Source organism: Saccharopolyspora sp. NPDC000359, from assembly GCF_040300525.1.
GTDB lineage: Bacteria > Actinomycetota > Actinomycetes > Mycobacteriales > Pseudonocardiaceae > Saccharopolyspora.
Genome location: NZ_JBEPDU010000002.1, coordinates 111551 through 169221 on the forward strand (window position 1 = coordinate 111551; position 57671 = coordinate 169221).

The following is a 57671-nucleotide window of genomic DNA, read 5'->3' on the forward strand; positions in this document are numbered from 1 at the left end:
GCCGGGCGCACCGGCGAAGACGAGGTGGCGGCTCATCGGGGGTGCGGAGAGCCCCGCCTGCTCGCGGAGCTTGGCCATCCGGTTGAGGTTGACCAGCGTGGTCACCTCGCGTTTGACGTCCTCCAGCCCGACCAGCGCCTCCAGTTCCTCCGCCGGGGTCCGGCCGCTGAGCGGCTCCCCGGAGGGCGTCGACGGCGCGGCCTGCTCGGCAGCGACCTGCGCCGCGCCGTAGGCGTCGGCGAAGGCGTTACCGCCGCTGGTGGTGTTCTCGACGGTCACGGCGTCCGAGGCGACCTGCTGCCGCAGTCCCGCCCCGCCGTTGTCGCGCAGCACGCAGTCGCGAACGACGACCTCGCGGTCGGTGTCGATGCGGACGCCGTCGCCGTCGTTGCCCAGGAACTCGCAGTCGGAGATCCGCGCCTGCGATGCGGGACCGACGTGGCAGCCGTGGCCGGAGGCGGCGCGGACCCGGCATCGCGCCAGCTCGCCGCTGGCTCCGTCCACCAGTCGGACACCGTCGCCGCCGCAGCGATCGAGGTCCCCGTCGACGGCGGTGATCTTGCCGTCCTCGACGAGGATCCCCGGTCCCCCGGCCCGAGCGCTGAAGCCGCGCAGCAGCGCGTGCGCACCGGATACCACCGACACCGCGGCCCGCCCGACCTCTTCCACCTCGACACCGTCCAGACGCGCTCCGCCCGAGCCCCGCACGACGACACCGCTACCACCGCAGTCCTGCACGGACGTCCTGCGCAACGCCGGCTCCTGGTGCGCGGCGAGCACCACACCATCCTCCCGGCACGTGCGAACCCGCAGGTTCTCGCAGTCGAGCCTGGAGCCGTTCTCCACCACCACCCCGCATGAGCCCGCATCGGACACGGCGCAGTCTTCGAGGACCGCGGTGCCCGCCCCGGCGAAGCGCATACCGGTCCGCGCGCCGCGCACCTCGCAGTCGCGCAGCGTCGCATTCGTCGCACCGCTGACGAGGATTCCCTCCTCAGCAGCTCGTTCCACCGCGCAGCCGGTGAGCGCCACCGACGAAGTCGTGTTCAGGAACAGCCCGAGGCCGCCGGTGCCGCGCACCGAGACCCGGTGCAGCTCGGCCGTAGCGGACTCCTCGACGGCGACCGCCGGTTTCTCCGCGCAGTCGGCGATCGTGGTCCCGGTCGCGGCGAAACGCGCGGTGCCGCTGAGGAAGAAGCCGTTGCCGCTGCTGCCGCGGACCTCGCCGCCCGACACGTCGAGGCGGCCCTGCCCCGTGACCACCACCGCGGATGTGCCGAGCCCGTCGAACACCGAGTCGTGCACCGCACCGCCCGTCGAGGAGGTGACCACGACGCCCGCGCCAGCCGGGTTGTGCACCGTCGAGTCGCGCATCACCAGGCTGCCGGTTCCCTCGGCGTACACCGCCGCCCACGAGTCGGCCCGGACCGCGCACTCGACCAGCGACAGGCGCCCCGAGGACACCAGCGCGCAGACGTCCTCGAGCCCTCCTGTGTTCAGGTCGACGCCAGTGAGCGACACCGACGCCGCTTCGACCCGCACCGCGGGGCCGGCGGCGGGGCTGATCCGGACGGTGCCTGGGCCGTCCTCCGCGGCGATGGTGACCGGCCTGGTCAGCACCAGGTTCTCGCGGTAGTGCCCTGGTCCGACGCTGATCACAGCGCCGTCCGGGGCGACGCTGACCGCCTGCGAAACAGTGCGGTACCCGCCGGGCACCGCTTGGGAAACCGTGATCATGTCCTCGTCTCCTGCCGCGGCGCGGCCGTCCGGGACGCCCTCACGCCGTCACCTCCCCGATCCGCCCGTCGAGCCGTGTGGCCACGGCACCAGCTCGGCGCGTTCCCGCCGAACGCACGACCAACGTCGTCCAGTCCGCACAACGCCTCCAGCCTTGATACCCCGCGTGCAGGTGTTGACCGCGTGCCAGGGCGCCCGATCCGCAAAATGCAGGGAGATTCCTCGCTTGCCCGCCAGCACCGCTCCGCGCGGCGCGAGCTGAGTCCGCAGAGGACGGAATTCGGGCCGCGCGACCGCGTCGTGTCGGCTGTTCCGGCACATCCGGCGGGATTCGGTGCCCGTTGAAGAAGGGGCGACCAGACGTGCCCCGAATGCGGAACGGCGCACGTCTGGTCGCGGAACTCCCCGCACTCTCGGATGTGGAAGACCGTTCGCGGCGGCGATCCTCCCGTCGGAGCGCGGGAAGGACGACGCCGGTCAGGAGTCGAAGGTGAGGACCGCCTTGGCGACCTCGCCGTGGTGGGCGGCGTCGATCGCCTCGTTGATCTGCTCGAAGCTGAAGGTGCTGATGAGCTTGTCGAACGGGAAGCGGCCCTGCAGGTACAGCTCGATCATGTGCGGGATGAATTCGCCGGGCACCGCGTCACCCTCGATGACACCGACCAGCGACCGGCCGAACAGCAGGTGCCCTTGGTCGATCGTCACCTCGTTGTTCATGCCCTGGAAACCGACCGTGGCGCACACGCCGTACGACTGGAGGCACTCCAGCGCCTGCCGCACCACCTGCGGCAGGCCGATGCAGTCGACGGAGTAGCGGGCGCCGGTGCCGCCGGTGATCTCGCGGATCGCCTCGACCGGGTCCACGGCTTGCGGGTCGACGGTGTGGGTGGCCCCGAACTGGGTCGCCAGCTCCCGCCGGCTCTCCTTCGGGTCCACCGCGATGATGGTGGAGCAGCCCGCGACCACAGCCGCCATGATCGCGCTGAGCCCGACCGACCCGGCGGCGAACACCACGATGCTCGACCCCTCCTCGGGGGCCAGCGAGTTCAGCACCGCGCCGGCGCCGGTCTGCACCCCGCAGCCGAGCGGCCCGAGCAGCTCCAGCGGCAGGTTCCGGCCGACCTTGACGGTGTTGTTCTCGCTGGCGATGGCGTGCCGCGCGAAGGACGACTGGCCGAAGAAGTGCCCGAAGACCTTCTCGTCGCCGCAGCTCAGCGGCGATGACCCGTCCAGGCGGGCGCCGACGAGGTTCAGCGGGACGAAGTTGCGGCAGTGCACGTTGATCCCGCGGGCGCAGTGGTCGCAGTCGTGGCAGGAGTTGTAGCTCAGCACCACGTGGTCACCGGGGGTTACCGAGGTGACTCCCTCGCCCACGGCTTCCACGACACCGGAGCCCTCGTGCCCGAGCACGACGGGCAGCTGCTCCGGGGCCGCGGTCGCGATCACGCCGAGGTCGGTGTGGCAGACCCCGACTCCGACCATGCGGACCAGGACCTCCCCGGCTCGGGGCTGCTCGATCTCCACGTCCTCCAGGACCAACGGGTTGCCGGTTTCGCGAAGCACTGCTGCGGTGGTCTGCATTGAACAGTCCTTTCCGTGATGTTCCTGCACGAGCCATGTGTGGCGACTGGTCGCAGCATGATCCACTGAGCAGCTCAACGAGCACCTCCAGCTGGGGGGTTTCGCAGGCGTCACACGGGCAACCGCGCCCGCCAGACCGTTCCGCCGTCGGCGTTGGTCCGGATCTGGAGCGTTCCGCCGAGGCGCGCGAGGGACTCGGCGACGCCGCGCAGCCCCATCCCGTCCGACTCCGACGTCGCCGCCTCGGTCAGCGGGTCGAAGGACCGCGGTACGCCCACGCCGTCGTCGGTCACGGCGACGCTGAGCAGTCCGTCGTTGACGGACACGCTGACCGCCACCGACGTCGCGTGCGCGTGCTTCTCCACGTTCAGCAGCGCCTCGCGGACCGCGGCGAGCAGGACGTTGATGCGGTGCTGCGGGAGCACCGGCAGGTCACCGAGGCTGATCAGGTGCGCGTGGACCCCGGAGCGTTCCTCGAAGGCGTGGCAGTCGGCTTGCAGGGCCACCGACAGCGCCAGTTCGGTGGGCGAGGCGCGCAAAGCGCGCAGCGACTCGCGCAGGAGCCGGCTGGCCTCCGCGGCTTGCTCCTCGATCCGGTTCAGCCGCTGCACCATCAGCCGGTCGTCACCGAGGTGCTCGTGCATGTTCCGGGCACTGGCGCCGATCGCGAACAGCATCGCCCCCACGGTGTCGTGCAGGTCCACCGCCATGCGCCGCCGCTCCTCGTGGGCGGCGATCTCGGCGGCCCGCCGCTCGCGCTCGGCGACCGACGCGGCCAACCCGGCGCTGTTGGCCACGGCCGCGATCCGCTCCACGGCCCGGCTGCCGAACGCGCCCGGTACCCTCACCCCGGCCGACAGGACACCGATCGTCCGGCTGTCGCGGACTACGGGGACCGCGATGAGCCTGGCGACACCTTCCGAATCAATCTCGTGGTCGAATTCGTGGGTGATCAGTTGCGAACCAAAGTACTCGTCGACCCATTCCACCGAGCCGCGGGCGAAGACCTTCCCGGTCAGACCCGCGCCGCAGGACACCACGAGGTCGCCCAGCAGTCCGGTGCGCGTGCCGCCGGTCGTCCTGATCCGCAGCCGGCCGTCCTCGTCGGGCACGGCGAACCAGGCGATGGTGAACTCCGCTTCTTCGGACAGCAGCCGGTCCACCGACTGCCGCATCGCCAGCGCGCGACCACCTGCGGTCGCCGCCTCCGAGTACAAGCGGTCCAGTTCGGCCAGCCGCGCCAGGCTCTCGCGCACCTGGTCCTGGTGCCGCTCGTCCCCCCGCATGTCGACTTCTCCCCTCGCCGATGTCCTTGCCTAACGGTGTACGTCGGCGGGGCGGGCGGAAACCACCCCCGAATGGGGGGTTGCTCCGGCGGCCACCCTTTGCCTCTATGAACACGATCGACCCGCCCACCCGCGGAGGAGGAGCCTTGTCGCCCGAATCCGGTGAGACCGCGCTGCGTCCCGAGATCCGCCTCGCCTGGCACCGGGCCCGGATCAGCGGGCTGGACCCAGGCACCCCGCTGCACCGGGTGCGGCAGGCAGAGGTCGACCGGCAGAGCCGACTCGTCGCCGCTGCGGCTCCAGTGCTCGACACCGTAGCCGCGCAGCTGGCAGACACCGGGTTCAGCGTGCTGCTCGCCGACAGCCAGTCCCGCATCGTCGAGCGGCGGTTCGAGCAGACGCGGCTCGGGGACGCACTCGACGAGGTGCGCGCGGTGCCCGGTAGCCAGTACTCGGAGGACAGCACCGGCACGAACTCGCTGGCCACCACCTACGAGACCCGCCGCGGCGTCTTCGTGACCGGGGAGGAGCACTACCTGGAGCCGCTCAAGCAGTTCTGCTGCTACGGGCACCCCATCTGGCACCCGACCACCGGCAGGCTCGAAGGCGTGCTCGACGTCACCGGCCACGTCCGCGACGCCACGCCACTGCTCGGGCCGTTCCTGCAGCGCGCCGCCCAGGACATCGAACAGCGCCTGCTGGAGGGGAGCCGCCACAGCGAGAAGAGCATGCTCGCGGCCTACCAGTCCAGGACGGCCCGCACCGAGGCACCGGTGGTCGTGCTCGGCGACGGGTTGACGCTGGCGAACCCAGCCGCGACCGACCTGCTCGACCCCGCCGACTACGTCGCGCTGCGCTCGGCCGCGCGCACCGGGGCCGGGCGGCTCGTCCTCGCGTCGGGAACCGAGGTTCTGGTCACCGGGACCGCCATCGACGGCGCGCGCGGAGCGGCGCTCTACGAATTCTCCACCGTGGATGGTCAACGAGCCCCGCGACGACGACGGCTGTCGGCGGGCCGGGTCCAGGACCAGCTCGACGACTTCCGGACGGTGCGCGGGCCGCTGCTGGTCTGCGGCGAAGTCGGCAGCGGACGCACCACGGCGGCACGCGAGTTCGCGGCCGGCAAGCCGGTGCGCGTGCACGACACTCTGTACCTCGGGGAGACCGGGGTGCACGCGTGGTTGACGCGGGCCGCCGCGTCAATGAGGGTCGCCGACCAGCTCACGGTGGTCGAGAACGTGCACCTGCTTCCGGAGAGCGCGGTGTTCGGTCTGCTCTCCGCACTCGACCACGCGACCGGTCAGGTCGTGCTGACCGGTCCGCCGGTGGCAGAACTGGACCGGGAGCACGCCCGCCTGTTGTCCCGCTGCCCGCACCGCGTCGACCTGCCGCCGCTGCGGCTGCGCCGCCAGGAGATCCCGGCGATGGTGTCGCGGTTGCTCGCCGAGCACCATCCCGGCACGCCGCTGCGCTTCACACCGGACGCGTTGCGCTGCCTGACCCGGCACACCTGGCCCGGCAACCTGCACGAACTGGCGAGCGTGGTGCGCATGGCCGCCGAACGGCGTGGCGCCGGCGACCTCACCCCGGCCGACCTTCCCGCCGCCTACCGCTCGCCGGGCCCGGACCGGCGGCTGTCGCCCCTGGAGGAAACCGAGCGCGACATCATCCGCTCCGCCCTCCAGCGCAACGGCGGGAACAAGGTGCGCGCCGCGACCGAACTGGGAATCGGGCGCACCACCCTTTACCGGCGCATCCGGGCTCTGTCGATCGAGTGACAGGTGTTCCAGATCGGAACATCGGCGACCTCGTATTCACCCGACGATGTTCACCAACCGTGAGCGATCGAACTAGAAGGGTGACGTGATGACGTCGCAGATCGACTTCACCACCGACTACGTGTTGACCATCAACGGCACGTCAGCCGACGCCGCGGCGCGGGTGGACGTCTTCAACCCGGCCACCAGAAAGGTCGTCGCCCAGGTCCCGGCGGCCAGTCGCGAGCAGCTGGACCACGCCGTGGCGACGGCGCGCGAGGCGTTCCCCGGCTGGGCCGCGACCCCGCTGGACAAGCGACAGGCCGTCGTCCGTGCCATCGGCGAGCGGCTGGAAGCCCACGCCGAGGAGTTCATGTCGCTGCTGATCACCGAGCAGGGCAAACCGCGCGCCGGAGCCGAGTGGGAGATCGGCGGGTCGGTGGCCTGGTTGAAGGCGATGGCCGAACAATCCCTGCCGGAGGAGGTCATCGAGGACGGCCCGCAGCGCCGGGTGGTGACCCGGTACACGCCGCTGGGTGTGGTGGGCGCGATCACGCCGTGGAACTTCCCGGTGCTGCTCGCGATCTGGAAGATCGCGCCCGCGCTGTTGAGCGGCAACTGCATCATCGTCAAGCCGTCGCCGTTCACCCCGCTGTGCACGCTCAAGCTCGGCGAACTGGTGCAGGATCTGCTGCCGCCCGGGGTGTTCAGCGTGGTCAGCGGGGACGACGACCTCGGCCGGTCGATGACCGCGCACGAGGGCATCGACAAGATCGCCTTCACCGGCAACACCGAAACCGGCAAGCACGTGATGCGCTCGGCGGCCGGAACCCTCAAGCGCGTCACGCTGGAGCTGGGCGGCAACGACCCGGCGATCGTGCTGCCGGACGTGGACCCGGAGAAGGTGGCTCCGCAGCTGTTCTGGGCGGCCTTCCAGAACAACGCGCAGTTCTGCAACGCCGCGAAGCGCCTCTACGTCCACGAGGACGTCTACGACGAGGTGCTGGCCGCGCTCGTCGCCTACGCCCGGACCATCAAGGTCGGCGACGGGGCCGAACCGGACACCGGGCTCGGACCCATCCAGAACGAGCCGCAGTACCAGAAGGTCCGCGAGTACTTCGAGGACTGCCGCGACAACGGCCACCGGTTCGCGCTGGGCGGCGAGCTCGACGAGGACGCGCCCGGCTGGTTCGTGCCGGTGACCATCGTGGACAACCCGCCGGAGGACTCCCGTCTGGTGCGCGAGGAACCGTTCGGCCCGATCCTACCGGTGGTCAAGTGGCGCGACGAGGACGACGTCGTGGCCCGCGCCAACGACACCATCTGGGGTCTCGGCGCCACGGTGTGGGGCAAGGACCTGGAGGCGGTGGAGCGCATCGGACGCCAGATCGACGCCGGGACGGTGTGGCTCAACGAGGTGCACCAGTACTCGCCGTTCCAGGCGTTCGGCGGGCACAAGCAGTCCGGCATCGGCTGCGAGAACTCAGTGCACGGCCTCATCGAGTACACCAACTGGCAGACCATCACGCTGAACAAGGTCGCGGACGCGGTGTGACCATGACGACGAGCATCGAACGCTCAACGAAGCGGGACGCACTCCTGCCGGAACAGAGTCCGGACCGGCTCGCCCCAGGGCGAGCGAGCAGGAATCTGCGCCCCGGGGATCCGGTCCGGCTGCTCGTCGTCGACGACCACCCGGTGGTGCGCGAGGGAGCGGGCATGCTCCTGGCGGCCAGCCGGGCGGTGAAGGTGGTGGGGGCTGCCGGTTCGGGCGCGGAGGCGATCGAACTCGCCGCCACCACGCGGCCGGACGTGGTGCTGCTCGACCTCCGGTTGCGGGATCTGCTCGGCCCGGAGGTCGTCGCCGAACTCCGCCGCGTCGTTCCGGGAGTGCGAGTGGTCATCTTCACCGCCTACCCCGAGCACGCGGCGGTGCAGTCGGCCATCGACGCGGGAGCGCAGGGCGTGCTGGTCAAGGACTCCGCCCGAAGCGACATCGTGGGCACCGTGCTCGCGGCGGCCCGGGGCGACGCACCGCGCCCGCCCGCCCGCGGCAACCCCGTCGGCGACGACCGCGGGGGCTCGCTGATCACCGCCCGCGAGTACGACGTGCTGCGCCGGGTGGCGGTGGGCGAGAGCAACCCGGAGATAGCCGAAGCCATGTACCTGTCCCGCAACACCGTCAAGAGCTACCTGCAGAACGCCTGCCGAAAACTGGGAGCGCGCAACCGGGTCGAGGCCATCGCCAAGGCCCGCGACCTCGGCCTGCTGTGAGACGCGGCTGACCCGATCCCGGCCCGAGTTCTCCCTGCGGAGAGCTCGGGCCGGAACGCGTTCGCGCCGACGTCGTGCACAGTGGGCCTCGCACAGTGGACTTTCGGACTCGTGACGGCCGAGCCGAGCCGGTCGCAGCCCGGCCGTCCGGCGGTTCACAGCGCGGGCCTGCCGCGAGGTGCACCTGATCACACCGCATCCCGCTGCGCCGACCAGGTCCGCGACGTCGACGGAGTGCGCTGCCCGTCTATGTGCCGGCCGCTGCCGCCGGGTCACCGGACGTGACCCGGCGGCAGCGGCAGCGGCAGCGGCAGCGGCAGCGGATTAGGCTGTCACGACCACTCGACGTCGTAGTCGGATTGCTCCGGCGACGTGTCCGCATCCCCGTGCCCGGGGTGTTCCTCCCAGATGATGCGTGCGGGCCGCCTGCCGCCGCGGGGATCCGCGACGTAGTCCACCGACACCAGGCGGAAACGGGTCCCCAGGGGGAACCCGACGGTCGGCTGCGGCTGGCCGGGAATCTCCCGCGCGGACACCCATTCACTGTCGGGTGCCGGGCGGTAGACCACCTGCACCGGTCCGGGGGCGGTGCCGTGCTCGGTACCGAAGACGAACCGCTGTTGCTCTACCACCATGCCCAGCCGGAGGTCGCCGTGCGCCTCCTGGACGGCCTGGTGGACCTCCGCCCCGGTGTACGGCGGGAGCCGCCGCAGCCCGGCATTGATCACCGACGCGACCGCTGCCGCGTTGGGGATCCCGGCGGCCAGGTGCTCGTCGAAACCCGGCCACACCGCAGCGATCCGACCGTTGACAGCGTCGTCGACGGCCGCCAGCAGTGGGGCGACCTGGTCGCCGTCGGCCTGGTCTTCCCCGCCCGCCACGTGCTCGTGGAGGGCTCGACCGCGTTCGAGGCGACTCTGCCACTCCGCCGCCGACCAGCGGCTGCTGTACGTCCAGATGTCGAACGGAGTGGGTTGGTACCCGTCCGAAACGAGGCGAAGCGGATCATCCTGGCGCTCCCAGCCGTCGAGCCATCGCCTGATCCGGTCGAGCAGGTCCGCGCGGGCCTCGCCCGGCGACATCGCTGCCAGATCGTCCGGGACCCGTCTCAGGAAGACGCTCAACTGCGTCAGGCCGTGGGTGGTGAACAGCGGCGCCTCTGCACCCGCGGCCAGGTCGAGCCGGTTGGCCAACGCGAGCACGCCGACCGGGTCGAAGCCGGGAAGCCCCCGCAACTCGTCGAACATTTCCGGGGTGAGTCCGAGTTCGGCCACGACGCACTCGTGCAACTCCGCGTGCGGGTCCGTCTCCGCCCACTTCGCGAAAACCTCCGGGGGCTCGCCGTCCGCCAGGCAGTACTCCAGCAGCAATCCCCGGTCAGCCCCGTCCAGGCCGAGCCAGTCCGCGAGCTCCCACAACGCGCGGTGGTCGAATCCCGCAGTGCCCAACAGCTCGATGAACCGGTCTGCACCGACCCCCAAGCGGTCCGCCCACCACGACCACACCTGATGCGCCGCTTCCACAGGCGGCAGTCCGGCCCAGTGCGCCAAGGACGAACCGCGCTCCCGCAAGAACTGGTGGAAATCGGCGAACTCCTCGACCCGCACATCAGTCGCACGCGCCAGCCCGTGGACGTCCCGCAACTCGTCGAACAGCTCCGGGGCGAGTTCCAGCTCATCGGTGATCCAGTCGCGCAACGCCGTGCGCGGGTCCGTCCTCGCCTGCCGCACGACGCGCACGAACCCTTCCGGGGACACACCGGTTTCCGCGCAGTACTCGACGAGCAACCCCCGGTCGTCACCGAGTCCGAGCCGGTCGGCGGTCTCCAACAGCGCGCGGTGGTCGAATCCCGCAGTGCCCACCAGTTCGAGGAACCGCGCCGGACTGGTCCCCAGTCGATCCGCCCGCCACGACGACACCCGGTACGCCTGCTCCCCCGGCGTCAGCCCGGCGCACTGCGCCAAGGACGAACCACGCCCCCTCAGGAACCGGTCGAAATCGGCGAACTCGACCGCCCGCACATCCGACACGTGGGCCAACTCCGCAAGGCCCGCGGCACCACCGTCCTGGGCGGGCACCCCGAAACGAGCCAGCTCCTCCAGCGCACCCCGAGCCCATCCCTCGACGTCCAGCTCGCGCCCGGCCCGCAGGTCGGCCAGGTGCCCGTCGAACACCAACAGGTGCTGCGGATCGCGGAGCCCGAGAGTACCCGCCGCCCGCAGGACGACCGCCCCGTCCGTCTCCGGCAACCCGATCCGCCCTGCCAGCTCCGGGATCTCCTGCGGAACGCGACCGGTGTACCTCGCGTAGGCGAGCAGCTCGTGCGGCTGCGGTCCCAAACCGATCCGGGTCCCCAGCCTCGCCAACGCCTCGACGGCATCGTCGCCGAGCACGCTCAAGGACTCCCGGCTGTTCCCCGAGAGGGCGAGCCGGTCGTTCAGCCACCGGTCGAGGTGGTCGCGCCACACCGTGCCGCCTTCCGCTGGTGCGACGTGGTTCTCCCGGATGTCGGTCCCCAGCATTTCGACCACGCCGTACCACCTGGCGAGTTGGTCGGCCTCGTCCATCTCCCGGAACTCGCGCAGGAGCGGGACGCGGGGCCGGTGATCCCGATCAGCGAAGACGTGGGAGCGCTCCTCCGCCTGCGCCCATGCGTCGAACACCTGCAGCGGTCCCAACCGCTGCGGGCCGGTCCCGGTCACCGCGGGGTTGTCGACGAACTGGAACAGCCACGCCCGGTCAGCGTCGGACTCCGCACCCAGCAGTGCGGCGGCGTCCCGCAGGCCGCGCACGAACCCGTCGAACTGCCCACCCAACCCGAGGTCGATGAAGCCGCGCAGGAACGGGCGCAGGTGCAGGGGGTTCGTTCCCAGCGCCTCGGCCGCGTCGAGCACGACGGCGTGGACGTCATCGAGCCTGCGTTCTGACGCGCTGAGACCGCGCAGCTCCTCGCGGATCATCTCGTCGAGCGACGGACCCACCACATCGAGCTCGAAGTTCGGCGGACGGCCGGGTAGTCCGCCGTACCGCGGCAGCTGCGGGTCGTGGTCGACGTAGTCGGGCGGTCGCTCTTCCACGCCGGGTTCCGGCGGAACAGCCAGCGGGCCGTAGCCGGACGGGACCTCGTCGCGGATTTCCGCGCCCGCGACGTGCGGCACCGTGGCATCATCACCGCCTGTTCCCCCCGGTGCCCCTGCGCCGCCGTGCCGGGCTCGGTACTGCGCCAGCACGCTCGCACGTTCGTCCTCGCCCGCCGCGACCAGCTGCCGCACGGACGTGCCGCGCTCTTGAAGGAAACGCTGCAACCTGACGTGGTCGTGCCAACCGGTGTGGCCCAGACCCTCGACGACGCACGCGAAATCGGCCCACGCCGCCGGAGAGGTCAACCCGAGGCGCCCCACCCGGTCCGTCATCGCCTCGACCCAGGCCCGCTGCCCGCCCCGAGGATTCGCGAAAGCGATCAGGTCCCGCGGGAACAACGTGGTCAGGTGCACCGGCTCCGCACCCAGCGCCGCCGCCGCGCGCAACAACGTCGCCGCCGGCACGCCGGCGCCGCGGCCCGGGTAGATCTGGGTGTCCTCACCGGTCCTGCGCGCCAGCCACGGGATCTCGTCGGGCACCCGCCCCAGGTTCCGGGTCAGCGACACCAGATCCGGCCTGGCGTCGTAGGGCCGATCGTGGAGCGTTCTCAGCTCCGGCAACGCCGCCAGCGATTCCAGCCGACCGGCGTCGGTCGGGCGGAACCCGTGCAGAGCCACGAGTTCGCCCCACCACGGTCGCTGCTCGGGGGCGTGGGCGGCCTCCCACGCCTCGTCCGCCACCTCACGCAACGACGTCCGCCACTCACCGGCGACCAGCTGGTGGGCCCGGCCGTGGTCGGTGCGCAGTTCGGCCGGCGAAACCCCTCGCTGGTCCAGGAACTCCCGCAAGCTCGCCAGTTCTCCCGGCCCGACCCGGGTCAGCGCCCCGAACAGCGCCAGGTCCCCGGGCTCGAACCCGAACCGCCTCATCCACGCTCCGACCGCGTGCGCGGCGACCCGTTCCGGATGCGGCGATGCCGACTCCAGCAGCCACGGCAGGTGCACCTGCAGGTGCTCCGGGGAGACCCCCAGCTCTCGCGCGACCCGGTACACCGGTCCCGGTCCGACCCGCCACGCCTGCGCAACGCCGAACACGGCCAGGTTGAAGCCGCCGAAGGCCCGAGCCTCGTGGACGAAGTCCCGGGTCTGCTCGTCGTCCAGCTCCATGCGCTGGGCGAACTGCGCCAGGACGATCGGGTCGAGGCGCTCCGGCAACTGCTCGTCCAGGTCCAGGCCGAGACGCCACCGGGCGACCGCCGCACGCCCGGAGACGCCGAGCCGACGCAGCAGCCCCACCGCGTCCCCGTCCTCGGGGTGGTCGCCGGCAGCGGCGGAGTACCACAGGTATTCCTGGAAACTCTCCGCGTCGTGGGGTTCCAGGCGAGTCAGGACGCCCTGGAACCAGGTCAGGCTCTCCGGCCGCAGGCCGTGATCAGAGAGGCTGTGGCGGACGGTGTCGGCCATCGCACCGGCCTCCACGAAGGCCCCCGCCCACGGCCCGCCGTGCTCGGACCACGCGTCCGGGTCCAACAGCCGCAGCGCACCGGGCTCGACGTCCAACAGGCGGGCCACCTCGGTGCGGAAACCCGGATCGGACCAGGATTCCCGGAGCGCCGCAGTGGCGGACCGCCACTCCCGCACCAGCGCCGCCGTCCTCTCCTCGGAGAAGTCGACGATCTCGTGCAACGCGGGAAAACCCGGCCCCAGCGCGAAGAATCCGTCGACCTCGACGAGACCGATGTGGCCACGGCGCTGCAGGAACCAGCCGAGGTCCTCCCACTCCCCGACACCGACCGAAAACCGGTGGGTCCGGTTGAAGAACGCGGCCAGGTCCTCGCCGATCTGCGGCTCGAAGAGCCTGAGCTCCGCGTTCAGCTGATCGACGAAGTCGTCCGTCGTGGCGTACCTGCGGAGTTCACCGGGCTCCAGCCGCACGTCCCGCGCGAGCGCGTAGACGTCCCCGGCCGCAACCCCCCATTCCTCGGCCAGCTCCGGTAGCTCGGACGGGACGCGGTCGAGGTGTTCGCAGTAGTCGAGCAGGGCCGTCATGTCCTCGGAGGCGAACCGCACCCCGACCTGGCGGGCCAGGTCCACCAACGCATCCGCGTCGAACCACGGCCGTTCGAGCAGGAACAGGCGGTCCGGGCCGATGCCCAGCATGGCACTGCGGGTGTCCGGCGATCCCGCTTCCAGCCCGTCGTTGATCCGACGGACCACGTCCTCGTCCCCGAGCAGGTCGGCCGACCGCAGTCCGGCTTCCCGCAGCCAGGACACGTCCTCGATGCGGGCTCCGGCGGAGGCGAGCAGCTGGGGCAGGTGCATCACCTCGGCGTCGAACCAGTGCTCGTCCAACAACCCGAGATCGCCCGGCTCCAGACCGAGGCGGTCGAGCCGGCTCCGGACCAGCCCGGCGACGGCACCGGGCGACCGGCCCTGGCCGAGCTGTCCGACCGCGCTGCGCGCCGGTTCCAGGTGCAGCGGGTCCACGCGCAGCCGCAACGCGACCGGGAACAGCTGCTCGGCCGGCACACCCAGACGTTCCGCGACCGACCGCAGGTTCTCGGCCACCACGTCAACCGGGCCCGACGATGCGAAGTACTCGATCGCCAACGCCTTGTCCGTCGCACCCAGTCCGAGGCGCTCCACCAACCCCAACACGGGCTCGACCGACTCGACACTGCCCTGCCGGTCCACCAACCGCTGGAAATCATCGGCACTGGCGCCCAGCCGCCACCGCAACACGGCCTCGCGCCCGTCCCGGTCGTCGTGCAGCTGCCGGGGCTCGATCCTCTCGTCCCGCGACCACCGCGAGAATTCCGACAGCTCCGGCGCACCCAGCCGGTCGATCAGACCGGTGAACCACGGCAACGCCTCGGGCCGCAAGCCGAACGGCGCCAACCGGTCGCGCACCGCTCGCGCCCACGCGTCCGCCTCCGACGCGGACGAATCCCGCAGCGCGGCCTCCGCCGCCCGCGCCAACTCCACGTCCCCGGTGAACACCGCAAGATGCCGGGGGTCAACGCCCAGCTCCCAGGCGACCTCCTCGCCCGGGTCGGGCTCCTCGACGTCGGGCTCCGGCCGAGTGCCCGCACCACCGCGCGAACCCGACGGCCCGGAGTCACCGGATTCCGAGTCGGCGATCGTGACGGGGCGCCCGGAGCGCTCGGCCTGCGGTACGAGGTCGACCAGCCTGCGGCGGTCCCACGGATGGACCTCGGCATCCGGGGCCAAGCCGAACATCTGCCGCACGAGCGGGTCGAGGTGTTCGGATTCAATGCCGTCCTCTGCACCGCCTTCCCGGCGCAGCGCGGTCAGCCACTCCTCGGTGCGCGGCCCTGAACGGGACCGCAGCACCTCCGGGTCGGCCGGGAGGTGCGGTGCGGCGACGTCCATGATCTGCCGCAAATGCCGGTCCAACACGCGGTATCCGGCTTCGCCTTCGCCGTGCCTGCCCATGATGTCGCCGTCGACCGTCCGGTCGCCGGTCTCGCGGAGCACGTCACGAGCGGTCTCGTAGGCGTCCCGCACGCCGAGGAAGTGCAGTCCCTCGTGCACGAATTCCTCCCGTGATGCCCCTGCCGGCCAGCGGAACTGGTTCATCGGGTTGTCCTCACCGGGCGTTCCCGGAGGCACCTCGATCACCCCGTGCGCGTTGTCTGGGCTGTCCACGAAGGACACCCGGACCGACATCCGCGCCTCGGTCCCCGGAAGCGTGCTTTCGACCCGGCCGAGCTGCTCGGTGAAGCCGGACGACACCGCCTCCCGCACCCGGGCGAGGTCGTCCGGCGTGGTCCCGTCCACTTCGACGAGGTGCAGCCGCAACCGGAACTCCCACTCGCGCGGACCCGGCGTGACGTCGTAGCGCACCAGCTGCCGGATGCCGCTCGCAGCTCCGCGCCGCGGCACCGGCCGACCACTGCCCTCGCCCGGGGTGAACACGAAGGCGTCCTGCCCCGACCTGTCCTGGCGCAACGGTCGCCACCGCTCGGTGTCGACGGTGAAGGTCCGCTTCAGCAGAGCCCCCAGCTCGCTGCCGAGGGGTGCGCTGCCGTGCTCCCGCAGCAGCACCGGGAAGTCGTAGCCGCGGTCTCGGGCGTGCTGCCGCAACTGCTCCGCGAGCTGCTCGGCATCACCGCGGGTCGGCAGGTTCGGGGAGTCCTCGTCCCGGGTCTCGCCGACGTGCGTGATGACCACCGCACCGAGGTCGTCCCAGTGCAGTGGGCCGTGGATTTGCCCTTCGACGTAGCCCCACTTGTCGATCGGGGAGATCCCGTGCTCCCGGGCCCGCCGGCCGAAGTCGGGGTCGTGGCGGAAACCGGTTGCCTCGCCGAAGGCGAGCCGGAGCACGTTCTCGTCGGCATGGGCCAGCGTCCCGAGGAGGTTCGCACCGCTGGCGTAACGCCGTTCCGCCTTGTTCTCCAACGTGTCCGAGGGGGTGTACGTGGTTCGGTCACGAACTCCTGGCTTCCAGTACAGCGCGCAGGCCCCCCACGCCTGCGCGGAGCTTCCCCCCGCCTGGTAGGTCGAGACCAACGCGGCGTATTTGGGCAGGTCCGCGACGCTGCTGCGCTCCCCGGTCGGCCGGTCATGCGCCTGCTGCCGCGCCTGGTCCTCGGTGAGCGGGCGGAACACGCTGTCGCTGCTGGGGTTCAGGAAGTCTCCCTCGGCGCGGCGGAGCGTCGCCGCATAGCCCATGTGCTCCTCGACCGCGCCGCGCTTCGATGCTTTCTGGTCCCCGGACCAGGTGTTGGCCTCCCAGCGGTTCCGGAACAGCTGGCCGGGGTCGGATGCCATGAGGTCGAGCAGCGTCCGTCCGCCCACCCGCGTGCCGAGCTGGTAGTTCGTCACCAGGAACACGTCCTGCCGCAGGTGGGTCTCCACCTGGGACAGGAGTGCCCGCCACTGAGGACCGTCGTCCAGCGGGTACTGCTTCGCCCACTCCAGGTCGCTCACCCGGCTGCGCAGGTGGGCGACGTCGCGGTCGGCCTCCTGGAGGGACTTGCGCTCGGCGAGCACCAGGGCCGCCACGTGCACCGGCCGCAGCTCGGACCAGCGCACGCCGCGCCGGACCAGCGAGTCCAGCACGTCGATGTCCTCGCGCACCCGGCCGCGCTCGTCCTCCAGCCATCGGCGGTGCGCCTCGGGGACGTGCCCGTCGGCGTCCCGCAGCAACGCGTCGAGGGTGCGCAGCCGTTCCCGGAGGTCTTGCGCGTTCAGCGGGGTGTCCACCAGCCGGTGTGCCAGTTCGAGGTCGCGCCCGCCGGGCACCATCCACTGGTGCGCCGACTCGACCGCTTCCAGTCGGCTCAGCTCCGCCTCCAGCGCCGACACCTGGGCGTCCAGCTCGACGGCCTGGTCGACCAGGTACCGGAACCGCCAGTTGGTGTTCTCGGCGCGGATCATCTTCGACAGGTCGCGGTAGACCCGGTCGCGCAACCGGGCACGCGCGTCGCGACCGGCGCGCACCTGGTCCGCCGGCAGGTTGACCCGCACGTCGGCGCGGATCTCCTCCTTCTCCCGGTCGACCTCCAGCCGCGCCTGGTGCATCCGCCGCTCGACCAACACGAGCAGCGCTGTGCGCTCCTCACCGAGCTTGCCCCACTGCAGCTCGCGCCGGTTCAGCGCCCCGAGGACGTCGAGGTCTTCCTGTGCTCGCGCTCGTTCCTGCTGGAGCCGCCGCCGCTGCTGGAACACGGCGTCGCTGCGCCCGACCTCCTCGAACCGGCGGTCCAGGTCGGCCAGCTGTTTCCGCAGGCCCTGTTCAAGGCCGGCGGTGGTGCGCGCGACCAGTCGCCGTGCGAGGTCGTGGTCCCGATTGCCGGGACCAGACCACGACTGCGCGGATTCCCCGCGCTCGCGCAGCACCTTGCCCAGGGCGCGGAGCTTCCGGGGGATCTGCTGGGGCTGGAAGCCGCCGTTCCGCGTCGCCGCGTCGACGGCGGTCCCCAGCTCGTCGAGCCTGCGCAGGATTTTCTCGACACGGCGCCACCGGCGCACCGACCTCGGGAAAAGGTCGTCGCCCCAGGCCATCCTCGGGTGTGCGGGGTAGTCATCGGCGTGCGGCACCAACGGCATGCGCCGGACCGACGTCGGCGCCGTCCCCGCACGGGTCGCCGAAAACGGCGTCGCAGCGCCCGTATCAGTCCGGTCGCGCCGGACGGCCGCCGCCGACGACTCGGCGACCGGACCGCCATCCTCGACCGCGATGCCCGGAGCGAGGTCGAATTCGTCCGCGGTGGACGAGTGCGGCGCCGGACCGGTTTCGTCCGGAACCGGCTCGGTGGGCGGCTCCGCCGGCGGCCAGCCGTGGGTGCGGGCGGCCGCGACCAGATGGGCGATCGTGACGGGGCGCCCGGGGCGTTTGGCGTGCGGGACGAGCTCGACGAGCCTGCGGCGGTCCCACGGGTGGACCTCGGCGTCCGGGTCCAGGCCGAACACCTGCCGTACGAGCGGATCGAGGTGTTCGGGTGCGAAGCCGTCCTCCGCACCGCCTTCCCGGCGCAGCACGTCCGAGACCCGGCGCACCGCGGTCAGCCACTCCTCGTCGTCGCTTCGCACGGGGTCGAGCTGTCGCGCGGTGCGGACGACCTCGCGCATCCGGTCGATCTCGGAGTCGGTGACCTGCGTCCGCGTCCGGAGGTGCCTGGCCAGCGCGCTGGGCCGGTGCAGCCCCGTGCTGCGCGCCAACTCGGCGAGCCGTTCGGCGTCCGGCAGGTCCGGTGCCGTCTCCGGGAGGCGCGCTTCGAGCCGCACCACCGTCCGGATCGGTTCGTCCTCCGCCCCGAACTGCGCCAGTTCCGCGCGCAGCGCCGCGACGTCGCGCACCCGGTGATCCACGACCACCGGCAGAGTCGCGGTCTCCGCACCGAACGAACGCGCGGCCTCGCGCAACGCCCGCACGACCGCGGCGGCCCGCTGGTCGCGGGCGGCGAGTTCGTCGGGCAGCGAGTCGACGGTGACGTGGACCTCGGGCAACTGCACGCCGTTGCGCGCTTCCCACGTGGTGCGGACCGCCAGCTTCCGCACGAACCCACCGATGATCCCGGCCGCGACATCGTCGAGATCGCGGGCCCCGGAGCCGAACTCGACCTGGCGGCCCGGGTCGCCGTGCTCAGCGACGACGGTGAGGACCAGCGGATTCGGTTTGTCACCCAGGTGGGAGTCGGACTCGAACAGCGACTCCCCGGGGGCCCGGCCGAACATCTCGAACCACCACTGGTCCGCGCTCCGGCCGAACTCGTCGCCGACGAGTCCTGACAGAGCGCGCACCGCGTCGCCGTGCGCCGCGTTCCGCCGCCCGGCGTCCGATTCGGGGGAAATCTGCTGCCAGATGCTGCGCGCGAACGCCTGCCGGTAGTCCAGCTGGTCCGCCTGCCTGGCGAACGCGTCCTCCCGGCTGATGATCTCGGCGAGTTCGTCCGGGTGCTGCGCGTAGTACCGCACGTTCTCGTCGACCACGGACCGCAGGAACTCGCGGTCCTGCCTCCGCCGCAAGCGGTTCTCCAGGACGATGTGGTGGTTGCCGTCCGCGCTTTCCAGCACGACCGGCGCGAACCGCAAGTGCGTGCACTTCTCGACCGGCCGCCCCCCGCCGTCCGGTCCCGGCTGGGAGTAGTCGACGGAGTACCGGCGCTCGCCGGCCGGGGTGGTGCCGTGCGCGATCGCCTGCATCAGGTACGCCTCGCCCACGCGCGGTCGGGCGTGCTCGTTGATGCCGAACCGCTGCGCCAGCGCGGAGTCGTCCGAGCGGGGGAAGGCGCGGCCGTAGGCTTCGCCCGGTGCCGGCGCGTCCGGCTGCCGCACCCGGCGTCCTCGCCTGACCTGCTCCGCCGCCCACTCCACGTCGCCGGCGAGTTCGGGGTTCCGGGCCGCTTCGGCGAGACCGGCGGCGAGCTGGTGCGTGCCGGTGAACTCCGTCTCACCACTGGCCGGGCCGATCACGGCCTTGCTGACCTGCCCGGTGCCGCCTGCGTGCGGCGGCCGGGTGTCGTAGAGGACGGCGTGGGTGTGCGTGCCGCCGAGGATCTTCTCGGAGAAACTCGTCGAGATGTCGTCGGGGTCTTTGTTGAACTTCGGCGACACCCGGAACAACCGACGGGTGCGTCCGTCCACTTCGAACTCGACGGAGACCCGTTCGTCCAGACTCAGCGTGGAACCGCCGATGCGTTCGAGTTCGGCGTTGGCCTTCGCCACCACCTCGGGCGCGGCGTAGACCTCCTTGGCGTCGTGACCGTGTGCGGCGATGGCCAGCGTCGCGTCCCCGGAGATCCGCAACGGTGGGTGCGGGTCGGTCTCGAAGGGCCGCACCCCGATGCAGCGGGGGAAGGCGTCACCGCGCTCGACCACCCGCTGCGGTGCCCGGTAGGTGAACGGCTGGGCGGCTTCCGCGTCCGGTGTCACCAGGCGGTATTCGGTGGTGGTCCAGGACGGCGGCGCGCTCGCCCGGTCGGGCGCGGAGCGGGGGAACCCGGGTTCCTGCTGCGGGTCCGCGTGATCGTGCACCGGTTCCGGGGGTGCCTCGGCGCTCGACGGCTCAGGCTCGGAAGACCACGTCTCCGCCTCGTCCTGTCCGGACACGCTTCGGTCCGCCTCGGCGGGAACGTCCGCGCTCGACGCCCCGGAAGACAGCGTGTCCGCGTCCGCCTCGTACCCGGACGTGCTCTGGACGTCCGGCGGCGCCTGCTCGCGCGGGAACTCGTCGAACAGCGCGAGGTGGAGACCGTCGAACGCGGTTCCCCTGCCCGGGACGAGTTCGCGCATCGTGGCGGTCCACGTCCTCACCAGATCGGCCCACTGCTCGTGGTCGATGGGGTCACCGTTGTGCGAGGCGCGGACGAACGCCCGAGCGGTCCGCTTGATGCTGTCGAAGGCGTCCTGGGTCCGCTGCTCGATCTCGTCGAAGGCCTGCTGCGCCTGCCGGGCGTACTCCCGCGCGTCCTCGTCGAGGTAAGCGGCTTCGGCTCTGACCGCCTGGTCGGTCAGCACCTCGAAGTGGCGCACCACGGCACGGCCCACGTGCAGCAGTCCCGCGACGGTGGGCAGTGCGCCCACGTCCAGGCCGTGCCCGGCGAGGAAACCGCGCACATGGCCGCCGCCGAACATCGCCTCGACGAGGCCGGGTTCGTCGTCGTGGAGGCTCTGGAAAAGCGCGTCGGCGAGGATCTGCTGCCGCAGGTAGCCGTTGACGTTCACCAACGACAGGCGGGACCACCGCTGCGCGACGCTCTCCTCCGGCAGGTAGTCCAGGTGCCGCAGCGGCGACCGGCGGTCGTGCAGCGGATTCCGGCCCTGTTCGAGGAGGTCACCGACGGTGTCGGTCACCGCGCGGAGCCGGGCCGGCGAGAGCGGCGAGGCCATCTTGCCGGCGCGCGCCGGCACCAGTGCGGTGGCCAGCACCGCATCGGCGAGGAGGTTGCGCAGCAGGCGGGCTTCCAGCAGGGGCATCTCGTCCGAGCTGATGCGGACGCGGCGCAGCGAGGCCGCCAACCCGTGGTCCCGGAGGATCTCGGCGCGGCCGTCGTGCACCTCCACGTCACCCCACGCGCGCAGTTGGTCGCGGATCTCGGTGAACTGCCGCTCGCCCAGGCCGAGCGAGGCGAGTTCCTCGGCGGGCGACGCCGGGGTGGACTGCTGCGACGCTGTCTCGGTACCGGATTCGCCCGTGTCCTGGCGCGTCGAGTTCTCGGCCGGATCGGCGTGCCCGGTCCTGGTGTCACCGTCCGAGGTGTCCCCGCTCGGTGACGTCGCGTCGGACCCGGGTTCCGGTTCGAGTCGCGAGGTGTGCCAGGACTCCTCCGACGACGACGCCGGGTCCGTTCCCCGGTCCTCCGCAGTGGTCACCACTTCTTCGTCCGTAGTGGACGAATTCAATTCCTCCAGTGCGGACGGACTCGGGCCGTCCGCCGTGGCCGTGCCCGGGGCCCGCGGTGTGGACGGACCGGCGAGGTCCGACTCGTGCGCGGAAGGCACCGGACCGGGCGCGAGGTCGCGGTAGGGCCGGTCCGGCAGGTCGGCGAGTTCCATCCTGGCTCGCTGCATGCGGGCCAGCGCAGCCCACGGGCTGTAGTGGTCGGGGTGCGCCTTCTTCGGGTCGTGCAGCAGGAAGGCCGGTTCGCCGTCGCGCCGCACGGCTTCCAACCAGAGCTTGTGCGGCGTTTCGTACAGCTCCACCCCACCGCTGCGGTGCACCCGCCGCCACCACTCGTCGACCCCGTGCTCGTCGACCCACTCGGCGACACCGACGTCGCGGCGGGTGAGGGTGTCGTCAGCTAGCGTGGCGCTCAGCGCTCGTTCGTAGGCCGAGGTGTCGATCCCGGAGAACCGCCGCACCGGCCGGTCCACCACCACGAGCGGCGCGGAGACGACGGCGCTGCGGCCCCACCGGCCCGCGATGACCTTCTTCGTCAGCACCGGGATGGAGTCCGGCCCGCCGGACGGGTCGACGACCGCGGAGAGCTTCTGCATCACGCGGCCCCACCGGCGGGTCAGGTCCGACCACTCCGCGGGGTCGCCCACGCGCTGGTCGACGAGTTCGCGGGCGCGCTGCTCGACGGCGTCGAAGACCTCCCGGGCTTCGGCCACCCGGTCGGTCAGGAGTTCCCGCACGGTGCGGCCGAAGACCCGGTCCCGCCCGTCCAGAGCTGCGGCCCATTCCGGAGCGGGGTGGGTGACCAGCCGCTCGACGTGGTCGGCGAGGTCCCGGCCGACCATCAGCAGACCGGCCACCGTCGGCACCCGGCCGAGCACCGAGGTGTTGGTGGCCGCCGCCGCGCAGGTGTTGAGGAAGTGCTGCTCGTCGTGACCGCCGGAGGCGAACATCGAGTGCACCAGCGCCTCGTCGTCGCCCAGCAACCGCTGGAACAGCGGGTCCTCGCCGAGCCGACGCCGGGCCCCCGGGGTCAGGTTGACCAGGGACAACCGCGCCAGCCGTTCCGGCAGCCCCGCGCCGGGCCGGTAGCCGGAGTGCTCCAGCGGGGACCAGCGCTCGTCGAACGGGTCGGTCCGGCTCTCCACGGACTTGGCGATCTCGACGAGCGTGGTCTCCAGCCGGTTCGGGGACATCACCCGCACCGCGTTCCGCTGGTGCACCGGACCGCGCTCGCCCAGCACCGCGGGCACCGACTCCCGCACCGGCACGAGCGACGCGGCGGCCACCGCATCGTGCAGCCACGCGCGCAGCCGCTCGGCAGCGGGCTCGGGGATGCGACCGAGGTTGTCGTGGATCGCCTGGAGCGCTTCGCGCACACCGGGATTGCCGAGGACGTCCGGCGTGCTGTCCTCGACGTGCCCGTCGTCCCCGGCGAGGGTGCCCAGCTCGGCGCGCACCGCGTTCAGCCGGTCCTCGTCCAGTCCCAGGCCGGGCAGCTCGCCGGCCACTGGGTCCGAAGTGGACGAATCCGAAGTGGACTGTTCGATGCCGGATGGCTCGGCACCGGTCTCCGGAGCCGATGGCGCACCCGGTGCCCGCGAGGACTCACCGGAATCGGCCGACTTGGCCGGCCGCTGCCCACCGGGCCGCGCGGGAGTCGTCCGCCGCCCCGCGTACAGCGGGTCCTCGTCCCGGAGGCGCTCGGCGTGCTCCTGAGCGGCCTGTTCCCCGTCCCGCCGCAACGTCGCCGCCAACGCATCGATGTTCTCGCGGTGCCGCTGGCGCACTTCGGGGTCGAGTCCGACGTGCAGCCCGACCGCCGCCGCGATCGCGAAGGCATCCTGGGCGTCCTGCGGCATCTCCCCTTGGCGCCACTTCTCCTTGTCCAGCCGGCCCGGCCGGGGGCTTCCCGGCGTCGTGCCCGGCTGCTGCGGGTGGTCCTGGCGGGGCCGTTTCCGCGACTCCTCCTGGCCGTGCTCGGCCGGGCGCTTCGGGCCTTCCGGCCGGTCACCGCCGGAATCGCGGTGCTCTTCGAGCACGACCCGGGTGTGCTGGTGGTGGCCGTCGGCGACCGGCTCGACGGACACCACCCGGAAGCGGGTCCCCAGCGGGAATCCGGCGGTGAGGTGGTGCTGTCCCGGAACCGTCCGCGCGAACCGCCACGGCTGTCCCGCGGCCGGCCGGTACACGACGTGCGCGGCTCCTGCTGGGACACTGATTCCCGCCTCGGCGGTGGCGAAGGTGAAACCACCGGGTTCGACGACCGAACCGACCTGGTGGTCGTCGTGCGGCCACGCCTGCCACCGGTGGAGTTCACCGCCGTCGTACCGGGGCGCGTTGCGCAGCGCGGAGTCGACCAGCGACGCGGCGGCGGCCGCGGTACCCCGGCCGGTGACCAGGTCGGCGTCGAACGACGGCCAACGGTGCGCCAGCAGGCCGCGCGCGGCGTCGTCCAGCGCGGCGAGGTCCATCGCCTCCGCATCGGACACCCCGTCACCATGCGTCCGCGCCAGCCACCGGCCCCGCTCGACGCGATCGGCCCATTCCTGCGGCGACCACAGGTTCCGGTAGGCGAGGTGGTCGAACAGCGTCGGCCGGTAGCCGGCCACCACCCGGCCCCGCGGGTCGTCGGCGTCGCGCCACCCCACGTGCCAGTCCCGGGCCTGCCGCAGCAGCGTCTGCGGCTCCGCGCCGCGCCGCGCGATCAGGCCGACCACGTCGTCCGGGAGACCGCCGAAGAAAGTGCTCAGGTCCACCAGGTCGGCGGCGGTGAACACCTCCGGGTCCGCGGCACGCGCGGGCAGCCCCAGCTCGTCTGCCACACCGACGAGGTGACCGACGTCGACCGCCTCGCGCAGCGCGGCGTAGCGCCGCGGGGGCACCCCGAGCCGGTCGGCGGCCCAGTTCCGCAGCGCGGTGCGCGGGTCGCCGCCCTGGCTGCCCGCCTCGGCGAGCGCACTCGGCGGGGCGCCCGTCTGGGCGCTGTGCTCGGCCAGGAGTGCTCGTTCGCCGCCGAGACCGAGTTGGTCGGCCGCCGCCGCCACGGCCGTGGGATCGAAACCGGGCGCCTGGGCCAGCCGCGCGAACCGGGTCGGCGTGATGCCCAGGCGGTCCGCCCGCCAGTGCTCGACGGCCGCTCGCGCGGAGTCCGCGTCCTGCGCCGCCCACTTCGGCAGCGGACCCGATCCGGTGCGGTCCAGGAACGACGCGAGGTCGGCGAACTCCTCGGCGCGCACACCCGTGCGGTACGCCTGCTCAGCGACGTCGCCGACGCGCAGCTGCCCGCCGTGCAGGGGTAGCCCGGCGACCGCCAACCGGTCGGCCAGCCCGTCCAGCCATGCCGACAGCCCGGTGTCCGCTTCGACGCGCTGCCGCAGGTCGGTGGCGAACACCAGCGCGTGCCGCGGCTCGTTCAGGTCGAGCACCTGGACGGCCCGGATCAGGAACGCGCCTTCGCTCTCGGGCAAGCCGGCTTCCCGGAGGAGAGCGGGGAGTTCCCCGGGCAGGCGTCCCAGTTCCTCGGCGAACTCGGCGAGCTGGGCCGGCCGCGGCCCCATGCCGAGTTCGGTGCCCAACCGGGCCAGTGCCGCGACACCGCCTTCGCCGAAGGCGTCGAGGTCACCGCCGTCGGGCCCGAACACCGACAGGTTCACCCACCACTCCAGGGCGTCCCGGAAGCCCTCGGGCGCGTCCGGGGTCGCGTTGCCGTTCCTGAAGTCGTCGCCCTCGTGCTCAAGCGTGGCCACCATGTCGTCCCACCGCGCGAGGCGTTCCGCGCCGTCCATCTCGCGGAGTTCGGCGAGGGTGACGCCGAACCGGTCTTGCGCCGCGGCGAGCGCGCCGAAGACCTGGAGCGGATCGAGGCGCGCAGCACCGGTCCCGGTCACCAGCGGATCACCGACGAAGCCGAACAACCACTCCCGCTCGGCGTCGGAATGCGCGCCCAGCAGGGCGGCGGCGCCTTCGAGGCTGCGCACGAGCAGCCGGGTCTCGTCGGCTCCAGATGTCGCCTCGGACTCCCGGATGCCCAGGAACGCGCGCAGGAACGGGCGCAGCCGCAGCTCGTTCACGCCCAGTTCGGTCGCGGCCCGCATCACACCGGGCAGCGCGGTCTCCACCTCGTCGGGCGGGAGGTCCAGTACGCACGCGTCCACCTCCTCGGTGAGCATGTCCCGCAGCTCCGCCAGCGCGTCGTAGGGCGGACGGGTGTCCGGTGCGTAGTCCGGGACCGGCCCGTTGTCCCACACCGGGTCGGTCTCGGCGTAGGCGGGCGGTGGTGCCGGCTCCCCGACCGTCACCTCCATAGATTCCGTCCCGGCCGGTTGCTCGGCGGAGATGCGCCAACTGTCCGAGGCGAGCCTTCCGGTCATCCCGGACATCGTCAGCAGCGGCAGGTACCTCGCGTCGTGCTCGTTGCCGAGGTGGTCAGCCGCGTCCTGCTGCGCATCGTTGAGCGCACGGTGGAAGAGATCTCCCCACGGGTCCGGCAGCTCGTCGATGCGCCCATTCCTGGCGCGGTCGAGGGCCCGTCGCCACTCGCGCAGGCGGGTCCGGGCCTCGTACGACGGCAGCTCGTCGAAGGCGCGGTACGTTCGCAGCGCTCGCTCCCGCAGCCGGTCCGGTGCGGTGACGAGATCGCGCGGTTCGAGACCGACGACGTTGAGGAAACTCCGGAACCGGGTGTGGCTGGCCATTCCGGTGGGCAGGTCGCGGACGAGTTCGGCGTAGTCGGCCCAGGCCGCCGGACGGTCCAGTCCCAGGACCCGCAGCCGGGAGCGCATGGTCTCCACCCAGTGCTGCACCCCGGAGCGGGGGTTCTGCAACGCAAGCAGTTCCCGGGGGAACAGCGCGGCCAGGTGGACCGGTTCCGCGCCGAGCGTCGAAGCCGCGCGCAGCAGCGTCGACGGCCGCACCCCGATCCCGGCGGCCACCAGCGGGATCTCGTCTGGGACGCGGCGCACCGTCCGGGCCAGGCCGACCAGGTCGGTGCGCGCCGCGGCGTAGTCCTGCCCCCGCAGCTGCCCGGTCCGCGCGAGGATCGACTCCAGCCGGGCCGGATCGCGTCCGGCGGCGAACCAGTCGGGGCCGCCGAGTTCGTCCTCCCACTGCCGGATCCGCTCCGGGCCCAGCTCGTCGGTCCGCTCCGCGAGGTCGGCAGCCCACTCAGTCACCGCGTCGTGGGCGCGCCGCGGCTCACGGCGCAGGTCTGCGACGGAGGTGCCGCGCTGCTCGGCGAACCGCCGCAGGCTCGCCAGCTCGCCCGGTCCGACGTGGTGCCGGGCACCGAACCACTCCAGGTCCCCGGGCTCGAACCCGAGCTGGTCCGTCCAGGTCCGCACCGCGTGCGCGGCGACGCGTTCCGGGGTGGGCGAGGCCGACTGGCCGAGCCAGGACAGGGGGACCCGCAGATCCTGCGGTTCGACCCCCAGCCGGTCCGCGGTCCGGAAGACCACGCCGGGAGCGACCTGCCACGCCTCGGACATGTCCCGGACCGCGGGCGGAAATTCCCCGAATCGCTGCACTTCCTGCACGAAGTCCAACGCGGCTGCGGGGTCGAGTCCCATGCGGTCGGCGAAGTGCGCGAGCACGGCCGGCCCCGCGCCCGCCGGGAACTCGTCCTCCGGTCCGACGTCCAGCCGCCACCGGCTCACCGCGTCGCGCCCATGGTTCGCCCCGAGTTCGTTCGGGTGCGACACGCCGAAACCGTCGAGGTAGTCGCGGAACCGCGCCAGATCATCCGGGGAGACGTTCGACACGATGCCGTGGAACCAGCTCAGCTGCGCCGGTTCCATGCCGTGCTCGGCCAGCACGTCGGCCAGCGCGTTCGCCGCCACGGCCGGGGCCGGTTCCCCGTCCACCCGCGACCGGACTGCCTCGCCCCACTCCTGCCCGTCCAGCACGTCGAGGTGGTGCGGACGGATTCCGAGGTCTCGCGCCACGTCCGCGCGGAAGTCGGTGTCCGACCAGGCTTCGGCCCAGCCGCGCGAGGCCTCCCGCCACTGCCCCGCCAACTCGGCCAGCTCGACGTCGTCGAAGCGGTGGAGATCGACGAGCACCGCGTCCCCGTCGCTGTCGAAGTGCCCCCGGCTCCCCAGGAACTGGAGGAAGTCCTCCCACTGCGCCGGTGCGATGGAGTGGTGGTGCATCCGGGCGACGAACTCGCCGCCGACCTCGTCAAGGGTGACCCCCAGCGCGTCGAGGGCGTCAGCCACCTGGTCGTAGCCGTCCCCCAGCAGCGGCGCGAGTTCCCGCACGGTGCCGGGCTGCACGCCGAGCGTGCGCGCGCACTCGTAGAGGTGGGACGCGGGGATGTCCCACTCGTCGGCGAGTGCGGGGATCTCGCGCGGTATCCGGTCGAGGTGGACGCAGTAGTCGACGAGTTCGGTCATCTCCTGCGAGGCGAGCGTCGCCCCGATCCGGCGGGCCAGGTCCAGCAGACCGTCGGCGTCGAACCACGGACGTGCGGTGACGGGCTCGTGCTCGGCGTCGATGCCCAGCACGATGCGGGCCGGGTCGGTCCACCCGGACCGGAGCTGGTGCCGCACTCGGGCGGTAAGGTCCGGGTCCGCGGCAAGGTCGCGCGGCTGCACGCGCGCGGCGGCGAACGCACCGATGTCGGTGACCGAGGCTTCCGCCGTTTCCAGGGTTTCGCGCAGCCCCGGGTCGAGCGCGTCGAACCAGTGCTCGTCGAGCGTTCCCAGCGCCTCCGGGCCCAGGTCCACTCGCGCGAGCCGGCCGACCACCCGGCCGGCGGTGGCGGAGGGCGGCGTGCGCCCGTCGACCGCGTCGCGCAGCACGCTGCGCGCGGCCGGCAGCACCGCGGGGTCGACGTGTAGCCGCACCGCCACCCGGAACAAGTCGCGTTCCGGCACGCCGGCGCGCTCGGCGGCCGACCGCAGGGCCTCCTCGCGCACGACGTGCGGTCCGACGGCGAGGAAGTGGCCGACGAGGAGTCGTTCGTCCACTTCGTCCAGCCCGAGCCTCCTGGCCAGTGCCACCAGGTGCTCGGCCGCGTCGGGGTCCACGGCCGCCAGGCGCCGGAACTCCTCGGGGCTGGCGCGCAGGTGCCACCGCAGCACGGCGTCCCGCCCGGCCTCGGGTCCGAGGTCGCGCAGCTGGCGCGGATCGAGCCCCTGGTCCGCCAGCCAGCGCGAGAAGTCCGACAGCGCGCGGGGTCCCAGGTCGCGGACGGCTCCGGTGAACCACGGCAGGTCCGCGGGTGTCAGGGAGAACGGTGCGAGCCGCTCGCGCACCGCCTCCTCCCACAGGTCCGCGTCGGCGCGCGTCCGGTCGCGGCGCGCCGCGACCTCCACCGCGCGGGCCAGGTCCGCGTCTCCCGCGAAGATCTCCAGGTGTTCGCGGTCCACGCCGAACCGGCGCGGCAACTCCGCCCCTGGATCGTCCGAGCCCTGTTCGACGAGCGTGCGGGTCGGCGCGTCGAACCGCTGGAAGTCACCGGTTTCCGGGTCCACGAGCCGGAACTCGGTCTGCGACACGAGCTCCCACCGCAGCGGCACGACTTCCCCGTTCAGGCGGTGGTGTTCGGCGCGGCCGCTGGTCTCCGTGCGGTCGTCGAGGTGCACCTGCCCGAGCGGCGCTCCCTCGGGCGTGAACAGGTTCATTTGCTGCCGCACGACACGACCGTCGGCGTCCACCAGTGCGACCTCGCCCCGCTGCCGCCCGTGCAGCGTGGTGTACCGCCACAGGTCTCTCACCTGGTCGTAGCTGACCTCGAACCTGCTGTCCTCGCCCGCGTCAGGGACGCTCCCGCCGCCGGGGTGGCCCGCTGCCTGCCGCGGGGCGCGCTGCTCGGCTTCCCGCGCGCTGTACTCGGCGAACAGGGTGTCCGGGTCGTGGCCGAGGGAACGCAGGTTCTCCTCGGCCTGCCGCAACGCCTCCTGAGCTTCATCCAACCGCGCCTGGGCCTGCCTGCGGTGGCCGGTTCCCGTGCTCGACTCTCCCGGGTTGTGCAACGCCCGCCGGATCCCGGGATCGGCCAGCAGCCTGCTGAACTCGCTGCGGGCGCGCAGGTAGCGCTCCCAGGCTTCGATCCCCGTCCTCGAACGCGGGTCGGCCGGGTCGTGCAGGCCCAGGTCCTGGGCCCGCCGGGTCAGGTCGTCGACGCGGTCGGACACTCCCAACGGGTCGTAGTGCTCGTTGATCAGGTACCAGTCCGGGAGGTCGGGGGACTCGACGCCCATGACGTACTCGCGCCGGACTCCACCCGGGAACGACACCTCGCGTTCGTGCACCGCCCCGGCCCAGGCAGCCGGACCGAGCGTCGGGTTCAGGTCCACCCCGCCCGGAGCGTCGACGTCGTACCGCCGCTGGCCGTACGCCTGCCACCCTTCGGACCTCGTCGTGGCCACGTACATCGACTCGGTGTTCAGGTAGTGGAAGGAGCCGAGGTCGACGTCCGTGGTCCGCCCGCGCGCCACCGCCCACCGGTTCTCCGGATCCAGCGGAGCGAACCCCTCCTCGAAGATCGTGCTCTCCGGCCGGTCGTCGAACCGGTGCAGCAGGTCCGAGTCGGCCCGCCACAACGGCGACGGGGTGATCTCCTCCGGGCGCGGACGGTTCACGGCCGCCTGCAGCGGGTCGAAGCCGGGGCGCGAGGTCGGCGGGTGTGCCTCCACCGGGTGGACGGCGCCCGGAGACGTCCAGCCCAGGTACTCGCCATCCGAGGAGCGGTCGGAGGCGAGATCGGCCCGGTACCACCTGTAGCGCGCCTCGACTTCGCCGTCGTCGTCGACTCTGCGCTCCAGCTTCCCGACCAGCCGGGGCTGTTCGCCCTCCGGCACGACCTGGACGATCTCGACATCGCCGGTCTCCTGGTCCAGGTACCGCCACCAGTGGCCGTCCGCGCTGAGCTGCCGGATCCGCCCGTCCTCGGCCACCTCGGGTGCGCGCCAACGCTCGACCGGCGCGTAGGCGATGTCGGGGTCCGAGGACTCCTCCGGTGCGGGCACCTCGCGCGCGGGAGCCAGGTGCACGTTGGAGGACACCTGCTGGTCGACCGCCTCGCAGGTCTCCTTGTCGATCCAGAAGGTCCCATCCGGGGTTTCCACGCGGATCCGGGCCTCGTGGAGCCAGGCTGTTCCCAGGTGCACGCGTCCGAGTCCGTCGGTGAACATGAACCGACCCGTCCGCACGTCGTGCCCCACGGTCCCGTACGGCGTGTCCCCGTCGTGCAGCGCGAACGTCTGGTAGGCGAGGTGACGGTCCGCGCCGTCGTATTCCTGGAACCAGCCGGTGTCGGGGTCGGTGACCCGGAAGCGGCGGCCTCCGCCGGTCTCGGAGAACTCGACCTCCATCCCTTGGTCGCTGCCGTCCACGAACAGCCGGGCGGTGGGCTCGTCGCCCCGGAGATCGACGACCACGTGCCCGATCAGCTCGTCGCCCTCGACCAGGTTGACCCGTCGCTCCACCACGGTCCACTCGGCGTCGCGGCGCACGTACTCGCCCTCGCGGGGACCGCGCAACGTGGTCGTGATCGTCTCGTCGGTGCCGGGGACCGCCGTGGTCTCCTCCAGCCAGGCACGCGGTCCCGCCGGCGGCTGGTCCGGCGCACCGCCCACCCCGGGACCGTGCACCCGGCGGTAGTCGTCGACCCGCGACACCCACTCGCGCAGCGCCGCGTGGGGATCGTTGCCCCACTCCCGCAGACCCCGCTCCGCAGCGGCCACCGCGTCCTGGGCCCGGCGCCACTCCTGCTGCGTGTGCGCGGCGCCGGCCGACGAACCCGGCCGTCCGGCTGCGTACTGCGCCATGTTCTCCTGGTGCAACGCCTCCTCGTAAGCCCACCAGGCCCGCATGCGGGTCGCGGGCGCGTCCGTCCCGGGTGCCGGCCGGTACCCACCGGCCTGAGCCTCCAGGTATCGCTCCCAGTCCGCCAGGTCCGGTCCCAGGTACCACGTCGCGGGGGCGTCCAGGCCGTGGTTGCCCGTGCCGCGTGTCCGACCACCCCCGGTGGACGAGGACGGCTCACCGGCCGACTCGTGCGGCTGGACAGAGCGATCCTCGCCCTGACCGACCGGACCGGGTTCCGCAGAACCCATCCCAACAGCCGCCGACTCCTGCTGCCCCCGCACATCCGATACCCCGGACGGCCCCCGGCCGGAAGAAGGTGTTCTTGCCGTTCTGAACTGAGTCCCGGCCTCCTGCAGCAGGTCGTAGACCGCCTTCTGGCTGAGCTGGTAGCGCTCTTCCCTGGCCGCCAACGCCCGGGTGGAGAGACCCTCCTCCTCGTAAGCCTCCCGCAACCGCTCCGCCAAAGCCCCACGCTCCGCAGAACCACGCGCGGGAAGAGGCTTCCGCGCCACCGGCTCCTCGGCTGACATCTCCACATCCGCACCACCACCCGGACCCGACCAACCGGCATGGCCCCCGGGCGCACCACCGAAGCCACGCGGACGTGTCCCCGAACCCCGGTACAGATCCGTTTCCCGCAACTCGCGGGCCAGCCGCCGTGCGGCCTCCTCACCCTCACGCTCGAATCGATCAGCGATGGCGCTGAGATTCCGCTCGTGGGCATCACGAGCCGCACCAGCCTCGCCGGAACCGATACCGACGTAGTGCAGATTCATCTCACGAGCGATCTGGCGGGCACGCTCGATCGCCGACGGAACCTGGTCAGCAGGCCACTTATCCTTCTCCCACCGCGTCGGACCACTTCCGGCGGACGAGGACGGCTCTCCGGCCGCCCCCGACGGACCCTGCACATCCGATCGCACCGACAGCCCCCGCCCGGAAGACCCTCCCCCCGGCCTTCCCCTCGACCTGAGCTGAGTCCCGGTCTCGCGCAACAGCCTGCGGACCGTTGTTTGGGAGATCTGCTCCCTAACCTCCAAATCGATGATGGAAAGGCCCTCGTGCTCGTAACCGGTCCTCAACCGCGCCGCCAACTCCCGACGCTCCACCGAACCAGCCCCAGGCACAGACGAGGAACGGACCCCTGCCGGCCTCATACGAGTCCCGGCCTCCCGCAACAGCCTACGGACCGTTTCGTGGCAGATCTGCTCCTTAGCCGCCAACTCCTCGATGGTGAGGCCCTCGTGCTCGTAACCGGTCCTCAACCGCGCCGCCAACTCCCGACGCTCCACCGAACCAGCCCCAGGCACAGACGAGGAAAGACGCGCTGTCGGCCTCATACGAGTCCCGGCCTCCCGCAACAGCCTGCGGACCGTTTCGTAGGAGATCTGCTCCCTAGCCGCCAAATCGATAGTGGAAAGGCCCTCCCGCTCGTAACCGGTCCTCAACCACGCTGCCAACTCCCGACGCTCCACCGAACCAGGCCCGGGCACGGACAAGGGACGAGCCCGTGCCGGCCTCATGCGAGCCTCGGCCTCGCGCAACAACCCATGGGCCACGCCGTAGGAGATCTGCTCCCTAGCCGCCAACTCCCGGACGGAAAGGCCTTCCCGCTCGTAACCGGTCCTCAACCGCGCCGCCAGCTCCCGACGCTCCACCGACCCCGGTCGGGGGACTCTCTGTCCCTCGGCCCCGCTCGAACCAGCACCCTGCTGACCGCCGCCAACAGGACCGGGCTCCCCCGGGACGGCAGCGGCGAACGAGTCACCCTCGACACCCGGCACAACCTCGCCGACCTGGCCGGCGGCAGCCCGATGACCACCGGCATCCTCGACGAGCGGCTGACCGGTGGCGGCATCCGACACCCGCACCGACCCGTCGGCCGCGACCTGTCGCACCCACCTGTCGTCCTCGCTGAACTGCACCAACTCGCCGAGCAGCGCGACTGGTTGCGCCCAACGCACTCCGTGGTCCACCAACATCGCCGGCACACCCGACGACCGCCCGGACAACACCGCATCGGGATCGTGCAACACCTGCTGCGTGACCGGCCCCAGCACCAACCGCCCCACCGGGGACTGCACCACGAGAGCCGACTCGTCCTCGGCCCACGCCCCCCGGTGCACCGCTCCGGTCACATCGGCGAACACCGCCTGCCCAGTGCGGAAGTCCTGTTCCAACCAACCCACACGCCGCCCGGACCCGTCACCCAGCACGATCCCCGATCGTTGCCCGATGAACTCCCGCGACGAAGCGTCGAACCCGAAGAAATCGCCCGTGACCGGATCCACCAAGCGGAACTCGGCGTCCGACACCGGCTCCCAACGCCACACCGCGGCGGAACCGTCCGGGGCGCGCAGGACTGCCTCCCGTGAGACCCGGTCCACGACCGCGAACCCCAACGGCTGCCGCGCAACGTCGAGCAGAGTCATCCCCTGCTCCACCACCGCACCGGTGGAGTCGTACCGCACATAGTCGTCCGAGCCCCACGCATGGGCAGCAGCCGAACCCGAGGACTCACCCGGCCCGCCTTCCGACGGGAACGCCGCGTCCCCCGGCGCACCCCCGAAACGACGCGGATGCGTCTGCCAACCCTCGTACAACCGTTGGGAATCACGCAGCTCCCGCGCGAACCGCCGTGCGGCCTCCTCGCCGTAGCGCTCGAAGTGGTCGGCGATGGCGTTGAGATTCCGCTCGTGGGCCTCCCAGCCTTCCGGGGCGTACCCGACGTGCCCCAGCTGTTCCTCGCGGGCGATCTCCCGCGAGCGCCGGTATGCCTCCGGGAAGTCCCCTTCGCGCCACTTGCCCTTGTCGAACCGCGTCCGGCCCGTCACCGCTGCATGCGGGGCGTAGTGCTCGTTGACCAGGTACCAGTCCGGTTCATCCGGATCAACCGCGCCCATGATGTGCTCGCGGCGGATACCGCCGGGGAAGGCGATCTCGCGCTCGTGCGGGTGGTGCACCGCCGGCCCGAGAGTGGCGTTGACGTCGATGCCGCCGGGCGCGTCGATGTCGTAGCGGAAGTCGCCGGGCTCCGACCAGTTCGGCGTGCGCGTGGTGCTCACGTACGTGGCCGGGATTCCGGTGGTGTGGTGAGTGAAGGTCACCAGGTCGACCACGTTGTCCGGGAAGTCCGGGATCGGCCAGCGGTTGTCCGGGTTGCGGGGGCGGAACCCGGTTTCGAAGATCTCCTCCACCGGTCGGTCGTCGAGCCGGTGCAACAGCTCGGAGTCGGTTCGCCACAGCGGCGCCGGGGTGAGCACGTCGGGGTCGGGCCGCTCGACGGCGGCGTGCAGCGGGTGGAAGCCGGGATTCGCGCTCGGCTGGTGCTCTTCCACGGGATGGAGGCCGCCGACGTCCGACCGGCCCACCCAGACGCCGGCCGGGGTCTGCCGGGAGGCGAGGTCGACGCGGTACCAGTCGTAGCGCGGTGCGACGACGGGCGGGTTGCCTCCACGTCCCGGGGCCTTCACCTCGCGCACCAGCCAGCCGACCAGTTTGGCGGGCCCGTCGACCGCCTGCACGATGCTCACCTCGTCGTTGCGGTCGACGACTCGCCACCACCGGCCGTCCGCGCTGAGCTGCACCAGCTTCCCGTCGTCGGTCGCGGCCCACTCCACCGACCAGCTCTCGGCGGGCGCGTAGTCGACGTCCCGGTCGAACGACCACCGCGGAGCGCTCTGCTGCGACGACGGGGCGAGGTGCACGGCGGTGGACGTCGTCGGGCGATCCTCGTCCGTGCGGTCCTTGACGACGCCGCTTCCCGGGTCGACCACGAAGTATCCGTCCAACGCCGGCAGCGTCACCGTCACCAGACCGTCGTCGTCGACCTGCCCGCGTCCCCGGTGAATCCGTCCGAGGCCGTCGGTGAACAGGACATCATTGGTGCGCATGTCACGCCACACCCGGCCCCACGGCTCGTCCGATTCGGAGCTGGTCATACCGAAGCACTGGCGCACCGCCCGGTGGGTGGCCGCGTCGAAGTCGTGGTAGTCACCGGTGTCGGGATCCGTCAGCCGGAACCACCGGTCGGCGCCGTCGCCGCCGGTCGCGTAGTCCAACTCGACCAGCTCGCCCGGTTCGTCGACGTCGTGGCCCAGACGCGCTGTGGTGCGGCCGTCGCGGTGCTCCAGCACGAGGACGCCGGCCTCGTCGAACTCGTCGAAGAGGGTCAGCCGTTCCTCGACGACCGCGCCCTCGACGAGCAGGCGCTCACCGATGCGGTGCCCGACCGGCGTGGTCGCGTCTTCGCCGGTCGGCTGGTCGGACCGCGCCGCCAGCACGCGCGGGTCGTCGGCTTCCAGCGAGGTCGTGCGGAACGCGTTGCCGTGGGCCGCTTCGTGGTCCAACCAGTCCCCGGTCCGGAGGTCGTCCGGGCCCCACAGCTCGTGGTAGCGGGCGAACCAGTCGGTGCGGTACTGCTCGGCCAACCGGTCGAGTTCGGTGCGGTCCAGCGCCCTGCCGGTGCTGAGCACGGCGAATTGGTCACCGGCCCGCGACAGCGCGGGCGCGGCCTCCGCCTCGAACGCGAAGTGGGCGTCGAGCCCGCGCAGCAGGCCGTGCCGCTCGCGCCGCCAGGCCGCCATCCGCTCGGCGATCGTGCCGGGCTCGCCGAAGACCCGGTCGGCCGCCTCGCCGATCCGGGTCCGCAGCCCGCGGCGGACCCGGTCGACCTCCTCACCGGACAGCTGCCGGTCGCGCCGGCCACCACTCCAGTCCGCGAGGGCCTCGGTCAGCTGCCGGTGCACGTCCGCGACCGCGACGGACCTCGCCTGCGCGAGGACGACTTCGGCCTGCAGCCGTTGACCGTCGAGCAGTTCCGCGGTGGCGCGCTCCCAGCCGGCAACCCGGTCCGATTCGTCCACAGCGGAGTCCGCTCCGAAGGCACGGCGGAACTCCGCGTCGACGCGGTGGGCCAATCCCACTCCCAGGCGGGCGCGGGCCGCGGCGTCGGGCTCGCGCAGGGCGGTGCCGAAGGTCTCGGTGAACTCGGCCCCGAACCTGGTCTCGGCGTCGCGCCACGCGCCGGCCGCGGCGTCCGCCGCGTCGAGGGCGCGGCGCACCGCCGCCTCGCGCGCGGCCTGCACCGCGAATCCGCGTGCCAGCCGGGCCGTTTCCTCCTCGAACGCGCGGTTCCAGGTCTCCAGTGCGTCATGCGCCTCGGTCGGCAGGTGCCGCGCCGATTCGGTGGAACCGAAGACCTCGCCGAACCGGTCGTCCAGGGCGGCGTGGTATTCGCGCCGCAGCTGGCGCAGGCTGGCCGCCGACAGCGGCTCCGCGCCCACCAGCAGCTCCTCGGGCAGCCCCTGGCGCGCCTGTTCATCGTCGCGCCAGGAATCGGCCAGCCGCGCGAACTCGCGCTCGGCGTGCGAGCGCGCAGTCTCGTAGCCCGCGCGCAGGTCGAGATCCTGGAACAGCTGCCGCGTCATGTCGTTCAGCTCGGCCTCGGCCGCCAGGGCCTGTTCCCGCGCGTCCTCCGGGCGGTGGAACAGACGGCGCACCCGTTCCTGCGCCTGCTCCTCGAACCGGGCGCGCGCGTGCTCGCGGAGCCGCGCCGCCGACTCCGGCGACAGGTCGAACTCGAACGGCACTCCGGAAGCCCCGGTCACCTGGTGCCGCCACGTGGTGAACGCGCTCTCGAAGCGGCGCAGGGCTCGCGCGACGGCCGCCTGGCGCACGGCCTCCACTCCGAAGGAGTCGTGCAGCCCGGCGAAGCCGGTGTCCTCCCCCTCGTGCACCCGCTGGCGCTCGTTCTCGCGGATCCGGCCCAGCACGTCGTCCGGCAGATCCGGGTTCTCCCTCGACCACGCCTCGAACTCCGCGTCGAACCGCGCGTCGGTCTCGGCCCGCCGAGCGGCTTCGCGTTCGGACTCGGCGAATCGGGCATCGTAGTCCCGGTGCAGCTCCCGTTGAGCCTGCTGCCACCGCGAGGCCCGGGCGTCGGAGGCGGCGCCGTACGACGGCGCGTCGACCAGTTCCGGTTGCCGCGACGGGGCATCGTCAGCGGAGTCCGAAGTGGACTCGTTGTGGTGTTCGGCCGGCGGGCCGCTCCGGTCCCCGAGCTCCGCGGTGCTCTCGCCGTCCGGAGCGGAATGCGCGGACGCCGCAGCAGACGGTTCCCGCTGGTCCAGCCGCACGACCCCCAGCGGGTCCCACTCACCGCTGCGGCGTTCGGACGCCTGCTGCGACGTGCCTTCGCCGTGGTCCTCCTCGGGCGTGCCCGGCTCCGCCGGCGGTTCCAGCCCCAGCTCGCGCAGGCCGGCCGCATCGGTGCGCAGCACCGCGCCGCCCGGCTCGTGCACCGCGCGCGGGTTCGTCCAGTTCGCGGGCACGTTGCTGCCCCGGTACTCGGGGGTGATGGTCCAGCTGACATCGCTCTGCACCAGGTAGACCGGGCCGACCCAGGTGTGCATGTCCTCGGTGAGCGTGCCACCGACCTCGTGGGTGTCGGTGACCTTCTGCTCCGCCGCCGGGCCCTTGATCATGGCTTCGACGGTCAGGCGTCCCATCTCGCCGGGGGTGTTCGCGGCCGGGTTGGTGTTCCACAACTCCCCGACGAACGCGAACCGGCTGGACAGGCCGCCCGCCAGGGTTGTCTCGCGTTCGGTCCGGAGCTTGTCGCCGGTGGTGTGCTTGGTTTCGAAGGAACCACCGTCGGCCCCGACGCGGACGACGCGCGGGTTGTGCATCCGCGCGTGCACGGTCACCGAGTTGATCGGTGAGTGGTTGAGCAGGCCCGCGTCGAGATAGCCGTCCGAACCGAGGCCGTTGATGCGGTAGCCGTCCTCGCTGGTGGCTTCCCGGAACGCCGACGACAGCGCGTTCCGCGTGGTCATCGCCGAGACCCGGTGCCGGGTCGCCGTCGCCCCCGGCGGCAGTGACGGGGTCGCGGGGCCCTCTTCCCCGCGCGGACCGCCGTCGAGCACCGCGTCGATCTCGGCCCGCACCCGGTCGGTGCGAACGGACACCCGACTCGACGCGGGCAGCCGGTGCGTCGGGGTGTCCCATCCGCCGGTGGCCTGTTGCGGCACCGGCGGTTGCGTTTCGGAGAGGGGTAGCGCGTCGTGCTCGGGCACGGACTGCCGGACGGCGTCGGTGATGGTTCCGAGGTCCACCCGGTCGACGAGCTCGGCGGTCGTCGACGGGAAGTACCGGTCGAGCAGGCCCAGCGACAGGGTTTGCGGAAGCCTGCCCCACCCTGCGGTCTTCTCGATGGTGAGGGTGAGGTTCAGGTCGTGGGAGAACGTCACGGTGGCGCCACCGTGGTCGCCGCCGTGCTCAGTTCCCGCGGTCCTCGTGCGTTCCGCGGTGTCCTTCCTCGTCGCACTGCCCTCCCCGACGCCTGCGGGCCCGGGGTTGCGCTGGACCTGCGCGTTGGGCTGAGCGGAGAACGCCCCGTGCAACTGCCCGGTCTCGGTCCTGGCGGTGTCGTCGCGTTGGACCTCCTCTCGCGCGGTCTTGGACTGCTCGCCCAGCTCCCACCGGTCCGAGCGGCCCACCGGCGTGCCCTGCCCTTGAGTGCCGCGCAACGTGAGGGTGATATCCGTGCGCCCCAACGGACCCGCGTAGTGGTACGTCGTGCGGATGCCGCCGCCGACGATGTCGGAGTACAACGCGTCCAGGCCCTTGGGGGCCAGCGCGGGGAAGAACCGGGCATGCACCGCGGAATCCACGCGCCCGACGCTGGGATCCACCAGCAAGTCGCGCAGGGAGGATGCGGCGTCGGCCACCTTCCGGTACAGCGACTGGACGAAGCTCTGCCGGGCGGGCTCGGGGATCTGGTCCGGGCCGAGTGCGGCGAGCGCTTCCTCGATGCGCCCGACGAGGTTCCGGGTGACCTCGGGGCGCACGCTGATCCAGCCGTCGCCGAACGCGGCGTAGGGGGGCGCTTCGAAGCGGCCCCCTTCGAACACCGGAGCCAGGTCCGCGGCCGGCTGGTCGATGTGCCACGTGACGTCCTGCGGACCGCCGACCCGGTGGATCTGGTCGGCCGGGACCCACACGCGCACCGCGTCGCTCTTGTCGACCTGCGAGTGCGTCCATGCCGAGCTGCTGTACACGTCGCCGACGACGGCGGCGATGTGCTCGGTGTTGCGTCCACTGAGGACGATGCTGGCGTCGTAGGAGACGAGGTAGGCGGGTCCGGTGTAGGTGCGGACGCGCGAGCTCTCGTGCTGGTGGCCGACCGACGTCCCAGCGCCGGTCTGCTCGGTGCGCGTGTTTACGCCTTGCGGCACGGCGGTGCCGGAGGCGTTCATCCGCATGTTGGAGCGGACGTCCAGGGTGCTCTCGCCGGTGTGCTTCGCGGTCGTGCCGTGGCTGGTGCCACCGGTGTTCTTCGCGGTGAAGGACAGTTCGATCCGCTCGGCGCGGTCGAGGACCTTCGGGTTGCTCAACGTGGTCCGCAGGGCTGCCTCGCCGAGGCTGTCGCTGTACCCGGTGAGCAGCTCGCCCTGCCGGTAGCGCTCGACCTGGACTCGATAGGTACCGGTCACCGCGCGGTCGAGGTTGGCCGCGACCTCAGGAGCCGAGGTGAATCCGTGCACCCGGTTGGTGGCGAGCACGCTGTCATCTCCGAGGTGCTGCAGCGGGTCGTCGGCGGCGGCCTCGTCTCCGAGCCCGTCGAACGCCTTGACCTCGCGCAACACCTGCTGGGTCAGGCCGCGCGGGAGGTCCAGGCTGTGCACCGCGTAGTCGTCGGGCAGCGACGCTGGGCGCCAGCCCTCCGGCCGCGCAGGTTCGCCCCCGAACACCTGTCGGAAGCGGCCGGGTTGCGGGTTCTCGGCAGGCGTGCCACCGGGCGGGCGGGTCCCGGCCGCGACCTGGACGGTGACGCGGTCGTCGTCGGCGAGGTGGTCGATGCGGCCGTTCGGGCCGAACACGTCGATCTCGTAGTGCACTTGCTGGCTGTACTCGTGCAGGTTCGCGGCCTTCCACGACGCGGTGCTCTCGTACCCAGCCGTGATCGTCGAGGTATGCTCTGAGTCGCCGAACTTCTTCGTGTACGTGCCGGAGACCTGGACGGTGCGGACACCGTCCCGACCGGTCGGCACCGCCCCGCCGAACCCGCCGCTTCCCAACCAGTTCCCCCGGGCGGTCGTGGTGTGCTCGTCCCCGGTCGCCGCCGTGAGCTCGCTCTTGAGTTCGCCGCGCACCGGGACCGGTCCGGACTCGTACTGCCCCGGGGTGGCGCGCAGGCGCACCCACACGTGCTCGGTCGACCGCGACGTCCCGACGTGGGTTTCCCGTTCCAGCACGAAAGCCCAGCCGTCCCCGGCTAGTTCGGTGGCGTGCGCGGCGAACGACTCGGGGGTGACGAGCGCGTTCACCCGCTCCGCGTTCCGGCTGACCAGCGGGCGTTGATGGGTGGTCTCCCCGTCGCCCGGCAGAGCGGTGCCGCCGAGGATCCGGGTCAGGGCGCGAGCAACCCGGTCGACTCCGCCGAAGCGGATGCGCCCCGCTCCGAACACGCTCAACGGCGAGATGGTGGCCAACGGGTTCGGCGTCGGTCCTCGCTGATCGGCCTGCGCAGGAAGCTCCGCCGCGGCGTGGCCCGGAACCTGTCCGACCCACCCGCTGTTCTCGGCGTCCTCGCCGATCATCCACGCGGTCCCGGCCGATTCCGCGCGTTGCGGCGGGACGTCGAAGGACTCGCCGGTGTCGAGGGTCACGCGGACCCGGTAGTCCATCCCGGTGCTGAACCCGCGCACCGGCCCGGTGCTGGTGTGCTCCGTCGCCGCCAGCGTCGCCCTGGTGTTCTTCGCGGTGTGCTGGTCGCTGCCGCCACCACCGATCTTGCCCTGCACGGAAACGTCCCCGCGGGCACCGAGCGAGAAGCTGCCCTCCGCGTTGGGAAAGGCCATCGCGACGCCGCCGCCCGAGCGGACGTCGGTGGCCTGCTTGGCGGTCTCGGATGCCGTGTGCTCGGTCCTGGCGCCGGTGCTGTGGACGACCGCGGTATCGGCCACGCCGTGCAGCGGCCGTGGTGATCGCGGAGTGGCCTCCACCTGGACGGTGGCCGTGCGAGTCCGACCGTGGTGCTGGTACTCCAGTGTCGTCGAGACCGCCCGTCCGGCGAACAGGTCCTTCGACCGGATCGACAGACCATTGCCGCTCACCATGTCGCGCAGCGCGGTGCGGGCTGCCGTGCCTATCTCCGCGAGTTCGCTTCGCAGCGCGGAGTTCTGCGGAAGCGCCTCGACGACCCGGGTGAACAGCTCGGGCTGCCCGCTGAGGTGAGCGAACAGAACCTTCTCCGAGTGCGGGACCGGGCCCTCGACCGCGGGTTCCGCTGCCGGGGCCGCCTCCCGCACCGAGTCGGCGACGGACAGCTCCACCTCGGAGGTCGCGGTCCCGGCGCGCACCAGGGGTGCCTCGCCGCTGCGGGTCGCGGTGATCTCGTACCACAGGTCGTGCCTGGTGGTGTGCAGGTCGCCTTCCGGAACCACCGACGAGGAGTGCTGAACCCCGGTGTCTGTCCGGGACGACCAGCTCGGGGTGGTGCTGGCGTTGATGGCGGTGTTGGCCTCCACCACGGACATCGGGTTGTGTAGCCCGGTGCCGAACATGCCGGTGAGGCCGACGCCCTTCTCCCGGCGCACTCCCGACGCGATGCTGTCGGAGGTCGTGCCGTACTCGCCGGAGGCGGCCTCGATGTCGTTGTCGCCGTCGAGCACCGCGCCGCCGCGATGACCGGGGGCCGCCCCGCCGATCGAATGCGCCTCGCCGACGGGCCGGGCGCGCACGGTGACCTCAACGCCGTCGGCACCGTGCCCGAGGGACGAGATGACGCCTTCTCCAGTGAGCGAGGGGAAGTTCTTCTGCAGCTCGGCGTTGGAGAACGCCGCCTGGAACACCTCCCGCGCTTGCGGGGAGACGCCGAGTTCCTGGAGGGCGCCGTCGAGGTCGATCCGCAGGCCGCCGCCGTCGACGCGCACGGCCGCGGCCAGGTTCAGCGACAGCAGCTCACGCATCCGTAGGGTGCGCGGGGCTGACGGGGGCTCCGGCGCGGCAGCGCCGGGATCCGCCGGAGTCATGTCGATCGCGACGTGCGCCGGGCGGTCGCGCACGACGGCCGCCGGGGGCTGTTGCGGCGGAGTCGGAGTGGACCGGGGCGAAGCCGTGCGTTCGGTCGGCGGGGTTGCGTCGGCGGTGGGGGAACCGCTCGACGATGTGGCCTGCTGGGGCGCGCTGCTGCCAGTGGTGGACCTGACCGGGTTCGCTGCGGGAGTGCCGCTCGAGGTCGCCACGTCCGGCGTGCTCCGGTCGGTGGTCGCCTCGCGCGGTGTTCCGGAGGTGGTGGGCACTGTGGATGCGTTTTCCGACGACGAGGTCGTAGGCACCGTCGGCGAGGTGGTGCGCGGCTGCCGGTCGAAGCCGGTGCCGCGCGGGCTCTCGGCGTGGCCTGCCTGCACGGCGCCCGGCTCGCGGGTCACCACCGATGACGGCGGTTGCGGCTGCATCACCGGCGGAGGGGCGACGGTGCTGCTGCCCTGCTGGGCGTGTTCAGACGTCGGGTTCCCTTCATGGGCGACGGGTGCCGATGCAGCGGTGGTGTGCGGTGCCGGGATGGTGCCCGCACCCGCGTGCTCCTGGGTGGCGGACGAACTCGGTGCGTGCTCGGTCGTGGATCCCTGAGCAGTGACGCGCGGCTGGTCGGTCTCAGAACTCCGACCAGTGACATGCGACTGCCCAGTCCCAGAATCCTGACCCGAAACGTGCGACTGCTCGACCGCGGGTCCACGCGTGGTGTGCGGGTCGTGCACGGACTCCTGGTGCTCGGTCGGCTCGCCGCCATCGGTGGAGTGCCGGATCGGGGTGCTGGAATGCGTCGTCGAAGCAGAACTGTCCTGCGTGGATGCGCTGCCGGTACCGGACTCGGATTCGTTCCCGAGCGCTGCTGGGCTCCGCATCTGGTGCCCCTGCGCGTGCTCGTGTCCCGTGACCGGATGGTCCGCGCCGGGCCGAATCTGGTCGCTGCTGGACAAGTCCTGTGTGGACACGTCCGCGTCGTGCGATTCGGTCTGCTGCTGCGGCGAAGTCTCCACGGCGGATGGCTGCTCGCCCGGAGCGCGTCCCGGAACCGTACCCTGGTGGGCCACCGGTTCGGTCTGTCCCGACGACGTGGCCACCGGAGTCGCGGTGTCCTGCACGCCGCTCGTATCCCGGGTGACTGCCTCCGCATCCCCGGCGCCGACGTGCTGCGCCGTCGACGGTTCGCTGGCCTCCGATGGAGTCGTGCCCTGGTGAGTCGCCGGGACGGTCTGCTCCATCTGCTCCGACGAGGTCGTTTCGCCTTCCCCGGACGTGGCCGAAGCTGCCTCCTGTCCCTGCTGCGCCGTCTCGACCGAAGACGACGTCGCCACCGGGGACTCGGAGTCCCGCGCCCGGTCGGACTCCGTCTGGACCTCGGTGTCCACGGGTCCGGCCGACTGCGTCACCGGGGCGGTGCTCTGCACGGCCGCGCCGTCCGCGGAGACGTCGGTGCCGCGCGCGGCGTCGGCAGCGTCGGCAGCGGACGCCGGTGCGTGGGAGGTGGGTTTGCCCCCGCCGAGACGGCTGAAACCGCCCGCCATCGCTGAGGAGAACGCGTAGTTGTTCAGGCTGTCCTCGCCCAGCGCCGCGTCGCTCGCGGCGGCGGCGCCGTACCCGGCGGCGCCCTGGGCCGCCGCGCCGACCGTCGCCCCGGCCGCCTGCCCGGCGCGGGTGCCCAACGCCTCCTGCGCCGCCTTGCCGAGCGTGCCCCGCATCGCCGCGCGGCCGAGCGCATCCGTCCCGCTCTGCACGAGGCCGCCACCGACACCGCCGAAGGCGCTGCTGACCGCGGCCGCGGCAATGCTCTGGGTGTCCCACCCCTTGCGCTGCCCCGTCGCCTGCTGGATGCCCTGGACCACGACATCGGTGCCGGTGCCGAGCACCTCACCAACGGCGACGTTGACCGCGACGTTCTTGGCGATGTTGGCCACGACGCCCCGGATGATCGCCCCGATCGCCACGCGGGCCGTCGCTACGACACCGGCGGTGATGGCTCCGCCGACGATCGGGATGGCGGTGGCCAAGAGCGACGCGGCGACGAGGCCGAGCTGGATGCCGATGCTGATCTTGGCCTTCTGGATGTCGGCCGCGGCGTTGCGCGCCTGGTCCGACAGCTCCTGGGCGGTCTGCTTAAGCTGCGCCAGGCCGTCGATGACCGAACCTTCGGCATAGCCGCGGTAGGCGTCGGCGAGCTGGCCCCGCATGTGCTGCGAGACGCCGTTCGCCGAGTCCCGCACCGCGGTCTCCAGCTCCTCGATCGCCCGGACCATCCCCTCCCAGTGGTCGGCGATCCGGTTGAGCCCGTCCTGGTCCCCCTCCGGCCAGGACTGACCGCCGACGACTTTGAGGGCATCCTGCAACTGCGGGGGAAGATCACTGGGCATAACCGCGTTCCTCGGAGTTCAGCGAAAGGCGGACGTCGGAGATGCTTGGCTAGCTACCGGCCAGGCTGCTCGGGTTGAGCCGCGGCGGCCCGCACGTTCTCGGCGTTGATCTCGTCCTGCTTCTGGAGCGCGTCCACGGATTGCGGCAGCACTTGTTCGGCCACCTGCCCGAGGTTCTGCCCAATCCTGGCGAGGCCGTCCAGTTCGGACGCCGACTTGGGCGAGTAGCTCTCCTCGAAGGTCTTGCCGATCTCGTCGTCGCCCCAGCAGCCCTGCTCGTTGCCCAGTTTGGTGCGCAGATCTCGCAGGGCGTTCTCGAACTTGTGCACGGCGTCGGCAAGTTTGCCTGCGTCGTCCTTGACGCCGGGAGCGTTGAGGTAGGTTTCGTCGGGCATGGCGGTGTCCTCCCGTGTTTCAATCGGTTCTGCTGCGGTCCCAGCCGTCGTCGGCCTCGTCGGTGCGGCGGTCGCCGCGCGCCGCCAGCGAGTTCTCCAGCGCCGGGCGCATGATCTGGCCGAGCGTGTCGGACAGGTCGGCGGCGCCGGTCATCATCCCGGCGATGTCGATGTCGCCCAGCGCATCGGTCGGCATGAGTTCCTGCATCTTCCGCGCGCCCTGCGCCCGCCCGTCCTGCAACGTGCGCAGCAGGACGTCGGCGAGCTCAGCGGGCGCCGTGGTGCGGTAGGACTCGTTGAGAAACCGGATCGAACGGGGCTCGCCCTGTCCGTCGAACTCCATGGCCACCGCGCGGTCGGACGACTCGACCCGGATCGTGGTCTCAGCGATCTGCCGTTGGAGATCGGCCAGCCTGGCCTGCTGCTGCTCCAGCGCCTCCAGCGCCGGCCCCAAATCGAACGGCGGCCGTGCCGCGTCGGAACTCATCAGGACTTGTCCTCCCTTCGGACCTCGCGTCCGAGTACTCCGGTCAATCCGACACCGGCCTCCCAGGTCTCCGGGTCCTCACGCTGGGCGACGTTGCGGTCTCGCTCTTGGTGGCCGGTCTCCTGCTGTTCGGGCTGGCCGCCCATCGTGCGGGGATTCATCGGCGGAACCCCGCTGTGCGACGCGGTCCCCGCCACCTGACCGGACGCTGTGGCCGGGTGTGCGGTCGAGGCCGTAGACGGTTCCGAGGGGACTGACAGTGCGCTGGCGTCACTGCGGACGCCAGTCGGCGGCGGAGGTGCCACGCCGCCCGCCGACACCGGCGCGCCCAGGTGGAGGCGCAGCGCGGAAGCACCGCCGCCCACCGCCGCGGCGGTGGGGGATCCAGCCGCGGCAGCAGGTGCGGACGGTGCCGACGGGGGCGTGGCGGGGGGCGGGGCCGGAGCGGTGTCGGGGATCCGCTCGGCCCCGGTCTCGGTGGCAGCGTAGTGCTGCGCGGTGCTCAGGCTCCGCATCGGATTCTCGTCCTCCGCGGACTCTTCGCTGAAGGTGCGGACCACGTCGTCCTGATCGCGGTGCCCGTGTCCGGTCTTTCCTCGGTGGTCGTGGGGGTGCTTGGAGTCGTCTCCGGAGTCCCCGTCCTCGCCGCTGGCACCGTCGTAGTCGTCCGTGTCGCCGTGTCGCTCGGACGACGTTGCCTGGTGCGACTTGCCGGACTCGTCGGAACCGCGCTCGTCGCCGGGCTCCTCCGAGCCGTACTTCCCGGAGTCTCCGTCCGCCTGGGAGCCCTCGGATCCGTACTTCCCAGTCTCGTCCTCTTCCCGGGAATCCTCGGAACCGTGCGCGTTCTCCTCGAAAGCGTTCTGCTCCTCGTCCTGGCGACGCTTCTTCTCGTCCCGCTTGCGCTTCTCCCGACCGATCACCGCTGCGGCGGGCAATGCTCCGGCAGGCAGCACCGAGCTCCAGATCGAGCCCGCTGCTTCGGCGCCGTCCGATGGCATCTCGATGCCCACGGACGACTGGTCTTGTTGCTCGGCGTGCTGCTGACCCTCCGCACCAGTGGCGACGGGGCCTCGGCCGTCGTCTTGGCGCGCGCCGTCGGCGGCCCCAGCGCCGTCAGCGGCGGTGCTGACCGTCAGCGCCGATCCGCCCGCGGCACCGCCGGTCGGCTCGGCGGCGTCCGCCGCGCGGCCAGTCTGCGCCGTTTTCCGATCGCCGTTGTGCAGGGTCTGGTTTTCCGGCGGTGCGCGGAACCTGCCGCCGACGCTGCTGTAGGTGCTGCCGAGCCGTCGCAGCACCTCTTGCGCCCGGGCGTCCTGCTCTGCCTGGGCCGCCTGCGGGCCAACGCCGGGTGCCGTGCTCGCCGCGTCCCGCTGGGCACGGAGGTCGTCGACGTCGCGCTTGGCTTCTGCGACCGCGTCGCCCAGCTCGGTGAGCAGGTTCGCGTAGCTGGGTTCGGCGAGCGCGTCCACGCTGTGGCCGATGCGGCGCAGCAGCTCCTCGGCCGCGCCCGAGAACGCCTCGAAACCCTCGCCCTGCCAGGCCTGTTCCAGGTGCCTGAGCCTGCCGCGGAAGTCCGCGGACACGGTGCGCAGCCGTGCGGCGGTGCGGTCGAACCGCTGCGCGGCGTCATAGAAGGACTGCGGATCAGCGTGTGCCAGCGCCTGAACCGCGCCGTCCACATCGGCCGGCCCGCCGTCCCCACCAGGTGAACGGGAATCCTGGCCGGTCGCAGAGGACGTCATGTTGACCCCACCTTCCGTCCATTGCCTGTACTCGTATCCGCGCCCTGTGACGGGCCAGGACTCCCTCACGCCTCGGCGGTGCGGGCGGTGGCCGCGATCCCGCCGACCAGCTCCCGCCGCAGTGCCGCGACGGCGGCGCCGTTGTGCTGGTCGGTGTGCTGCAGGTCCGAGGCGAAGCTGCTCAGGCGCACCGACAGCTCACGGAAGGTCCTCTCGAGCCGCTGGCAGTGCGCGACGAAGCCGTCCCGCCGCTCGGCGAGGAGATCCTGCAACCACCGGCCCTCGGGGAGGTCACCGGCGGCCGTGACCGCCGCGCCGAGTTCGGCGCACTGGGCGCACTCGTCGGCGATCCCGGCGACCGCCGCCGCGACCTTGCCCATCTCGACGACGTCGATGCGCATCGTTGCGATGTCCGCCATCACCGATCACTTGTTGAACTGCGCGGCCAGCTGGCCGTCCTTGGCTTTGAAGTCGTTCGCACCGGTGTCCACCGCCCGCGTCAGATCCGTCAGGATCTGGTTCATGCCCTCGAAGGCCTGGTGGATCTGGTTGGCGTTCTCGTTGTAGGCGTTCGCCGCCTCCGCCTCCCATCCGGACAGCAGCGTCTTCGTCTGGTTCGCCATCTGCTCGATGCCCTGCTGGAGCCGATTGGTGACGTTGCGCATCTCGTCCACACCGGACTGCAGGATCGCGTACTGGTACTGGATCTCGTCGGCCATGCGTGCTCGTCCTCTCGTTGCGTGCGGTGGTGCGGCCGATCGCCGCGACTACTGGCTCGAGCCGTGGAGGAAGCCGGACATCCCGGGAGTGGAGCCGCCTCCCGCCCGGCGAACCTGGCTGGCGATCTCCTGGTCGCTGGCCTGGTACTGGGACGCGGACTCCCGGATCGTCGCGGCCATCTCGCGGAGCCTGGTCTCGACCTGCTGGCAGCGCGCGTCCCAGTCGACGTGGACCTGCTGGAGCTCACGGATCATGTCGCCCCGGTTGCCCCCCGCCAGCGTGGTGATCTCCGAGGTGAGCCGGTTCCGCTCCCCCTTCACGCCCTCGGCGACCTCGTCGTGCTGCTTGGAGATGCTGTTGAGCTGCTCCGGCGTCAGTTTCGTCTGGTTGGGCATTCGCAGACCTCCCGTGTCGGTTCTTCGATCGCGCGTGTTCAGCACACCAGTTCCGGGGCTGGATCGGTGCGGGTGCGGCGCCCACCCGGGCGTCCCGCAGGGGTTTGCTTCATGAGGCCGGGCCGCCCGGATGCTCCTGCGCCGCAGCAGAGGGGTCCAAGGCCGGACCGGTGGGCAGCAGGGCCAGCAATTCGGCGGGCACCGGAACAGCGGGAACACCGGCGTAGCCGAGCACTCCGGCCACCTCGTCGGAGGACAGCGGGTATTTCACGCCCTGGTCGGTGATGACGTACTGGGCTCCGCCGGGTGCTCTTGGAGCAGCCAGTTCGCGGGCCAGGACACCGGTCGACGACGGCACGCCCACCCGGTACGCCAGCGCGCCCCGCAGTTCGGTCGACCGCACGACTCCGGAGACGCGGGCCTGGTCGCGGGAGACCATGACCAACTCGGTCGGGACGTCGTCACCGGAGCCCACCCGGAACCGGGCGCACGGCACCTGCCGGGCGTCGCGGTCGACCGGCGTGATCTCCGGTGGATCGTCGGGCAGGTCCGGCGCGGCCCGGAGCTGCGTCGAGCGCGGCAGCGACGCCACCGCGCCGCCGTCGACGGGCAGCGCCGCCGGCCTGCCGCCGGGGTACGCGGCGGCGAGATCGGGGTCCGACAGCAGTAGGGCCGCGCGGGTGCGGGTCAACGGGGCCAGCCCGTCGGAGAGCAGCAGGTAGTAGCGGTCGGCGCCGACCACGCTGTTCTGCACCTCGTAGACCTGGCCGATGCGCCCGGGCACCCCCTTCACGGCGGGCCCGGTCCCGCCCAGTCCCTGGACGTCCGGCGCGGCCAGGTCGGGGCCGCTGGGCAGCGCCTGCACCCACGACGGCGCCACCGGCAACGGCCGCACCGCGTCGTAGCCGAGCGCGTCGAGCACCGCCCGCGACTGGATGCGGAACCGCGACCCGTGCCACACCAGGTAGGTCACCGAGTCCGGTGTGGACACCAGCAGACCGTGGTCCTCGTCGATCGGCGTCCCGCCGAGGTCTCGGACTTGCACGTCGGTCACCGGCCACGGCGTGTTCGACTCGTCGTGCATGGTGTCGGCGCACACGTACCACGGCGCGCTGCTCAGCGCGTCGGCGCCCGGCAGCGAGTCGGGGGCGTCGGGGATGCCCAGCGGCAGCCCGCGCGGCGCATCCTGCAAGGACTTCGCGGACACCGACACGACAGTCCCCTGTGCACTGTTGACGAGCAGTCGCGCGGACGCGAAGTTCAACACCGGGCGCAGTTTGTCCGCGAGGTATACGTACTTCGCCCCGGTCTCCTTCTCGACGATGACCGCGCCCGGCTCCTGCCACGACCGGTTCGCGCCGGGCGAGACGACCCCGATGACGCCGAACACGACGACCACCAGGGCCGCGACGAGACATCCGACGACCGCGTTCGCCACGAACCGCCGGGCGGGAGTCGCCGGTTCGTCCGGACGGCCCCGCATCAGTGCGGACATCAGCCTGCCCACGACGAAGAAGTAAGCCTGCACCTGATCACGTCGGGATCGCATCGTGCTACCTCAGAACCTGGTCGTCGAAGGGTGGTGGCAGGTTGGCTCCGGGATCACCCGGCCAGCCCCTGCACGAACGCGTACACGTCGAGGACCGCCAGCAGCAGCGGGACCAGCGCCACCGCGACGAGCACCTCGACGATGTCGACCGCGCGGCCCCAGTACGGCCGCGGCTTGGCGCCCGGCAGCGAACGCGAGCACAGGACCAGCACGAACACCAGCGCCACAGCCGCGGGGAACAGCACCACCAGCCGCATCAACGGGTCGGTGCCGACCAGCAGCCACGCCCAGAACGCCGCGCCCCCGCAGCCGCCGCCGACCAGCATCGGCCAACGCGCCCACCGGCCGTCGAAGGACCGCGCCCGCAACAGCAGCAGAAGCGCCGCGACCGCGACGAACAGCGCCTGCCACAGCTGCCATGCGCTGATCGCCACGGCGAACAGCACGACCGTCAGCGCGGTCAACGCGAAGGTGAGCGCGGCGATGTAGCGGGCCGCGACCTCGGCGCGGTCCACGACCTCGCGATAGGGCACCGGATCAGTGTCCTCGTCCAGTTCATCGGCCCCGGAGGGCAGGTCGGGGAGCTTGAAACCGGCCAACCGGAACGACAGCGTCGGTACGAAGCTCAGCACCGTCAGGCACAACGCGACCCCCAGCGCGGCGCACTGGTCGGGCCGCAGCGCGAACGCGAAACCGAACAGCAGGACCACGGTGAGCACCGCCGCCGGCAACAGCAGGGCGACGAAGAACAGCGTCGCGTCGCCAAGGCTGAACAGCGCGAGCACCGACACCAGCAGGGCCAGCACGCTCCCGCACGCCAAGCCCGCGGCCGGGGGCGCGGCCAGGTGGACGGCAACGGGCAAGAACCACCCGCACAGCGCGGCGTAGCAGACCGCCGCGACCGCGAGGACCGTGCCCGTGACCGTCGCCGATTTCGCCCGCGCGGCCGCACCCGCCACGGCGACGAGCGCGAGCGCGCTCGCACCAGCAACCACTGTGGACAGGAGGGCGTTCTCGGCCACCGCGAGCGTGGTCCAGCCGAGCAGGAGCGCCAGCCCGGCGAACGCCAGCAGCGTCCAGCGGGTCAGCCCGTCGTTCCACCGGTCCGGGCGCGCGCGAACCTGCCCGGCGATGCCGTCGACCAGATCGTCGAAGTCGATCTCGGGAAGCGCCTCAGCGCGCGGTCTCATGTGCACGGTCTCGCCGTCGACGAGATCGAGTTCGGCTGCCGTCCGGTTCTCGTCCAGCGGAACGTGTCCGAACCGCTGCAGCACCCAGCCCTCGTGCTCCACACCCAGGTCGGCCAGGCCCTGCCCGGCGTTGCGCAGGACTGCCGGGAGCAGGTCCGCGAACGGAACCTCGGTGGGGACCGCGAGTTCCACCGACCGCGAACCGACGATCAACCGTAGCCTCACGAGCTTGCTTGTGACATCCTTGGCGGTGCCTTCCATCTGGTGTCCGGTTTCCCTTCGTGGCTGGCTGGCCGAGAAGTGACACGGCGGAACCTAACCGCGCAGGAACACCCGCAACGCCCATCGGCAGCCGCGGGCGGCGCGATTAGGGAAAGAACTCACCAGAGAGGCGACCGCGTTGACCACGACGTTGTTCAACCGGCCCGCGCGCCGCGTGGGGCCGAAGATGCCCGAGGGCGAACTCACCCTCCAAGAACCACCACCCGTGCCCGAGTCGCGCAACAGCGGACTCAGCACGGTGCTCACCTACCTGCCCATGGTGCTGATGTCCAGCACCATGGCGCTGACCTTCCTGCAGACGCAGTCCGGGGCGATGGCCTACGTCATCGGCGGCGTCATGCTCGTCGGCATGGTCGGCATGGTCGCCAGCCAACTGCTCCGGGTCGCCACCGACCGCAAGTACAAGATGGGCGGCGATCGCCGCGACTTCCTGCGCTACCTCGCGCAGCAGCGCGACCGGGTGCGCTCCGCGCTCGGCGAACACCGGCGGTCGGCGGCCTGGACGCACCCGGCTCCGCAGTCGCTGTGGTCGCTCGCGCTGAGCTACCGGCTGTGGGAACGACGTCCGACGCACGAGGACTTCGGCGAAGCCCGCGTCGGCGTCGGTGAACAGCACTCCGCGCTGAAGCTGGTGCCGCCGGAGACGAAACCGGTCGAGGACCTCGAGCCGCTGTCGGCGCACGCGCTGCGCCGGTTCCTGCGCGCCTACAGCAGCCTGCCCGACGCCCCGGTCCCGGTGTACCTGCGCGGCTTCGCGCGCCTTCAGGTGCGCGGCGAGCCCGAGGCCGTGCGGGCGATGACCCGTGCCCTGCTCGGGCAGCTGACGACCTTCCACTCCCCCGACGACCTGGTCATCGCTGTGTGCGCGGGCGAGGCCGAACGCACCCGCTGGGACTGGGTCAAGTGGTTGCCGCACAACCAGAGCACGCAGCGTCGCGACGCGGCCGGTCCGGTGCGGCTGATGGCCGACAACGTCACCGAGATCGAGTCGCTGCTCGGCGAGGACTTCACCGACCGCCCGCGGTTCGAGGGCTCGAGCCCCATCACCAGCCGCGAACCGCTCGTCGTCGTCCTGCTCGACGGGGTGTCGGTGCCCTCCGGGCACCGGTTCGTCGAGGGCGGCTGCCGCAACGCGGTGGTCCTCGACGTCGGCGACGGCCTGCCGTGGCGACCCGCACCGGACACCCTGCACCTGGACGTCTCGCCGGACGAGATCAGCCGGGTGACCTTCGACCGCGCCGGGCGGGAGTCGGCGACCCGGCTCGGCGTGCCGGATGCGCTCGGCGCCGAAGCCGCCGCGGCGCTGGCGCGCACGCTCGCGCCATTCCGCATCGGCACCGCCGTCGACGCCGGCGAGCCGCTGGCCACCGACTTCGAGCTGACCACGCTGCTGGGAATCAGTGACGCCCGGACGTTCGACGTCGACGCGCTGCGCCGCGGGCGACCCGACCGGCAGCGGCTGCGGGTGCCCGTCGGCATCGAGACCTCCGGCGTGCCGTTGGAGATCGACATCAAGGAGTCGGCCGAAGACGGCATGGGCCCGCACGGCATGCTCATCGGCGCCACCGGATCCGGCAAGAGCGAACTGCTGCGCACCCTGGTGCTCGCGCTGGCCGCCACGCACTCGTCCGACGAGCTCAACCTCGTGCTGGTCGACTTCAAGGGCGGTGCGGCGTTCCTCGGTTTCGACAAGCTGCCGCACACCTCGGCGGTGATCACCAACCTCGTCGACGAGCTGGAACTCGTCGACCGGATGCAGGACGCCCTGACCGGCGAGATGAACCGCAGGCAGGAACAGCTGCGCGCGGCGGGCAACTACGCGTCGCGCCGCGAGTACGAGAAGGCGCGCCGCGCCGGGGCGCGGCTGGAGCCGATGCCCGCGTTGTTCGTCGTGGTCGACGAGTTCAGCGAGATGCTGGTCAGCAAGCCGGAGTTCATCGACGTGTTCGCGACGATCGGCCGCCTGGGCCGAAGCCTCGGCGTCCACCTGCTGCTGGCCTCGCAGCGCCTCGACGAAGGGCGGATCAGCAAGGTCGAGACCCACCTGTCCTACCGCATCGGCCTGCGCACCTTCTCCGCCACGGAGAGCCGCAGCGTGATCGGTGTGCCCGACGCCTACGAGCTGCCCTCCGCCCCGGGCAACGGGTTCCTGCGCACCGACACGCAGACGCTGGTGCGGTTCAAGGCCGCCTACGTCTCGGGCGCCTACCGGCCACCGCGCAGGCGGCGCGACCCGCGCGTCGTCGAGGACCAGCTCGTCGACTTCACCAGCCAGTACCTGCCACCGCAGCTGCGTGCGGAGCCGGAACCGGTTGCCGAGCAGGCAGGTCCGGACGACACCCGCGCGACCGTGATGGACGTGGTGATCGACCGGTTGGCCGGACGAGGACCGGCCGCCCGGCAAGTGTGGCTGCCGCCGCTGCGCACACCGTCCTCATTGGACGATCTGCTGCCGGCGCTGCTCGAAGACCCTCGACTCGGGCTGCGCGCCGCCGAACGCACCCCGCTGGTCGTGCCCGTCGGCCTGGTCGACCTCCCGGCGCAGCAGCGCCGCGAACTTCTCACCGCCGACCTGTCCGGCGCGAAGGGCCACGTGGCGGTCGTGGGCGCACCGCAGAGCGGCAAGTCGACGCTGCTGCGCACCCTGCTGTGCTCGCTGGCGTTGACCCACTCGTCCACCGAGGTGCAGCTGTACTGCCTCGACTTCGGCGGTGGCACGCTGGCAGCGCTGCAGGGCCTTCCGCATGTCGGCGGAGTCGCCAACCGGTTGGACCGCGACCGGGTCACCCGCACGGTGCAAGAGATCATCAACCTGCTGCAGCGGCGCGAGAACCTGTTCGCCCAGCACAACATCGACTCCATGGCTGCCTACCGGCGGGCGCGGGCGCAAGGCCGGTTCACCGACGAGGACCCTTGCGGTGACGTGTTCCTGGTCGTCGACGGCTGGTACACGATGCGCAACGACTTCGAGGAACTCGAATCCCGGTTGCAGGACATCGCCGCACGCGGCCTGAGCTTTGGCATCCACCTGGTGGTGGGCTCGAACCGGTGGTCGGACATGCGCCCGTGGCTGCGCGACGTGCTCGGCACCCGTTTCGAACTCCGCCTCGGCGACCCGGTGGAGTCGGAGGTGCACAGCCGCCTGGCGGCCACCGTTCCCGCGACGCCGGGACGCGGCATCACGACCGACCGGCAGCACTTCCTGGCCGCCCTGCCTCGCCTCGACGGCCAGTCGTCCACCGACGACCTCGCCGACGCGGTGGCGGATCTGGTGCATGCCGCCGGCGGGCCGGACGCGGTCCCGGCGCCCCCGGTGCGGCTGCTGCCCAGCGAGGTCACCGCGGCCGACCTTCCCGGACTGCGGGTGCGCGACGAACACGCGGTGTTCCAGGTCCCGCTGGGCATGGACGACGTCGAACTGGCTCCGCTGTGGCACGACTTCGACCAGACGCCGCACTTGATGGCCTTCGGCGACGCCGAGTGCGGGAAGACCAACCTGCTGCGCTACCTCGCGCGCGCGATCACCGACCGGTACGCACCCGACCAGGCCAAGGTGCTGTTCGCCGACCCGCGCCGCGAGCTGCAGGACGCGATCCCGACCGAGTACCAGGTCGGGTACGCGGTGGCCGCCGACAGCCTCGCCAGCACGGTGCAGGAGGTCGCGGAGCTGCTCACGCCGCGACTGCCCGGCCCGGAGATCACCCCGGAGCGGCTGGCCAAGCGCGACTGGTGGGACGGCGGACGCCTGTTCGTCGTCGTCGACGACGCCGAGTTGCTGGAAGGCGGGATGTCCGGCCCGTTGCAGCCGCTGCTGTCGCTGCTGCCGCAGGGCCACGACATCGGTCTGCACCTCATCGTCGCCCGCAGCACCTCGGGAGCGGGCCGGGCGATGATGGACCCGGTGATGCGGCGCATGTGGGAGCTGGGCACCCCTGCGCTGCTGTTCTCCTGCCCGAAGGACGAGGGCGGCTTCCTGGGCAACCTCCGCCCCCGGGAGCTGCCGCCCGGACGCGCCCAGTTCGTCAACCGGCGACGGACGGTCCGCCTGCTGCAGACACCACGAATCACCCCGGCCGGGAAGAACCCGGTCGGGGTGACGAGCAGGGACTGATCAGAATTCAGGCGCCTCGCCCGTGGTGCGCGCACCACGGGCGAGGCGCCAGGACCGACGCCGGCCGGCCGGGACCAGGACGGAGATCAGCCACCCGAGCGCGCCCGCGCCCACGGCGGCGCCTGTGGTGGCCGCGACGATGCCCGCAGGCCACGGGTCCGGCGGCGGGACGACGGGGTGCGTGACGCGGCCCGAGGTCACCGTGCTGTTCGCAACACCCGTGACCACGCCAGTGACAGCGGAGTACGGGTTGACCACGCCCCACCCGGTCTGGGGGTCGGGCACCGCGCCGCCGGACCGGTTCGCGGTCGTCCGCAGCCGCTCGGCGACCTGGACGGCGGTCAGCTCCGGGTGGTAGGCACGGACGAGCGCGGCGGCGGCCGAGACGAACGGCGTCGCGTAGGCGGTGCCGCTGGCCTGCCAGTGACCGGGCCCTCCCGGGCCGATGCTCACGATCTCCTCGCCCGGCGCCACCACGTCGACCGAGAACCCGGTTTCCGAAGCAGCACTGGGTTTTCCGGTCTCGTTGATCCCGCCAACCCCGAGCACCCCGTCGTAGGCGGCGGGATAGGTCGCCGACCGGCCGTTCGTGCTCGCCGCGGCGGCGGCCACGACGAGGGCATCGCGCGACTGCGCGTACTCGACCGCCGCCTGCAGAGCGGCACTCGGCACCGACGTGCTGGGAGAGACGTTGATGACCCGCGCACCGGCATCGGCCGCGGCGCGGATGCCCTTCGCCAGCATCGCCGGATCGGCGTTGCCCTTGTCGTCGAGCACCCGCACCGGGAGGATACGGGCGTCCGGGGCCAGCCCGGCGAACCCGACGCCGTGCACCTGCCTTGCGGCGATGATCCCGGCGACGAACGTGCCCTGCCCGGTGCAGTCGGACGTCGCGCCACCGGATCCGGACACGTCGACTCCGGACAGCACGGCGCCGGCCAGCTGCGGCGAATTCGCGTCCACGCCGGAGTCGACCACGGCCACGACGACGCCCGATCCCCTGGTCACCTTCCACACCCGCTGTGGGAAGAACTGCTGTTGCGCCCACGGGATCGCCGGATCGGACGCGCCCGGCGGCGGCGCGCATCCCTGGATCGTCGACCGGTCCGGCGGCCCAGCCGCCGGTGCGGCGAGGGCGGCGGGGGCGACCGGACCGATCACGGCCGCGCACGCCAAGCAGGCGGCGGCCACGCGGACGGGACGGGGCGTTCTGCGGTACATCAACTCACTCCTGGAGTTCAGGGAGCTGTCACGGAAACCTGCTTCGCCGCGACGTCGGCCACCTCGGCGACGAGTCCGACGGCCTGATTGAAACGCGCGGCCTGCGCACCGTCCACAGTGGCGAGTTCGCGGTCGCGGCGGCGGCGCAACGCGGCGCGGAGCCGGTCGGTCACGGCGAGGTCTCCGTCTTCCAGCTCGCCCGAACCGGTCCGGGCGCCCGCGGGCAGTTCATCCAGCAGCAACGCGGAACCGCCGTCACCGCGTTCCACCGCGAGGACCCTGAACCGGCCGCGCTGGCCGAAGACCACCTCGTTCTCCTGACCGACTGGGGTCAGCACGGACGTCCGCCGCGCCGAGCGCGACCAGATGCCGACGTCGACGCACGGTCCCTCGGGCACACCGCCGTCGCACGGCACCGCGCTGACCAACCCGGGTTCGGACAGCACCGCCCCCACCTGGTAGCAGTCCTGGACGTCCTGGTCCCACGGCCACGACACACCGCGGAACACCGCTCCGCGCTGAGCCGGCAGCCTGCGCAGCCCGGACATCAGGCACGCGAGGTAGGCGGCGCACGGCTCCTTACCGGTGCGGAGCCGTTCGTTGAGCGCCGCACCTCCCCGATCGCCGCCGCCCAGGTAGAGCCGCACCGCGACCAGATCGACGCGGGCGGCGTCCTCGTCGTCGCCGCGCAGCGACGGGAACAGCGCCAGGGCCGCGTTCACCGCGCCCACCTCGGTGTCGAAGTCCTCTCCCGCCCAGTCCAGG

18 protein-coding genes (2 of these 18 running past the window's edge) are annotated in these 57671 nt (G+C 71.9%); 4 read left to right on the forward strand and 14 right to left on the reverse strand.

What is annotated here, in order from left to right; translation table 11 throughout:
* From ABT324_RS02550 to ABT324_RS02560, 3 genes are all read right to left on the reverse strand, one after another.
* Nucleotides 1-1737 carry the 5' portion of a right-handed parallel beta-helix repeat-containing protein gene (locus ABT324_RS02550; protein ID WP_351170394.1) on the reverse strand. It extends 654 nt beyond the left edge of the window, so the window shows 1737 of its 2391 coding nt (coding positions 1-1737); the start codon lies at nucleotides 1735-1737; its stop codon lies off the left edge, out of view.
* A gap of 477 nt (nucleotides 1738-2214) precedes the next feature.
* On the reverse strand, nucleotides 2215-3318 hold the full coding sequence (locus tag ABT324_RS02555) for an NAD(P)-dependent alcohol dehydrogenase (RefSeq protein WP_351170397.1): 1104 nt from the start codon (nucleotides 3316-3318) through the stop codon (nucleotides 2215-2217).
* A 110-nt stretch (nucleotides 3319-3428) separates the two neighbouring features.
* A complete protein-coding gene (locus ABT324_RS02560; RefSeq protein WP_351170400.1) occupies nucleotides 3429-4604 on the reverse strand; it encodes a GAF domain-containing sensor histidine kinase in 1176 nt (391 codons plus the stop codon).
* A gap of 146 nt (nucleotides 4605-4750) precedes the next feature.
* Here ABT324_RS02560 and ABT324_RS02565 point away from each other — a divergent pair, with 146 nt between their 5' ends.
* The 3 genes from ABT324_RS02565 to ABT324_RS02575 all read left to right on the forward strand — a co-directional run bounded on the left by ABT324_RS02565 (nucleotide 4751) and on the right by ABT324_RS02575 (nucleotide 8635).
* On the forward strand, nucleotides 4751-6382 hold the full coding sequence (locus ABT324_RS02565) for a sigma-54-dependent Fis family transcriptional regulator (RefSeq protein WP_351170403.1): 1632 nt from the start codon (nucleotides 4751-4753) through the stop codon (nucleotides 6380-6382).
* Nucleotides 6383-6470: 88 nt separating this feature from the next.
* On the forward strand, nucleotides 6471-7916 hold the full coding sequence (locus ABT324_RS02570; RefSeq protein ID WP_351170406.1) for an aldehyde dehydrogenase family protein: 1446 nt from the start codon (nucleotides 6471-6473) through the stop codon (nucleotides 7914-7916).
* Nucleotides 7917-7918: 2 nt separating this feature from the next.
* A complete protein-coding gene (locus tag ABT324_RS02575; RefSeq protein ID WP_351170409.1) occupies nucleotides 7919-8635 on the forward strand; it encodes a response regulator in 717 nt (238 codons plus the stop codon).
* A 332-nt stretch (nucleotides 8636-8967) separates the two neighbouring features.
* Here the strand turns inward: ABT324_RS02575 and ABT324_RS02580 are convergent, their stop codons facing one another.
* The 9 genes from ABT324_RS02580 to eccD form a co-directional block, all read right to left on the reverse strand.
* Nucleotides 8968-44811 carry a scabin-related ADP-ribosyltransferase gene (locus tag ABT324_RS02580; protein WP_351170412.1) on the reverse strand — a complete coding sequence of 11948 codons (35844 nt, stop codon included), beginning with the start codon at nucleotides 44809-44811 and terminating at the stop codon, nucleotides 8968-8970.
* A 53-nt stretch (nucleotides 44812-44864) separates the two neighbouring features.
* A complete protein-coding gene (locus ABT324_RS02585; RefSeq protein ID WP_351170414.1) occupies nucleotides 44865-45206 on the reverse strand; it encodes a hypothetical protein in 342 nt (113 codons plus the stop codon).
* A 19-nt stretch (nucleotides 45207-45225) separates the two neighbouring features.
* Nucleotides 45226-45693, reverse strand: a complete 468-nt coding sequence (locus tag ABT324_RS02590; RefSeq protein ID WP_351170416.1) for a YbaB/EbfC family nucleoid-associated protein — start codon at nucleotides 45691-45693, stop codon at nucleotides 45226-45228.
* The gene (locus ABT324_RS02595; RefSeq protein WP_351170418.1) at nucleotides 45693-47438 is read right to left on the reverse strand and encodes a WXG100 family type VII secretion target; all 1746 of its coding nucleotides are present in this window, start codon (nucleotides 47436-47438) and stop codon (nucleotides 45693-45695) included. Before ABT324_RS02595 ends, ABT324_RS02590 begins: the two co-directional genes overlap by 1 nt.
* 65 nt (nucleotides 47439-47503) lie before the next feature.
* Nucleotides 47504-47857, reverse strand: coding sequence for a hypothetical protein (locus ABT324_RS02600; RefSeq protein ID WP_351170420.1), 354 nt, complete (start codon nucleotides 47855-47857; stop codon nucleotides 47504-47506).
* A gap of 6 nt (nucleotides 47858-47863) precedes the next feature.
* The gene (locus tag ABT324_RS02605; protein ID WP_351170423.1) at nucleotides 47864-48157 is read right to left on the reverse strand and encodes a WXG100 family type VII secretion target; all 294 of its coding nucleotides are present in this window, start codon (nucleotides 48155-48157) and stop codon (nucleotides 47864-47866) included.
* A 48-nt stretch (nucleotides 48158-48205) separates the two neighbouring features.
* Nucleotides 48206-48553, reverse strand: coding sequence for a WXG100 family type VII secretion target (locus tag ABT324_RS02610; RefSeq protein ID WP_351170425.1), 348 nt, complete (start codon nucleotides 48551-48553; stop codon nucleotides 48206-48208).
* A gap of 109 nt (nucleotides 48554-48662) precedes the next feature.
* Nucleotides 48663-50102, reverse strand: a complete 1440-nt coding sequence (gene eccB / locus ABT324_RS02615; protein WP_351170428.1) for a type VII secretion protein EccB — start codon at nucleotides 50100-50102, stop codon at nucleotides 48663-48665.
* A 53-nt stretch (nucleotides 50103-50155) separates the two neighbouring features.
* The gene (eccD, locus tag ABT324_RS02620; protein ID WP_351170431.1) at nucleotides 50156-51517 is read right to left on the reverse strand and encodes a type VII secretion integral membrane protein EccD; all 1362 of its coding nucleotides are present in this window, start codon (nucleotides 51515-51517) and stop codon (nucleotides 50156-50158) included.
* Nucleotides 51518-51692: 175 nt separating this feature from the next.
* Here eccD and eccCa point away from each other — a divergent pair, with 175 nt between their 5' ends.
* Complete coding sequence (gene eccCa / locus ABT324_RS02625; RefSeq protein ID WP_351170433.1) at nucleotides 51693-55685, forward strand: type VII secretion protein EccCa; 3993 nt, start codon at nucleotides 51693-51695, stop codon at nucleotides 55683-55685.
* Here the strand turns inward: eccCa and mycP are convergent, their stop codons facing one another.
* Together mycP and ABT324_RS02635 are read right to left on the reverse strand one after the other, a co-directional pair.
* Nucleotides 55686-56906 (reverse strand): type VII secretion-associated serine protease mycosin, encoded by a 1221-nt coding sequence (mycP, locus tag ABT324_RS02630; RefSeq protein WP_351170436.1) that lies wholly within the window; start codon nucleotides 56904-56906, stop codon nucleotides 55686-55688. It abuts the gene before it with no gap.
* 17 nt (nucleotides 56907-56923) lie between these two features.
* Nucleotides 56924-57671 carry the 3' portion of a hypothetical protein gene (locus ABT324_RS02635; RefSeq protein ID WP_351170439.1) on the reverse strand. 1604 nt of this gene lie beyond the right edge of the window, so only the last 748 of its 2352 coding nucleotides appear in the window; the start codon falls outside the window, past its right edge; it ends in the stop codon at nucleotides 56924-56926.

Bases quoted from the DNA above. Each gene is read 5' to 3' on its own strand.
- ABT324_RS02555 (WP_351170397.1), bottom strand. From the start codon at position 3,318: ATGCAGACCACCGCAGCAGTGCTTCGCGAAACCGGCAACCCGTTGGTC.
- ABT324_RS02560 (WP_351170400.1), bottom strand. From the start codon at position 4,604: ATGCGGGGGGACGAGCGGCACCAGGACCAGGTGCGCGAGAGCCTGGCG.
- ABT324_RS02570 (WP_351170406.1), top strand. From the start codon at position 6,471: ATGACGTCGCAGATCGACTTCACCACCGACTACGTGTTGACCATCAAC.
- ABT324_RS02575 (WP_351170409.1), top strand. From the start codon at position 7,919: ATGACGACGAGCATCGAACGCTCAACGAAGCGGGACGCACTCCTGCCG.
- ABT324_RS02580 (WP_351170412.1), bottom strand. From the start codon at position 44,811: ATGCCCAGTGATCTTCCCCCGCAGTTGCAGGATGCCCTCAAAGTCGTC.
- ABT324_RS02585 (WP_351170414.1), bottom strand. From the start codon at position 45,206: ATGCCCGACGAAACCTACCTCAACGCTCCCGGCGTCAAGGACGACGCA.
- ABT324_RS02590 (WP_351170416.1), bottom strand. From the start codon at position 45,693: ATGAGTTCCGACGCGGCACGGCCGCCGTTCGATTTGGGGCCGGCGCTG.
- ABT324_RS02595 (WP_351170418.1), bottom strand. From the start codon at position 47,438: ATGACGTCCTCTGCGACCGGCCAGGATTCCCGTTCACCTGGTGGGGAC.
- ABT324_RS02600 (WP_351170420.1), bottom strand. From the start codon at position 47,857: ATGGCGGACATCGCAACGATGCGCATCGACGTCGTCGAGATGGGCAAG.
- ABT324_RS02605 (WP_351170423.1), bottom strand. From the start codon at position 48,157: ATGGCCGACGAGATCCAGTACCAGTACGCGATCCTGCAGTCCGGTGTG.
- ABT324_RS02610 (WP_351170425.1), bottom strand. From the start codon at position 48,553: ATGCCCAACCAGACGAAACTGACGCCGGAGCAGCTCAACAGCATCTCC.
- eccB (WP_351170428.1), bottom strand. From the start codon at position 50,102: ATGCGATCCCGACGTGATCAGGTGCAGGCTTACTTCTTCGTCGTGGGC.
- mycP (WP_351170436.1), bottom strand. From the start codon at position 56,906: ATGTACCGCAGAACGCCCCGTCCCGTCCGCGTGGCCGCCGCCTGCTTG.